Source organism: Paenisporosarcina sp. NPDC076907 (assembly GCF_050269735.1).
Classification (GTDB): domain Bacteria; phylum Bacillota; class Bacilli; order Bacillales_A; family Planococcaceae; genus Paenisporosarcina.
The window spans coordinates 403,700-461,370 of record NZ_JBNNIX010000001.1 but is presented as its reverse complement, the minus strand read 5'-3'; the positions used below and the strand labels follow the sequence as shown (position 1 = coordinate 461,370).

Genomic DNA, 57,671 nt, shown 5'->3' with positions numbered 1-57,671 from the left:
CTCGTTAAGATAAAGTAGAAAACCATCTATTTTTGAGTTGCCGTACCGAAAAACGCTTTCGGATAATGTAATTCGCCAACATTGTTTTCAAGCTCACCATCTATTAGTTCACAAACCATGAAAACGTCGTCAGGCACCTGAAATTGTGTCAATTCCAGTCCATGAGCTCTCGCTGGTTGAAAACCAAACTTCGGATAATAGTCTGGGTGTCCAATGAGAAATACCAGTCCATATCCCTCTTTTTTCGCTCTTTTCAATCCTTCTTCAATCAGCTTGCTACCAATCCCTTTTTTCTGAAACTTAGGCAATACAGCCACCGGTGCTAGAACGATTACTACTTTATCTTTACCTTCATTGGTCAGTTTCGCTTTACTCAACAGTAGATGACCAACGATATCACCTTGATCCTCTGCGACAATCGATAATTTAGGAATGAAGCCATCCGAAAAACGAATTTGCTCCACCAACTTGGCTTCATCGTCTCGATTTCCAAAAGTCGTGTAATTCAGATTGAATACATGTTTAAAATCATTTTTCGTTTCAGTTCGAATCCTCATCTTTATCACCCATTTTCTTTTAATCTTCTCTAAGTACTAACTTCTACCTTGTTGTACACAATCCCTTTTTCTAAACCATGTTGTTTCTATTACAATGTGTTTTCAATAGGCATAATTTTTGACTGACGTATACTGAAAGCATAAAGTGACACTATGCTTTTCTTAATACTAATTTTTTCAGTAGACAATTGGTTAGTTGCCTAATAGGAGTAAAAGTTACACTAAAAAGAAGGAATAGCTGAGCCAATTTAAAAAACTGATGTTTAATAGGAGGTTTCAATCGATGATCAACCAAAAATATGCTCCTTTACTAGAACCATTTGAATTTCAAAATGGCATTTCACTCAAGAACCGTGTGGTTATGGCACCAATGACGAATTACTCATCAAATGAAGACGGTACAGTATCAGACGCGGAAGTTGCCTATTATGTTCGCCGCTCCAAAGGGGTCAGCATGGTCATTACGGCTTGTACATATGTCACTCCAAATGGACAAGGTTTTCCCGGAGAATTTGCCGGTCATACTGATGAAATGATTCCAAGCCTTCGACGGTTGGCTACTGCCATTAAAAGCGAAGGTGCTAAAGCCATTTTACAAATCTTCCATGGAGGTCGCCAAGTACCTAAGGAGCTCGCTCCAAACGGAGATGTGGTCAGCGCAAGTAATGTACCTTCAGAAGGCGAAGGAAAACCAGTCCCCCGTACACTAACGGAATCGGAAGTAGAGTCAATCATTCGTGATTTCGGTGAAACAACACGAAGAGCAATCGAAGCAGGATATGATGGAGTCGAAATTCATGGAGCCAATACATATCTCATTCAACAATTCTTTTCTCCGCATTCCAATCGCGGAACGGATCGTTTTGGCGGATCGTTGGAAAAGCGCATGACATTCCCACTCGCAGTTGTTGATGAAGTACAAAGAGTGGTCAAAGAACATGCAAAAGAGCCATTTATCGTTGGCTACCGTTTCTCTCCGGAAGAACCAGAAACTCCTGGGATCACCATGGCTGACACCCTAGTCTTGATTGACAGATTGGCTAATAAGAACTTGGATTATCTGCACGTTTCACTTATGGATTTCTGGTCTACTCCAAAAAGAGGAATTGATGACAGTCGTTCACGCATCGAAATCATTCAAGAGGCTGTCGGTGATCGTGTTGCTGTTATCGGCGTAGGCTCAATTTACTCAGCCGAGGATGCACGAAAAGCACTTACTTCCGGTATTCCTTTAATTGGTCTTGGCCGAGAGCTATTGATTGACCCTGAGTGGGTGCAAAAAATCGAACAAGGTCGCGAGGATGAAATTGTGACCGCACTAGATATCAATAAACAAGAAGAATTGGAAATGCCCACACCACTTTGGCAACGTATATTAAAAAATCCAGGTTGGGTTCCAGGGGTATAATTTGTTATTAAGTAAAAAAAGATTGAAACGGACTATGGTAGCTCGTTTCAATCTTTTTTATTGATATTCTTTTGCAAACAACCGGACATCTTCCGCAGTGGATGCGTATTTGATGGTGCCTTCATCTTTCATTCCCAGTTTTTGAAGGAGGTTCCCTGACTTTTGATTATCAAGTGATGTAAATCCAACTATTCGGCGATAGCCTAAATCATCAGCACCATAAGCTAATGTAGCTTTTGCCGCTTCATAAGCGTAGCCCTCTCCCCAATATTTTGAGTGAAGTGCAAAACCAAGATCGACATCTTTCAGGAAGTCACGATGTAAGAGCCCACAAAGCCCAATCGGTTCTCCAGTTTCTTTTATTTCAATTAAGTACAAACCAATGCCGTGCTCTTTATACATAGCCATCGGTCCCTCGACGATGTATTGTTTGGCAGCTTCAACGGTTCGAATGCCTCTGTCCCCGATATATTTAATCCAATCGGGTTCATTTAAAAGTTCTAAAATAAACTCCGCATCTTCTGGAGTTAAATGCCGAAGAACAAGTCTTTCTGTTTGGATTACAATCACGATATTCACCTCTAGTTTTTCCTATGCTTTTTAAGGGCAACGATATTAAGCACTATAAACAAAATAGCAAAACCTATTAACACCAGCAAGTTCGAACTCACATCAATTAAACCGTACCCTTTGTACATTATACTTTTTAACGCGTCTGCACCATATGAAATCGGCATCAGTTTAGATAATCCTTGCAACCATTCAGGCATTCCATCAACAGGAATAATTCCCGTGAAAAACACTTGCGGAACAATCACTAATGGAATAAATTGAATCATTTGAAATTCCGACGATGCAAAGGATGACAGAAGAATCCCCAAACTTAGGGCCACTAGGGCAATTAACACATTTACTACAAGTACATGCCAAAACGAACCAACCAGGATCATGTCCAAAACGTTGACGGAATAAGTAACGACAATAATCGTTTGGATGATGGCAAATAATCCATATCCAATCAAGTAACCTAAGACTATTTCCCACCTTTGAATCGGAGTAGATAATAACCGTTCGAGTGTACCTGTCATTCTTTCCCGCAGTAGACCAATTCCTGAAATTAAAAACACGAAGAAAAACACAAAAAATCCGACTAATATAGGGCTTAACACATCAAAGAAAGTAGTTTCTCCACTTCCGTATACAAAATTTGTTTTTATTTCCGACGTGTTTTCTCCAATCAAATTACCGACCAAAGCTTGTTGAACTTTTGCCTGCAGTCCTTTAGAGCGAGAAGGATCGGTATTTTCAAGTGTCAATGTCATCGTTGGTCCTTTAACAACAAGGTACCCATCCAAGTCATGTTCTAGTATGGATTTCTTTACATCACTGTTTTTTGGAAAAGTGACAACGTCTAATCCATTACTCTTCCATTGCTCCATCATTTCATTGGATATACCTTCTACACCTAACTTTGAAGCAACTTCATTGCTAGTGAACAAAAAATGCATAAGCGTCAAAATCAGTAATGGTGCCACAAACAGAAGAGCCAATGTCCGTTTATCCCGAAAAAGCTGCAAAGCGATACGTTTAATCAGAGCTCTAATGCGCACGGTGTACCCCTCCCGCTTTTAGAAAGACTTCTTCTAAATTACTGACTTCATAGTCGACCTTTAAGGCATGTGGTGTTCCTGTTGTAATTACTTTCCCTTCTCTAATCATGGTGAGCATATCACATTTATCTGCTTCATCCATGACATGCGTAGTTACAACAATCGTCTTATGTTCTTCATTCTTCAAACGAGACAGTTCTTGCCAGATGGATTTTCTTAACTCCGGATCAATGCCGACCGTAGGTTCATCAAGTATCAAAATCTCAGGGTTTTGAATCAGTGCAATCGCCAGGGACAGTCGACGTTTCATGCCACCTGAATAAGTTGATACTTTCTTTTGGATGGCACTTTCTAATTGAACAATGCGTGTAACATATGCAATCCGGTCTTTTCGTTCGCTCTTATTCATTAAAAACATCGAGGCAAAGAATGACAAGTTTTCTAAGCCAGTTAAATCTTGATAAAGAGCATCTGATTGCGCCATATATCCAATTTGCCGGAGTATATCCAGATTCGGAACTTTTTTCGAAAGCACTTCGACCGCTCCCGTTGTTGGTACGTCCATTCCCATAATGATTTTAATTAACGTCGTTTTTCCAGAGCCTGATGGTCCAATGAGTCCGAGGATTTGACCCGAATCCGCAGTTAAATTCATGTTTGTTAAAATCTGATGCTTCCCGTAAGATTTGCTTACATTGTCAACATGTATAATCGGCATCCTTAGCTGCACCTCCTTTTATCCCGACACTTTTTCAATCAACTCAGGGGCATTGTTTTTGGGAGAGTTCACTTTTTCGGAAACTTCAAATGCTTCGAGCAAGCCGTCTTCCAAAGGGATTAAAAACGATCTCAACTCCTCCACTTTATGTACATTCGGGTTTAACCAGCTTTGTTCATCCTCTTGTTTAAGAATAACCGGCATTCGTTCATGAATGGATGACATCAATTCATTCGCCTCCGTGGTCAAAATGGTGCATGTGTAAACTAGTTTGCCGTTTTCATCTTTCCAGGATTCCCATAACCCTGCCATCGCAAAAAGCTGATCGGTTTTCATTTTGATGCGCATTGGAATTTTGCGTCCTTCTTCACGTTTCCATTCATAAAATGAGTCAGCGACAATCAAGCACCTTCTCTTCTTAAACGCTTCACGAAAACTGGGCTTTTCATGAGCCGTTTCCGCTCGTGCATTGATCATTTTAAAACCGATTTTCGGATCCTTTGCCCATGCAGGAACAAGCCCCCATTTCAAATAACCCAATCGATTTTTTGTGCCATCATTTATGACCGAAAGAATCATTTGTGAAGGGGCAATATTGTAACTTTCTTCGTACTCTTCTTCTTCAAAAGTGGCTTCACCAAAACGTTCTTCTATGATTCGAAATTCTGCGAACAAACTGTAACGTCCACACATATTTACTTCTCCTCCCTTTCTTTTAGAATCAATTCGCTATATTTAAAAGAAATCCTTTGATTCATAAAATAAAAACCGCCCATTCTCTGATGAGACGGACGGTTCAAATTTTGCTATTTATTGATTGATGTACAGCTCAAATGTATCTTTAAAGTCTTTCTTTCCGTATTTAGATCGACTTTCCTGCATCCAATCATGTGCGAAACGAGTGATTTCTTCAAACGATTGAGCAGGGGTTACTTCATTATTTCCAACGCGGCCCATCGACTGCGAAGCATAGGACAAACTGTTTTCTGCAATGGCGTACTTTTTCTCGTTTTCTTTTACTTCAATCGAAATCGCAAACAACACTTTGTACAAATCTTTGATTTCTGCCAAGAAGCGTTTGTGAATATCCACCGTTATCGGAATACTGCCGATCGTGAATTTAATTTCCACATCCAAATCAATTGTTCCAGCTGTTTCCAAGGTGACATTTGTAATTGGATGGTACGCATATTCGTAGCGTTTAAGTGTGCGTTTCTTGCTGATGGCATTAGCACCATCGACATGAATCAACGCTTTATTCGTAAAGCAATACTCGTCTGCTTTTGTTTTAATCAGGAAAAAGATTTCTTCACCGGATTCATGCATGAGAAAATCATCAGACTCCGTTTTATCAAAATCCGCTTTCGGAACGACAATTCCTATATCAGACAACCCAAGTGCATCTGCTGCTAATTTTTTAAACATCCTATTTCCTCCTTTAAGTTTATCAATCTTCTATAAGTACGAGTTAACGCTTGTGAAGTTTCAAATTATCAGAATTTGTGGATAATTATGTGGATAACTCTCTGGAACCTAAATTCATTGATTTTTCATGATCTATTAATAATAAAAAACAATGAGTACCACAAAACCGCTGAGCGCCATATACCACGGCAATACCTAAAATAAACGAACCCACTACAATCCCCGAATCAAAAAGTATTGATACCACAAAAAAGTAAAGAAAAAAACCTGCTTTAAACAGGTTTCAGACTGTAGAAAATATAAAATGAGTGAATTGTAATGTATACGATTTTTCTATTGGTTTAGCTAGAAAAATATCATTTTAATGTTCCGGCACTCAAGATTTTTGTATCAGCTTTAATTTCAAATTCGGCTTTGGCCATTAATTCTTGAGTCAATTCACTGGGCCAATCCCCTTTATAACGCATACGCATTGTCTCAAACAGTCCAACAGGTTCAATCGATAACTCCCGACATTTTTCCAACAGATTTCGAACATCATCTTCAATACTTTTACTTACCTCTTGTTCGAGTTTTTCCAGTTCTTGTTTATTTGCAAGATCTTTTCCACCTTCATACTCACTTAAAGTCCCCTCAAACTTCATCGTAATTTTAACCTTTGGTGAGTCAAAGTTATGATTGGTCTCAATTTTAGCTTTTGATGTAATGAATTCCATGGCAACTTTCTCTTTATTGTCATAATCATGATTAAGCGTGATGGCAAATACGGATAGTTTTTTTTGCCCACGCAGTATTTGGATGGTCTTCCCTTCTTGTTGAGTGAACATTGTTTTCATTTTCCCGTCACTGAAAGCAGCAATTCCTTCAATATGAATGATCCCATCATTCAACTCAACATAAGGTGCAATGGAGTCTATAAGTGGATTCGTATCGTCATAAACAAATTCATGAATCGTTGTAAATGGACTGAAGTACGTATATTGCCTCGGTTGAAATAAATTGTTGATATAGACGCTTGTGTTTTGTTTATCTGGATACTCCTTACTCAGTAATTCTTCAGCCGAATCTTTCACTATAGCCACATAAGAGTTCGATCGCACATCTGAATCTTTATATAAATACTCTACCATTTCTTTCATTTGTCCTTTTTTTGCAAATTCTTCACTGAATAAGATGACCCGAAGTTGTGTCAATGAAACGGTTTTATCTGCTTTGGATGAGATTTCAACCATTCCTTTATGGAGCATATCCGTTTCAACTGTAATGACTTGTGTATGCTTCATGGCTTCACTGGCCGGCTGGGGCATGATTACGGTCATCTTCATTTTGTCATCGTCGATATAATCGTACCCAATGACACTGATCATCCCTAATCTCTCCAAGGATGGCTGAGAACCCTGTTGTGTCGAACATCCGCTCAGCAATAAACAAAAAGAACTAACAATAACCATCAACAAGCTTTTCATTTGATCACCTCTTTACTTTCCTTCTGATCAAGTGCACCAAACATAACAGGCTTGGCCATAATATCAGCCCATAACTCACATAAAATGTGTTCTCATATATTGTTTTTCTCATCCCTTGTGAAATTGGGAGATTGATGATGATAAATGTCATAATCGCCGTGACATAAATATGATATTGACTGTTCTTATTACGGACGGAGTCGATTCCTTTCTTTGCTGTCCATAAATAAGCGCCAGCAGTCGTCAAAATCAAAAACACCCAAACGGTAATACCAAACGTATCAATTCGCTCGACAAACGATAAGTCTACGGCTTGGAATAATTTAAGTACGGGAAAGAGCAAATGCTCAAGCTGCCATTCCGTGAAGTACATAACACCAACAATGCTCACTGCTACATAAAAAAATATGGTTATCCAAATACCTAATGAAGCGTGTTTAAAGGCTTTTTCGGGCTGACGTATATAAGGAAAATAAAACATAATCAATTCATACCCAACCAATGTGTTGTATCCTATTTTCGTTGCGTCCCAAAATTCCGATGCTGTGAAATTAAAGAGAGGCAAGAGATGGCGTATCTCTCCCTCCACAAAGCCCCATCGTAAAAAATAGACCATCCACCCTGTTAAAAAGAATGTCACGATACAAAACCTGGCAAGGGATTTAATACCCCCTTTTATAATGAAAACAGTCAAGACAATGAACAAAATCAGATGGCCTGTAATTGATCGTTGCGGCAAAGCAGCGACTTGGATTAAATCCAAGTAATTTTGAATGACCGCAGCAAATAGCAAGGTGGCGTATAAAATCAGAAAACTATTTATCGTCTTACCGATAAATTTGCCTAGCAATTTTTCGTGAATATCAAACAAGTCATCATCTTTGTACTGTAAAGCTAACCAAATCATAGGAATGAGTGTGATGTTTGCAATTACGCCAAAAAGAACAGGGAGCCACCATTGACTATAGCCAACCGGACTCAATGAATTATTCATGGACAACAAACCCATGCCTACCATGATATTCTGGACCAGGAAAACCACATGGTAACCATTTAGTATTTTCTTTTTCTTTACATCCACATGCAATCACCCCTCTATTTTGTAGGCTTTTTCTCTCTCTTGGCTCTAGACAATCCCGTTCGTTTTTGAAGAAATGCCAATGGAAAACGAACGATGCTATCCCTTAGATCTGCCCAGGAACGCGGAATAACAGGTGTCATATACGGCGTACCTAATGAAGTCAAATTCAATAAATGGTTAAATAACCATGCAAGAGCCAACATTTGACCAAGCAAACCAAACAATCCTGCTGCCAAGATGAAAATATATCGAACGAAGCGACTGGCATTACTCATAAGAAAATTGGGCATCAAGAAAGACAATAAAGCAGAAATTGCTACAAGAACAATGAGTGTATTACTGATAAGACCAGCTTCAACCGCCGCTGTACCGATTACAATACCTCCTACAATACCGATTGTTTGACCAATTTTTGTAGGCATGCGTGATCCGGCTTCCCTCAAGATTTCTATAACCAACTCAATGAACAACACTTCAATTACAGGAGGAAATGGTACCCTGCTTCGAGATTCTTGAATCATGATAAGCAATTCATACGGAAGAATGCCCGGATGATAGGACAGTGCAGAAATATACATCGGAGTCAGCATGATGGTAATAAAGAAGCCCGCAAATCGTAATATTCTTAAGAGAGTAGCGGTCGTCCAACGGTTATAAAAGTCTTCCGGAGAATTGAACATTTCGATAAACGAGGAAGGGCAGACCATCACACTTTGGCTATTATCCATTGCGATGACAATACGGCCATCCAATAAAGAATTCACTGCAACATCAGGTCTTGACGTGGCACCATATTGAGGAAATGGAGAAAAGGGATTGTCTTCAACTAATTGTTTAAGAATCGTGATATCTAGAAAACCCACGTAATCCAACTTATCGATGCGGTCATTTATTCGCTGGAGATTTTCGTCATTTACGAGATGTTCAATATACAACACGGTTATTTTTGTATTCGTCTCTTGACCGATGGTATAATCCTTACTTTTCAATCCGGTCTGTTGAATTCTCTTTTTAATGAGAGATAAATTTGTTTTCAAGGATTCCGTGAATGAATCTTGTGGCCCAATGACACTTGACTCCATTTCAGAAGTGGCTATGGCCCGTTCAGGAGGACTGAATGTTTTAGCAGTTAAATACTGCTGTTTGTCATGATGAAAAATGACGGTATCGCCATTGACGATGGACATGATAATTTTCTGTTTGTTCGAACCATCTAACGGATCAAAAGACGTCAAAACCTCTCCCTGATCATTCACGAGTGGCAAAATAATGGCTTTATGTAAAATCAACGGATCGATGAGCGTGCTTAAATAAACGACTGTAACGTGCCCTTCTTTCGTTTTAAAGTCTTTGAAAACGGCATCATCAATATCAGTTAGTTCACTTTTAATCGCCTCTAATGGAATGGATTTTGGAACTGAACTCTTCTTTGTAGCAGGTGTTGTGTCAGTTATTTTTTTCTTACTATCTTCAACCACTTGTCGTGCACGTTTCCATATTTTCATCGATTCACTTCCCTTCACGTCGAAGGCTTACCTATTTGAAGAAAGTCTTACCATGTAAAAAGAATTGTATTCAAAAAACGAAAGGGTTGACTTCCGTCACGTCCTAGCTTAAAATTACTTACATAAAGTAACTTACTTAAAAATTGTAACCACAAAAGGAGAATGATTATGAATTTTCATCAACAACCAACCACCTATACTAAGCATGTTCATCTAAATGTAGTGGACTTGGCTAAATCTACTAATTTTTATAAAAACATCTTAGGTCTACAAATTTTAAATCAAACAACATCAATCATCAGGTTCACAACAAATGGACAAGATGCAATTTTAACAATTGAACAATCTTCAGAAGTAAGTCACCACAGCACAAATGCTGCAGGTCTCTACCATATGGCCTTTTTATTGCCATCCAAGAAAGAACTCGGTACCATTTTCAATCACATTCGCAGCACCGGTTATCCATTTAGCGGAGCTTCCGACCATTTGGTAAGTGAGGCACTATATTTGAATGACGTGGATGGGAACGGGATCGAATTGTATTACGACCGTAGCCCTGACATGTGGAAATGGCAAAGTGATATGGTTGAAATGACTGTGGATCCTCTTGATATTGAAAGCCTTGTGGCAAGTGCAGAAGAATCATCTACTAGCAGCATGCCTAAAGAGACAGTAATGGGGCATGTTCACCTGCGCGTTGCGAATATGGGAGAGGCAGTAAAGTTTTATGTAGAAGGATTAGGATTTGATATCGTGAGTCGGTACGGAACGCAAGCGACGTTCATTTCTTCAAATGGCTATCACCATCATATTGCGCTTAATACATGGGGGCATCCTAGCTCGATTAAACGCACGGAACAAACACTTGGACTGAAAAGTTTTTCAATCGTTTATCCGGATGATGCATCAAGACAACAGGTTGTGAAGAAATTAAATGAAATCGGTGCGTCTGTCTTCGAACAAAATGACTATATAGGGGCAATCGACCCTTCAGGAGTTGAAGTTCAGCTGTTTGTTGGAAAATAGAAGCTGGGTATTCGCGTCGATATATGGTGATTCGAATTGCCATTTTAAAAAGCCTAGCTCGTTTAAAATAAACGATGCTTGGCTTTTATTTATGTTTGAATGAGATACGGAAGATATAGAACTTATCGAAGTGACTCGGTTAATACCTCCAGGATCTTTCACTTGGACAACCCTGCGGCGAATTTTCTTCCGTCTTTTCTTGGAAATCGATGTGCCTATGCTTAATTGCTTTTGGGTAACGAAAGATTCGACACCTAGTCTCGGGAAAACAACCTGCCAAAGATGAAATTTTGGCAGGTTCCTTCTTTTTTTATCCGATTGTGCGAAGCTTCTTTCTTTTCGTGTATAGTGTGAACGGTTTTCCCGAGGCTGAGATAAGAAACCCGAGTCTTGGTTGTAAAAAATGACGTTCACGTAGGAAAAATTGGCATTGACGTAGGAATTATTTGAGTTCACGTAGGAAAAATCGATGTTCACGTTGTAAAAACATCTTTTGGCATGTGCTTCTTCGGCAAAACCACGCCTGCACCAATACCTACTAATTTCTCTGTATTACTCTCTTACCTTGAGATATGGAGCATCCCTACAACGAGTCACCGCAGTAGAATCATTTCCTATTGTGTATATCAAACAATGGATAATCGATACGCTTTCACAATGATTCCATCGCCTGCCGGTTCAAAGTCAAACTGAGGTAAGCGTTCAAACCCCATGCGCTCATACAGTCTCATGGCAGTTGTCATAAAATCGGCTGTGTGTAATCCAATGTTTTGAGAACCTTTCACTCTTGTCCGATTAATACATTCCTTTATTAAAGCTTCTGCCACGCCTCTTCCCCGTCCCTCTAAAGTGACGGCTAGCATTCTGATTTCAGGATAATCCAATATATCTACAAGGCCTTTGTAGGCATCGGATTTAGCAGGGAACAACGCGACACTTCCAATGACTGTGCCTTCCAATTCAGCAACCAAAAGTTCAACACCCTTTTGAGTATCAGCATCTGACATAATTGCTTTTCTTAATGCATTCCAATGACCATCGGGAATAACTTTCGCATGTTCTTCATATGCACTCACTCTTTGTTGTCGAATCAGTTCAAGTTCATCTTCTATAGCCTCTCGAATTTTCACCATCTAATCAACTCTTCTCTTTGTTTTTAAAACGTCTTTGCACTATTAGTATTTTATCGAGTGCTTTCGTATACATATTTCATTATTTAGATAATCCATCCGTTTGATATTTTATAGCGCGTTCTGTTTAAGTTTTTCTAATTCGATCTCGATCTGTTTGACATCAATCCGTTCGAACAATGGATTTATAACCGAAAGTTGATAACTAGCCTTTTCAATTGGCTGCCACGAATAGGGTGCCAACTCTAACATCCCTCTCACTTTTTCACTCGAAAATGGCAAAAATGGCGCTAACAGTTGGGCACTGTTTGAAATGATATGGACACATGTAAGCAACACATTTTGACAGTCTTCTCTATCTTCATGAATTGTTTTCCACGGTTGTTTGGCGTCAAAGTACTTGTTTCCGTATCGAATCGTTTCAAATATGGATTGAATCGCTTCTTTAAAATGGCCATGTTCAATGTGTCGACCGATCTCTTCGTATTTGGACGTCACCTTTTCCTTGATGGTTTTATCTATTTCCCCTGAAATATGACCTTCGAAAGACTTATCGATAAATTTCAAAGTTCGATTCACTAAATTACCATAAGCACCAAGCAGTTCGGAGTTATGGCTTAAAATGAATTCACGCCATGAAAAGTCAGCATCTCTATTTTCGGGTGCATTCTCCGTCAGAAAGTATCGGATTGAGTCGGGATCGTAGCTTTCCAGCATTGCTGGCACCCAAACTGCCCAGTTTTTGCTCGTCGACAATTTTCTCTTTTCCAATGTTAAATACTCGTTCGAAATTATGTGGGTTGGATGAACGCCTTTCTCAATCCCCGAGAGAATGGAAGGCCAAATAATCGAATGAAATGGAATATTATCTTTCCCATGTACATAATAGGAAACGGTTTCTTTCTCCCAAAATGCCGCATCACTCTGATTCGTTTCGGTTGCCCAACGTTGGCTGGCAGAATAGTAACCCGAAACCGCTTCAATCCATACATAAATTTTCTTCTGTTCATAACCTTCCACAGGTACGCTTACTCCATTTGGCAAATCTCTTGAGACAGCTCGATCGTGTAACCCTTCTTTTAAATAACGTTCAGTCAGATGAATAGCATTTTCCCGCCACTGCTTGTTTTCCTTTGCAAGCTCCACTCGATTCTCCATCTCTTTTTGAAATGAACTTAAAGAAAAATAGAAGTGTTCCGTTGTCTTGGTGGTCGGTTCATTGCCACAAATTTTGCACTTCCGCTCCAGTAAATCCAAAGGGTCAAGAATGGATGAACAATGATCACACTGATCTCCTCGCGATGGCTGTCCGCAGTTCGGACAAATCCCTTCAACATAACGATCCGGTAAAAACTGGCGGTCGAAATCACAGTAAGTTTGTTCGATCTCCCGCTTATCAATATAGCCATTTTCCAAAAGCTTCAGGAAGATTTGTTGAACGACTTCATGATGTTGCGGGTGATCCGTTCTTGAGTACGTATCATAGCTGAAGCCGAGTTTTGAAAAGCTTTCTTCAAATTCCTGATGAAAACGATTGGCTATATCCTCGATAGATACTCCTTCCTGTTTTGCCCGTATGGAAATCGGGGTACCGTTACAATCACTGCCCGATACATATAAGACTTGTTCCCCTTTTAGTCGGTAATACCTTGCCAAAATTTCTCCCGGCAATAAAGCCGCAATATGCCCTAAATGCAACGAACCGTTGGCATAAGGCCATGCTCCCCCAATAAAAATATTCATTCTGACTCCCCCTTTAAATGCACAAAAAAACCCCGCCCTTATCTTATCGATAAGGACGAGGTTCAACTCTCCCCGTGGTACCACCTTAATTTACAAACAGCTCACGCTACTTGCCTTCAAAAGTACACAGACGAAATCATGTCAGTTATACTCAGACGTTTGTAACAAGTGTCAGACCTCGTTGCAGCCTACTCATCATCAGATTTTCAGTGCAAAGCTCAGAGATCATGTTCGTCAGACTAGTTTGCTTCATTTCCACCAACAGAAGCTCTCTATATAACATCGTCTCACTACTTTTCCTCGTCATTGCCGTTTCATATATGGTTGAAATGATTATAGTGAATTTGGAAATAAAATGCAATCTTAATTTTTTATAAAAAAAGTATTTAATCGGCATGCACGATGATTTAATCAGCATGAATGCTTATTTAATCGGCATGAAACGTTATTAAATCGGTTCCACCCATTTTATTCCACCAATCATTACATTTGAAGTTTCTTTTTTATCAACTCTATTGATATACTTTCTTCATTGAATCAATTCCTATCTTTTCAATTCAGAGGAGCTATTAAAATGATAGAAAAAAGAAATTTACGCCTAGTTGTGACGGGCTTGATGTTGGCGATATTAATGGCAGCGATGGATAATACCATTGTCGCTACTGCACTTGGGTCGATTTTGGCTGATTTGGGTGGAGTGGAAAGCTACGTGTGGATTACCTCTGCTTATGCTGTTGCCGTCTTTGCTGGAATGCCGATTTTCGGGAAATTATCCGATATGTATGGACGCAAACGGTTCTTTGTTTTTGGTTTAGCGATTTTCCTGATAGGATCTGCATTATGTGGGATTGCCCAATCGGTACCTCAACTGGCTGTGTACCGAGCTATTCAAGGAATCGGTGGAGGTGCTTTGATGCCGATTGCCTTTACGATTGTCTTTGATATTTTCCCTCCCGAAAAACGAGGGAAAATGACCGGATTATTAGGTGCTGTGTTCGGTGCATCCAGTGTTCTCGGACCATTGCTTGGCGCTTTTATTACCGATACAATTAGCTGGCACTGGGTCTTTTATGTGAACGTGCCAATCGGGATTGTCTCCCTATTCTTGATTCTGAAATTCTATAATGAAACGAAGCAAAATGCGAAACTTAAAATTGACTGGCTTGGCGCAATCACGCTGATTACCGCCGTCGTCAGCCTTATGTTTGGACTGGAGCTTGCGGGAAAAGAGTTTGATTGGAATTCTTGGCAAAGTTACACCTTATTCGGGATTTTCATTGTGTTTTCCATTGTGTTTATTTGGGCAGAAACAAAAGCATCCGAACCGATTATTTCTTTTTGGATGTTCAAAAATCGCCTGTTTGCCTCATCACAAGTGCTCGCCTTTTTATATGGAGCCACATTTGTCGGATTGACGATTTTCATTCCTATTTTTGTTCAAGCTGTATATGGTGGTTCGGCAACGAATGCCGGGATTATCTTAATGCCGATGTTACTAGGATCAGTAGCAGGAAGTGCTTTTGCAGGGATTGCTCAATCCAAAATTTCTTACCAAAAAATTATGGCTATTTCCGTAGTCTTTTATGCCGTCGGAATGGCATTCATGGCAACAATTTCTCCTGATACAAGCCGTATATTACTTACTTTGTATATGGTATTGGTTGGAATGGGTGTCGGGTTCTCATTTTCATTATTGCCTTCAGCAAGTATGCACAAGATGGATTATCGCCATAGAGGTTCCGCCAACTCGACCAATTCGTTCTTCCGTTCACTTGGCTTAGCGCTTGGTATTACCATATTTGGATCATTGCAGACAAAATTGCTGACGAGTGAAATACAAGAAAAACTTGGCGGTTCAGGGCAGGATGCATCACAAACAATCGACAATTTACAGACCGTATTCCAACCTGAACAACGACAGACGATTCCTTCAAATATCTTGGAAGTCATTGTCAATGCGATGTCTAATTCCATCTCGGCTACTTTCCTATGGTCCCTCATCCCGATTGCCATCGCAGTCGTTGCTGTTTATTTCATGGGAAATGAGAAGCTGGAAGTTTCGAAAGAAGAGTAAGAATTCGTACAATATTTAAAGGGCTTTTCCCGTTGTCATTCGTGATGACGATGAGAAAAGCCCTTTTTGTGTATTATGTCTCTAAGTTTACAAATAGACTGACAAGATATCCAGCACAAAATATTGCCAGTAATAAAGACGGGACTGCCAGTATGATTTTCAACCACGTGGGAGTGTCTTTGAACCTTTTAAACAGCAGTGAAGCAAACCACAAATGCATCCAACTAATCATGGTACGAATGATGGCGCTTGCCATCCTCGAGTAATCTAAATGAACATACCGCTGAAGATTATCCATATCTGCAATAAGGATACCCATAAAAGCGAGTGCCGTTATGAAAAAGAAGTAAATGAAAAATCTAAAATGATCTGGAGTCCTCGTTCTCATTGATTAATGACATGAAGAAACGCCTCTCCATATTTCTCTAACTTGTTGGCACCTACGCCACTGACTTCAAGAAACTCTTCCTCGTTTTTCGGACGTTTGGCACACATGTCTTTCAATGTTTTATCTGAGAAGATAACAAATGGCGGAACATTTGATTCATCAGCCAATCTTTTTCTCACGACTCGTAGTTCTTCAAATAATGGATCATTGTCAGCCACTTGTTGGGTAACAATCGCCCCTTTGCGGAGAACTTTTTGATTTCCTTTCAGCACTTCTTTACTTTTCTCCGTAACATAGATGGTTGGGAACGACCCATGTTCGACTGCAAGTAAGTCCTGTGAAATCATGAATTCCATCAAGTTTGCAACATCTTTCGCACTGTAATGCTTTAAAATGCCGTAAGTTGTTAGTCTATCAAATCCAAATTCGATAACTTTTTTGTTTCTTGAGCCGGTCAATACTTGAGCAGTCAGCATTTTCCCGAATTTCTGTCCCATTCGGATGACACACGAAAGCACCATTTGTACATCCTGTGTTACGTCCTGGCTTTCCCGTTGATCCGTACAATTGCTGCATTGGCCACAAACATCGGCATCCAAATCCCCAAAATAATGAATAATGAATTGCTGCAAACAATTTTCTGTATGACAGTAGTCCACCATTCCCTGCAACTTGATGAGTTCACCTGGAATACGACTTGGATCTTGTGCCTGATCAATCAGGAATCGCTGGGTCTGGACATCCTGTGAGGCATACAGAACAACACACGCACTCGGCAATCCATCCCGGCCCGCGCGTCCAGCCTCCTGGTAATAACTCTCCATGTTTTTAGGAAGTTGATAATGGATTACATAGCGAATATTTGATTTGTCGATACCCATTCCAAAGGCATTGGTCGCCACCATCACTTGGACTTCATCTTTGAGGAAACGTTCTTGCTCATATGTGCGATCCTCATCAAACATGCCACCGTGATATTTTGCGACACTGATTCCACGTTTTTGCAGCATATCATATATATGATTGACCGTTTTTCGAGTAGCGGCATAAATAATGCCAGATTCGTTTTCATTTTTCATTACGTAATCTTTAACGAATTTTTCACGGTCTTGTCCACGTATAACAGAGAATGTTAAATTCGATCGTTCGAAACCAGTCATTACGGTATTGTTTTCAGTAATATTCAAAATGCGGCAAATGTCTTCGCGTACTTGTGGTGTGGCAGTTGCCGTTAACGCGAGGACAGTTGGCTTATTCGGAAAAAGTTCGGTCATCCGGCTAATTAAACGATAGCTCGGTCGGAAATCATGACCCCACTGGGAAATACAATGTGCTTCGTCCACCGCAATCAAAGGTACTGGAATTTCCCGAAGTTCATTCAAAAAGGACTGGGAATCCAATCGTTCAGGGGCAATATATAAAAGTTTAACTGCACCGCGCTGCACATCATATAAGACTTCCCGTACTTCTTCATGACTTAATGAACTATTAATATATGCCGCATGAATCCCCGCTTCGAGCAAGGTATCCACTTGGTCTTTCATGAGTGAAATTAAAGGAGAAACAACAATCGTCGTCCCTTCCAAAACTAATGCAGGTATTTGATAGCAGATGGATTTCCCCCCACCAGTCGGCATTACGCAGATTGAATTGTCACCATTCAGTACTTGTGTGATCACTTGCTCTTGTCCAGTTCGGAATGACTCATATCCAAAAAAGGTTTGTAAATATTTTGTAGCTTGTTCTAACACATGTGTCACTCCTTCTTTTTTGCAGATTGAAAACGTCAGGCACTTTCATTATTTTTCTTTTTTAGATTTCGGGTTGTCCTCGGTTTGATGTGATTCCTCTTTTAATTCGTCGATTAACAGCTCAGCCGCTTTACGGTACGAATTACTGATGTTGACCAGAGAGGAAATCAGTAGGATCTTCTCCAGTTTTTCGGCTTCGCGATCATCCATTTTAGCCACTTCTTTGTGGACATCTAATGTTCGCTTTTCAAATTCCAACTCAAAATCAGATGCATTTCCTTGCTGAATAGCAAGATAACTAGTATAGAATTTCTCCAGCTCAAAGTCTTCATTTGTCAGTTTGGAATTAAGCCCGTCGAGGGTCGACTTGATATCATTAATCGATAAAGCGCCTTTTAGTTGATAGATTAAACTGATCAAGATAAGATGCTTCTTCGAATATTTTTTGTTTTTTATAGGGATGAACAGCTTCGCTTTGGCATAGTTGTTAATCATGGTTTTGGTCAAAACTTTTTCTTCATCATTGCGTTTCGTACTTTTAAACGTGTGATCAAATAATTGAATCACTTGATCCATATACAAATCGATATCCGGCATTTCCTGAAGTGAAATATTTTTATCTAAAGAAAGTTTTCGTAACAATTCTTGTGATTTCTCCATCTTTTACCCCTCGAAATTCATTGGTATTAAGTAGTTTAAGTGTAACGTAAAATTGATAGGTCGTAAATGTTGACTAGATGTCAAAATGGTAATATGATTACACATAGTATCAATAACTACTTAATGGAGTGGAGGTATTTGTTTTGAGAACTTATATTCGAGAACCCTTTAACAGTTTGTCACATTTAGCTGGTGCGGTATTATCTGTCTTTGCGTTAATTGCCATGCTTTTAAAAGCTTCTTCAAGTGATGCACCTGCATTACATATCGTTGCTGTCATCTTTTTTGGGATCAGCATGTTTTTATTGTATACAGCTTCCGCCACTTATCACATGGTTCTTGCGAAAGACCATATCATTGCTTATTTAAGAAGGCTTGACCATTCCATGATTTTTTTATTGATTGCTGGATCGTATGCACCTTTTTGTTTGATTGCACTTAACGGCACGACTGGATTTGTGTTATTCTCCGTCGTTACAGGCTTAGCTATTACAGGAATTTTGTTCAAAATGGTTTGGTTCGACTGTCCAAGATGGTTATCTACCGCTCTTTATATTGGGATGGGTTGGATTATCGTTTTTCTGGCGTCACCACTAGCTGCCACTTTAAACGCTGAGGGGCTTTCGCTGCTCGTTGCAGGCGGAATCATGTACACAATCGGAGGCATCATCTACGGGGCAAAGCCCAAATTCATGCAATCCAAATACCTCGGCTTTCATGAAATTTTTCACATCTTCATTTTACTTGGAACCTTTTGTCACTTTTTAAGTGTATATATGTATGTTTTATAAAAAATAACATAGTGCCAGGCAGCGGTTAAACATAACCTTTGCCTGGCATTTTTGAGTTGTTAGCTTAGGCAGTGCACGGGGGAACCCAAACGCTTCTTCAATAACCCCATATACTACCTTGAATACAGTTTAAAGGAGGTACCCATTTTTGGTTAATCAATTTTTCCCATTTCTACCCGGTGATGACTCACAGAACTTCCCTGGACGTGGACCTGGATTCCCTCCTGGTTTCCCTGGGCAAGGTCCCGGATTTCCTGGTCAAGGATTCCCAGGACAAGGTGGTTTCCCTGGGCAAGGTCCTGGATTCCCTGGTCAAGGAGGAGGCCAACCATCTTCAGGCGGCCCGCCGTCTAGTCCACCACCAACTTTCGTTCCTCAGCAATCTGCCCAATCTCGAGGCGGCGCAGGCGTCTTTGCAGTAGATCCCGGTGCGATTCGAGGCTGTTTATTCCGGTTTACGTATGTATGGCTACGAAATGGTCGTTCATTCTGGTACTATCCAACCTTTGTCGGAAGACAATCTATTGCTGGTTGGCGTTGGAATGGTCGCAGATGGACTTATTACGGAACAGATTTAGACAGAATCTCATCTTTCCAATGTTTCTAAAATGAAAAGGACGCGCAAAAGTCACTAACATGACTTTTACGCGTCCTCTTTTAATATATTTTACTGTTTAATCTCTTTTATAAAATCTTCTTCATTGTCCACTCCAAAATATGAGTAGGCTGATTCTCCTGTAGAATCTTCAAGTTCCGGATTAGCACCGTACTCATAAAGCATGTATGCAAGTTCATAATTTTCGTTGTATAAAGCCTCTAGCAAAGCAGTCGAATAATCACTTTGAGCATTCGGGTCTGCCCCTGCATCCAAGAGGACTTCTGCGACATCGTTATTCTGTAAGAATCCCGCATATCCTAGAGCTGTATATCCTTCAGCATCTTTTTCTTCCAAATCGGCACCTTGTTCAATTAATGCATTTACTTCTTCAATATCCCCATCGTAAGCTGCAGTCATTAGCGGAGTTTCTCCTTCGGAAGGATAATATTCATCCTCCGACAAATCGAATGTGTCTTCAGAAAGAAGTGATGGTATAAAACTTGCATATACCATTCCACCTGCAGAGAATAAGAAGACAGTCAACAAATACACACCCAACATTCCACCGAATAATAAAGATGCACCCAATACGATTTTCCCGTGTTTCGGTTCATATGAAGGTGTTCCTTCTACACGCATAAACTGACCGACAGACTGAATGCGTTTCGGTAAACGTGGGTGGCTGGATAATACTTCACTGAACCATACGACAACATTGGACTCGCTCTTAATTTGTTCTAAATAAGCAGATTCGTTTACTTCATGATATAAAACCTTACCTGCTCCTAAAATGGTCAAACCACGCTTCGCAACTGTTCCATTTTGCGTGTAAAAAGCAGCTTCACGGTCACACGTATATTCGCATGATCGACTGTAAGCTTGCGACAGGAACGGTATGAACGTTGCTGGGACCAGTAAAATATTTTTCCATACATGACGTCGTTTAATATGTGCAAGCTCATGGGCAATGATGAAATCTAGTTCAGCTGCTCCACCTTGTCTAGCAAGTTCGAAAACTTCCGAATAAATGACGACCATATCACGTCCTAAAAAGCGTGTTGCAAAAGCGTTTAATGCACCTTCTGACTGTACAATAAATACATCAGGTATGCGTTTCAGCCCCATTTCCCCTGAAAGGGATACAACTCGCTCATAGACATCTGGGAATTGATTTTCACGAATACGAATTCCATTCCCCCGGATTGATCCGAGCATAATCATATTTGCATATAGCACTAAGGCTAACAGGCCAATTGCAATACCGATTCCGATAATCGAAATGGCCGCAATGATATAAATAAAGATACTAAAGATGAGGCTCAATACGAAATAAATCGTTTCTCTCTCTGATGTTACATTGGTTGTTCTCACTCGTGTAGTCCCCTCTTGTATAAATTTTACATACAATACTGAATTTAACGGATAATACTAAAGAGGTCAATACAATAATTCTGGTAAATAAAAACAAAAAACGCAAAAGACCAAACTTATGGTCAATTGCGTTTTGTACTTACGATTTTAAGAAATCCTGAATTTCCGATATTAATAAATCTGGTTTTTCCATCATACTCATGTGTCCGGCTCCTTTGATTAAAGCCTGAGAAATAGTTTCTTTATGGACAGAGAAAGTTTTTTCTGGAGGAATGACCTGATCCTTTTCGCCAGCAATTAATAGTGCAGGCAACTTGCTGTTTTTGATGACGTGATTGCGGTCTGGTCGGTTTTTCATGGCCTTCAGCATACCGATTGCGCCTTCTTCAGTTGTTGCCTTCCCAATTTCTTTAGCTTTCTTCACATCTTCTGCATGTGACTCCAAGTTTTCAGGAGCAAATAATTTTGGTATTAAGCCCTCTATCAAAGCTGGTATTCCTTCCGATTTCACTTTGTCGATGGATGCGTCACGGCCTTCTTTCGCTTCTTCAGAATCCGGATGGGCAGTTGAATGAATCAGTGAAAAACCATTTAAGCGCTCTTCATATTTTTCTGCAAATGCCAATGTTATGTAACCACCTAGAGAATGACCGAATAAAGTTACTTTCTCCAACTCCAATTTGTCCAGTAATTCTACCAACGTATCTGCCATGTATTCCATTTCATAATTCCCTTTAGGGAAAGTGGAATCTCCATGCCCAGGTAAATCCGGTACAATAACGCGATTATTCTCAGACAAAGCCGGAATCAGTTTATCCCAGTATTCATGACTTCCACAAAAACCATGCAGCAAGACGATTGCTTCACCTTGTCCACTGTCTTGATATGCCAATGTAAGATTCGATAATTCAATTTGATGTTGCCCCATTATAACAACTCCCGTTTATATGTTTGTCATACTCTTATACCCAATTTTTAAACATGTAAGCAAAGGAAAGGGCTCTAATGAAAAAATGAGACTAAAGATGCGCAGGCAAATAAAAAAAGCATGTGCTCGGAGGCACATGCTTTTCATTCATTTATTGAAAAAACTTAATTAATTGATTGCTTGATGGCTCTTGTAAGGGGTACGTCTCATCACTGTCAGTCTGGCAGACCACGTGCAATGTCGGTGTTTCCTTTACAATAAATTTCCAATGAGACGTTTTAGAAGTACTCGTTGCTTTCAGTTCTTCACGCATCATTTTCTTTCTGAAATTGGCAAGCTTTGCAATTAAAAAACGTTCTTTATAACGAATTAATAAGTACCCATTATGGGCTACTCGGTTATACTTGTTTAAACTAACTTCTCTTAAATCAAATCCATTAGACTTATTTTGAACAGACGGTGACAATACAAAAAAGTCCCGTTTCTTAAAAATGGTCGTATTTAAATGTTGAATTAACCCTAATTCGTTTGTCAAAAAGTCCTTATTAACTGCACTTGGGATCTGATTATTATCCATTCTTCACCTCTTCTAAAAGTTCTCTTAGTGTAAGTATACACCATTTTTGATTAAATTTCACCTTTACTCAGCGACATATCAACCGACAATGCAAGTCACGACAACATTTCATCCACACTAAACGTTGCTGTTCATGGTGTTACAACTTAAAAGGGATCCCTAATAATAATTTCACTTTACCGGTTTGTGCGCGAGAAAATCAGGATTACCGATTTTCTACTGTTTAGTTTGGTTCATTTAGCTCATACTATTCCGGTTAACTTTCAGCATTTTAAGCAAAAATAAACGCTGTATAATGCATGTCGGCATGAACTTTTAGATCGACGCAGAATCGGTGTCTTACTTCAAAGGAATTATGTCCACCTTAAAGCGAATGGACAAATTGGATAGATGAGCGGACAAACAGCCAAACTCCAAATAACGAATAGCTAAAAAAAAGAAGCAACCTTGAAATCTTCAAGGCTGCTTGTTCATTACTTTTTATTTAATTTCCATAAATACGAGTTAAGGCTTCCTTGAATTGAGGTTTTACATCCACTTCGGGACGAATCATTTTCACTTTTGCTTCCGCTTCTTCAATTGAATCAGCTAATCGCAGTTCCATTAATGTAGCAACTGCCATTGTCCCTGCTCTGCCACGACCTGTATTGCAATGGAAGAAAATTTTCTTGCCGTCCTGGTAATCCTGAACAATTTGTTTGACGCCTGTACGAATGGATTCATCCTGGAATTCTCCATCGTCAACGATCGGTTGATGCTTGCTTATTTCACTTGATGCAGCCCCAACTTCTGCACGTAAATCGTACACAACATCGATTTTTTCATTATCAATTGCTGAAGGTACATCGTTAACTCCGCCAATAAAAATACGATTGTCGATTAAGGCTTGATAATTTTTTTCATTCATTGTGTCGTCCTCCTAGTTAAAATCCAGTTTTAATTGACCATTGATTAATGTCAATTTTGCATTAAAGCTTTTTCCTGCTTTTGAGACAAATCCTTTAATGACATCCGTTCTGCCTTTCGTGCATAAATCTTCGATATGTTTGGCAGACAAACGTTTCTTCAAAAGAGTGGCCGGAAACGTTTGTTTACAACCTTCTTTATACCCGGAGCAACCATAAAAATTCTTCCTTGAAATAATGGTTCCTTTTTTACAGGTCGGGCAAGTTGCGACTTCTTTTCTGCTTACAAAAGTTTCGGTCGTCATATGAAAAGTTTTATCGTTCAGTTGATTCGGGACATCTTGAATCAATTGATTTAAGTATTTAGCGATGCTGCCTAAAAACAATTCAGATGAACCATTACCCGTTCCGATTTTCTTTAAATACGCTTCCCACTTCGCAGTCATGGAAGGGCTGGCAAGTAAATTACCTTCAATCGCTTCACAAAGTACACGACCTTTTTCAGTTATGGACACAATATTTCTCTTCACTTCAATATAGCCATGTCGTTTAATCGTTTCAATAATTCCGCTTCGGGTCGCTTCCGTTCCGAGACCTTCCACTTCTTTAAGGATTTCCGTATCCACCGAATCTTCCACAAACTTGCCACACGTTTTCATCATGGCGATAAGTTGCCCTTCCGTATATGGCTTAGGTGGAGTGGTTTGGCCTTCTTTAATTTCCACTTTACTTTTCACTTGCTCGTGAAGCGAAAGCCTCGGTAAAGTTGGTTCTTTCACGGAAGAGGATTCTTTTTCATTCGAAAATAATGCTTTCCATCCTTTATCAGTTTCGGTTTTACCGCTGGAGAAAAAGGCGAGCCCATTGACATCTGTCGTCACCGTTGTTTCTTTATATAAATAATCAGAGTGGAACATTGCGAGTGTCGTTCTTAACACTTCCTCGTACAGATTTCGTTCCTCACGTGACAACCCAGCCAGTACTTTTTCGCTTGGAATTTTTTTCGTCGGAATGATGGCATAATGCTCCTGCACTTTGGAACTGTCGACATAGCGTTTACTCGGATTTCTTGAAGCTACTGGGAAAGGCTGTTGGATCAACTGTTGATAAGCTTCCACTTGATTGACGAGATATGAAAATTCATTCGGCGTAATGAATTGAGTGTCTGTTCTTGGATAGCTGACCAGTTTCTTTTCATATAAACTTTGCATCGTTGACAGAACTTTCGCAGGACTGTATTTCCACTTACGATTGGCTGTTGCCTGAATAGTGGATAATGCATGAAGCTTTGGCGGAAGAATTTTCTTGTCTTCCGTCTTCAGTTGTTTTACTGTTCCTGGAAGAGAGCCGTCAATTTGATGTTTGTTCAAGATCTCTTGCGCCTCTTCAACGAGCTTCAATTTCCCTTTCGCTTTTCCTTTATACGAGCCATGTTCAGCTTTGAACGTTCCTTCCAGTTCAAAAAAGATTTCGGGAACAAAGCGTTCGATTTCAAGTGCACGTTGGTAAATTAAATAAACAGTGGGAGATTGGACCCGCCCGATGGAAAATACTTCACGAATTCCTTTTTGCTGAATGAGGAGGGTGTAAAGACGGGAGCCATTCATCCCAACAAGCCAATCACTCATTTGTCGCGCTTTCGCTTCTTCATACATCAATAAATCCTTGCGATTGTCTTGCAACTGCATAAACCCTTTGCGCACTTCATCCACTTCCAGTGAATTGATCCACAAACGTTTAATTGTCTTGTTGCGAGCACGCGTGTAATCAAAGATGCTATAAAAAATATTGGACCCTTCACGGTCAACGTCACACGCATTGATAACCGTATCTGCCTCAAAGATCAACTTCTTAATAATCCCAAACTGTTTTGCCTTGCCTTTAGCAATTTGAAATTGAAATTCATCAGGCAGGATCGGCAATGTCTGAAGAGACCATTTCGTCCATTTTGGGTTGTGGGACTTTGGATCACGCAGCTCTACCAAATGCCCGATTCCCCAAGTAATATAGGCTCCTTGAGGGAAAGCCTCACATGGCTGGACATCAAAAAAGCCTTCCTGCTTCTTCACTTTGAAAGCATCTGCATATGCCTTCGCCTGACTTGGCTTTTCAGCAACGATCACTGGTTTCACAAATCCCCCACCTTTCTATCTTTCAATATGTACGAAAATTATATCATTTAGCGAACGCACATTCTACTTTTCAGAGATAGTATCATTGACCGCCTTGTCTAAACCGACTCAATAAACAAGTTAACTCGCTACTGAGATGGTAGTTGCATAGTTAAATAGATTTATCGCTCAAACACGTCTCACGCACTAGTTAATTTGCAGAAACAAAGTAGTACCCGTCACTCACAGAAAAGGGCCTGGAGCGAATTAGCGAAATGGCTCCCATTTAGGTTTAAAGACTTAATGGCTCTATTTTCGCTACGCTCCTAGTTCAAAGAAATAACATCCTCTCATAACAAATAGACTTGGTGAGACAGAGTTTTGCTATCTTTTAAGTTTGTGAAAAATTTATCGCTCATACTTGAGGGTTTATCGCTCATTCCAGAGATTTATCGCTCATATATAGAATTTATCGCTCATATAAGCACATTTATCGCTAAAACACGTCTCATATGCAAGTCAACTTAGTGAAACATTCATTAGCCAACTGATCTTATCAAGGGATGTAAATAACAGAAGAGGATTAGTTCAGGAAGGCCGCTCTACCCTAGCCATTCCAAACCAAATCCTCCCCTCTGAAACAAAGACTTAAATTAAATATTGATGAATTTGCGACAAGTATTCTTGTCCAGTCAACTCGGTCGAGCCGCCACCTTGGGCGAAACTTTCAGAGCCACCACCCTTACCGTTGATGATCGGCAATATTTGTGCTGACAATTGTTTCATATTTGTATGATTTTCTACTCCACGTGCTAAAACCACTTGAAGCAGACCTTCATTTTCTGCAATGAAAATCACGCGGATGCTTGGTGCATCAGCCACTAGAAGTCGGGCAAGTTTTTGCAATTCTTGAATCGGGCGCTGTTGAAAAATACATTCGATGGAATCATTGCTAACCTTATTGGCAAGCAATTCTTTCGCTTCATAATGGAGTAATTGCTCACGCGACTCATCTAGCTGTTTTTCTAGTTTCTTGGCATTCTCAAGCAACACTGTTACCGCCTTTGGTAGCCCTTCATCAGATGCACTTATCAAGCGAGACATTTCCTGCAAAGTCTTTTGTTTACGGTGAAGTTGTGACAAGACCCTACCACCACATACAAAATGTACTCTCACTTTTCCTCTTTGCATTTCCGTATCGAGAATCTTTAATGATCCGATCTGAGTTGTCGATGAGGGATGTGTCCCTCCGCAACCGTTATAATCGAAATCCTCAATAATCACCAACCGAATATCTTCTTCGACTGTTACTTGCTTTCGAAGGGGATAATTCGATAACTCATCTTTTGTCACCCACTTCGTTTCAATCGCACGGTTTTCTAGAATGATTTGATTTGCGCGTTTCTCTACCTCTAGCAATTGTTCGTCCGTTACATTCTTCACATCCAAATCAATTGTGACCAATTCTTTTCCTAAATGAAAACTCGTTGTTTGAATACCAAGCAGTTCAACAAATGCCGCGGTTAAAATATGTTGGCCTGTATGCTGTTGCATGAAGTCAAAACGACGGGTCCAATCAATTTGAAAATCTACCTTTTCCCCCATTTCAAGTGTCGGTTCTGATATGTAATGGCGGATTTCACCATCCACTTCCTCCACATCCTGTACTTCAACTTGATTAATGGTGCCGGTATCGTGGGGTTGCCCTCCACCTGTTGGATAAAAGAGTGTTTCTTCCAGTGTGACATACCATCTATCTGATTCGTCCTTCATCTGACTCACTACAATTGATTTTCCTTTTTGGCAGTAGGCATCTTGGTAATATAATTTATGTTTCAATTTAGTTAATCTCCTTCTGTGGCGCAGATTTTGAACCGCATGTGACTTAACACGCTGAAAAGTGGGTATATAAAATAATGTAACATCTATTAGCAGGAGGAGCCACGAAATGAAAACAGACTTATATCGAGCACGTTATGGACATACACCTGCTTTTCCACTTGCAACAACTCACGCGAAAACATCTTGTAAGTTTCGTGGAGTAATTCCAACCAGTTTTTATGATTCTACATTGCTGACGCAGAAAAAAGCAAAACGAACTGCAATTGAAGAAACGGACATTCTTCATGCAATTAATCGTAATACTGGACAAAAATTTAAATCGATAACTGAAATCAATACCCACGTGGAAATGTTGATGCAAAAAAAGCTTATGACTGATTAAAGTCATAAGCTTTTCTTGTTTGGTTGGAGATTACAATAAATAAAAACCAATCCCCATAATAAGATAGGCGGCAAGTAATGTAAGTCCTTCAAACCAATTGGATTCCCCGTCATTGGAAACGCTGATTGTCAATAGTACAGCAGTAGCCATCGCAACGAGCTCAGGCATTGTAAAAACTAACGGCATTGCTTTCGGCATAAATAAAGAAATAAGAACCAGCACAGGTGCTACGAACATGGCAATTTGCAAAGTAGAACCGATGGCAATCTCCACCGCAACGTCCATTTTGTTTTTCATAGCCATGATAATAGCTGATGAGTGCTCAGCTGCATTCCCAACAATGGCAACGATAATGACCCCGATAAATAGTTCGGACCAGCCAAATTGCTCACCCACCGCTTCAAACGTATGGACCAGACTTTCCGAAACATAAGCAACAGCCAGTGTAGAAAGTAATAAGATGGTTAAGGCTTTTTTCTTCGTCCACTCAGGTTCTTCATGTTCTTCTGTTGTTCCATTGTCCTCACTGTGTGCATACACACCACGATGAGTAACCAATTTAAATACAAGTCCCGCTAGATATAGAACAATCATGATGATTGAAATTCCTACGCTTAATTGTAGCGTTTTGGCTTCATTCATTGACATGGCAAAAATCTCTGGAATGACAAAAGCCACAATTACCGCGAAAACTAGCAAGCCGGAATTATGACGCGCATCATGAATGCTAAATTTTTGGCGCTTAAATTTCAGTCCCCCAAGGAAGAATGATAGTCCTCCCACTAGTAATAAGTTCCCCAGTACCGAACCAGTCAACGAAGCCAAAACGACACCAATCAAACCGGCTTGTAGGGCAAAAATCGAAATAATCAGCTCGACGGCGTTTCCGAATGTGGCATTCAGCAACCCGCCAATTCTAGGGCCACTGACAATCGCCAAACTTTCTGTTGCACGTCCCATAAAGCTGGAGATCGCAATAACCGTTACGGAACAAATAATAAACATAACAATACTGGACCAGTGCATCATCGATCCCACAAATGTTAGTGGCACACCTGCCAGTACGAGAATAGTAAAAATCCGATTCATACGTTCACGCTCCAATTAAATAAATGATATTCTCTTATCCATACCCATTCGACAGGAGATTCTACACGTTTTTGAAAAATTTAATGAACGGGTCAATTTGATATAATTAATTCTTTTTCGAGGAACATTCCAAATCACTAGATAAAGTCATACCAACATGTCAATTAAGGCTTTTCACAATAAAAAATGCCAGGTGGATGGCAATATTCGGCCATCCCCTGACATCTATTGAAGATTCTATGGATTAGTTGACCATAGTCCCGCTTCTTTTATAAAAATGCGTTTGTTCAATTTCAATTGAGCAACGATAAATTCTGCAATATCTTCTGGTTGCATCACTTTGTCTGGATTGCCATCCGTCAAATCATTGTCGATCGCCAAATCCGTAGCCACTGTACTTGGTGTTAGTGCTGTAACACGGATGTTATGCTTACGTACTTCCATTGCAAGTGATTCAGTAATCCCAAGGACCCCGAATTTCGAAGCGCTGTATGCACTTGTAATTGGTGCACCTTTTTGTCCTGCAGAAGAAGAAATGTTGATAATGTCTCCAGCTTGTTGTTCAATCATTCCTGGCAACACAGCGCGTGTCACATAATAAACACCCATCAAATTCACTTGAATGATTTTTTCCCATTCGGCAATTTCAAGATCCATAAATTTACCGAATTTCGCAATCCCTGCATTATTAATCAAAATATCGACTGTGCCAAGTTGATTTGTCAAAGACTCAATTGCACGTGTCACTTCCTCATTTGAAGAAACGTCAGCAGTTGCAAAAACCGCCTTTACACCTTGACCTTCCACTTCGTTCACGACTTGTTGCAAATGCTCTTCAGATCGAGCAAGGAGCCCAACATTTACTCCTTCTTTCGCTAAAGCAATGGCAATCGCAAGGCCAATGCCGCGGCCTGCACCTGTAATAATGGCGTTCTTGCCTTGTAGAGATGTAGCCAATATGGTTTCCTCCTATTCATGATGTGTATATAGTTCCTTGGGAAAAGTATCGTACGTGTCATAAAGTTTTGTCCATTCGCATGGTTCTCCACTCGTGATGCTTTATGTCCGTTCGACTCTAAATGTACAACGTTATTTTAACCAATAGAATGATGAGATAAAAGAAAACTGCCTCGGAAATTCCAACTCACCAATCTGCATAAACATTCAAAAACAAAGTTTATTATGCACGAAAATGAAAATTTGCTACAATTATTAACAATTGGCAATACCTTATAAGGAGGAAGAAAAATGGAAAAATTGATACAACAAAAATTGGAACAGCTCTTTGATGAAATGGTCGCTGTTCGCCGACATTTACATATGTATCCCGAACTGTCACAACAAGAAGTTGAGACTCCTGCATACATTGCCACCAAATTAGAAGCTTTAGGTATGGAAGTGAAACGCGGAGTTGGCGGACGTGGTGTTGTCGGAACAATTAGAGGTGGCAAGCCTGGAAAGACCATTGCTTTCCGTGCAGATTTCGATGCGTTGCCCATTCAGGACGTAAAAGATGTCTCATACAAATCCACAGTTCCTGGTGTGATGCACGCATGTGGTCACGATGGTCACACTTCGGCATTGCTCGCATTTGCTAAAGCGATGATGGAAGTGAAAGAAGAATTGCCAGGCAACATCGTACTGATTCACCAATTTGGGGAAGAACTCTCGCCTGGTGGTGCACGCGCCATGATTGAAGACGGTTGTCTAGAAGGCGTCGACCTCGTTTATGGTGCCCATCTGCAAAGCAAAATGGAGAGTGGAAAAATTTATGTACGAGATGGTTTTCTCCAAGCTTCTGAAGATACCGTTAAAATCGTGGTCCGCGGATCTGGTACACATGGAGCTGAACCACATAATGGTGTCGACCCCATATTGGCTGCAAGTTATATCATGGTGGCACTTCAGACAATTGTCAGCCGCAATGCAGACCCGTTAAAGGAACTGGTCGTATCGATTGGGAAGTTTCATGCCGGAGATGCTGACAATGTCATTCCAAGTGAAGCGGTGCTTGAAGGCACCATTCGTGTGTTCGATCCAGAACTACGTAAATTAGCCAGCAAACGCATTCGTGAAATTGCGGAAAACGTCGCTATAGGTCTTGGCGCAAAAGCAATTGTCACCATTGACAATGGTTATGACGCACTTTGGAACCACCAAGAAGCAATGGAGACTGTTCGACAGGCAGGTTATAAGCTTTACGGAATGGATGCAGTCGTGGAAACACCACCCGTCATGCCTGTAGAAGATTTCAGTTACTACACACAAGTTGTGCCCGGAGCCTATTTCTTTGTCGGTGCAAAATTACAAGACGAATCACTTGTATTTCCCCACCACCATGAACAATTTGATTTCGATGAAACAGCCATGTTGGTGACCGCCAAGCTATTTGCGGCCATTTTTTTTAAAGCACAACAATAAAAGAGCAAAACATTGTCTTTCTCCAGAAAAATCGTGTCCTCCTCCAAGCGAATGGACAAAAACGTCAGGTGAATGGACATAAACTGAAGTTATTTGAATGAAAAACCACTTTGAGTGGACAGAAACCCATGTTGAATGGACGAAAACTCACATTGACTGGACGAAAAAACAATCTCCAAATCAAATGTGTAACCTTATACTTCTTAATCTCTTCATAATTGCGAGCGGGACCAGCAGCCAACTTCTTGGCCAGTCCACGCTCGTTTTTTCTTTATTAACACCACTCCTCTTTTCAAATTTTCACGTCCCAAACCCGTCTTAACTTTCATTTTCATTACCTAATGTTAGAAAACCTAACATATGATATTAGGAATTCGAAAGGAGAAGGAAAATGAAAAAAATTGAAGCGATTATTCGACCAGATGTATTTTCTGATGTTCGAAAAGCATTGGTGCGAGAAGGAATTGATGGTTTAACGGTAACTGAAATAGCGGGATGCGGCAGACAAGAAGGTCGTACGGGGTTATTTCGCGGCAATGCGTATGAAATGGAATTTTCAGCGAAGCTAAAATTGGAGATGGTCATTGAGGATTTTAAGGTTGAACCCATAATTGAAGCAATCTTAAATCACGCAGTTACAGGCGAAGTTGGAGACGGCAAGATCTTCATTCTTCCTGTGGATGAAGCAATTCGAATTCGAACAAGAGAACGCGGCGCAGTCGCTGTATTTTAAGGGGGAGTAAAAATGGAAGCAGTACAAAGCTCCCTCAGTCGATATGATGTGGATGATGATTGGTGCAATTTTGGTATTTTTTATGCACGCGGGGTTTGCAATGGTCGAGACAGGATTTACTCGTTCTAAAAATACAGTGAATATCTTGATGAAAAATTTATTAACGTTATCCATTGGCGCTATTCTTTATTTTATCGTGGGATTTGCCCTCATGTTTGGCACTTCCGCTTTCGGACTTATTGGTACAGAAGGGTTTGCCCTACTTGGTCGTGAAGATATTGGATTCTTTGTTTTCCAGGCTGTTTTTGCCGCAACATGCGCAACCATCATCTCTGGAGCCGTTGCTGAACGGATGAAATTATCTTCTTACCTACTATTGGTCGTTGCCATGACGGGTGTTATCTATCCGATTGTCGGCCACTGGGTATGGGGTGGCGGTTGGTTGTCCCAACTCGGTTTTATTGACTTTGCCGGATCGTCAGTTGTTCACTTAACCGGGGCTGTCGGGGCATTAATTGCCGCATGGCTGATTGGTCCACGCATCGGAAAATACAGTGACCATTCCGTCAATGTCATTCCTGGGCACAGCATACCTCTTGGGGCGCTCGGTGTCTTTATTTTATGGCTTGGTTGGTTTGGCTTTAATGGTGCAAGCACTTTGGCAGCTGACACAACATTAGTGCCGATTGTCATTGCCAATACTTTACTTGCTGCATCGGCCGCAGTTTTGTCCACTGCTTTACACACCAAACTTCGCTACAAACAGATGGATGCTTCTCTTACACTGAACGGGGCTTTAAGTGGCCTTGTCGGGATTACCGCAGGCTGCGCGAACGTTTCATTAATCGGCTCAATTATCATCGGACTGATCGCTGGAGTCATTATGACAGAAAGCATTCGTTTCTTTGATGTAAAAGCTAAAATTGATGACCCCGTCGGCGCGATTTCGGTACATGGGATCGGAGGCATTTGGGGAACGCTTGCAGTAGGTTTATTTGATACGACAAATGGCTTATTTTATGGAGGTGGCGTAGGTATTCTTGCCATTCAAATCGTCGGGATTGTCGCAATTATTACTTGGACTTCCATCACTGTTGGCGGGAGTTTGATGGCAATTCGATTGTTCTTCATATTACGGGTGTCAAAAGAAGAAGAGAAAATCGGTCTCGACTTTGCCGAACACGGAACACAAGCTTATGAATTGAACGACGTTTTCAAAGGGACAACGCCACGCTCTGAAGAGTTTGCCCAACGTCTGACTAAACTCGGTAAATCACCACAAGCAGGTTAAATGAACAAAGTGCCGGAACCCAAAGGTCTGAGATACTCACCTTGGTTTCCGGCACTTTTTACTTGAATAAATTAATATTGATTTTCCAGTTCCGCAACAATCGATTCGACTTCTTTACGGGAGATTTTTTCACGACCTATTTTCATCGCTTTTAACGTACTGTTTGCCAAAGCAAGCGGCACTTTACAAAACATCGTGATTCCACGATTGTTAATATCTTTAACATAATCGCTTCCCATCGCCAAGTTCTGCTTCGCATATAGAAATAAATCTTCCCGTTCCCAGCCGTCAGGCAAGAAACGTACGCCACGTTCCCAATCTTCGTCTTGGTTACGCAGAATGTTTACAGCTTGTAACCCTCGTCCAAAAGCAATCGCTTTTTCACGATCAGTTTCTGTATTATCATGCCATTTCCATAAATCGGACAGCATACATCCTACGAGACCCGCTACATAATAGGTGTAATCATCCAGATCTTCTTTGGTCTTGATACGCCAGTCCTTGTCCACCCATTTTGCCATACCTTCCGCCATAACAGCAGTTGACTCTTTTACTTTTTCAACGACATCCGGTGGACACAATAAAATCCAATCACCGAGACGTTGTGTCACAGTGGGAAGCAAGTTTTGATAAGGCTGAATTAGAGCACGGTATTTTTCAGGATCAAAAGTTGTCTTCATACTTTCGCTAATTGACGTTAGTAATTGACGCTTCGTTTCCGCCTTCATATCTGGGTGATCTTCGATTTCATCAATCGCTCGCATGCACAAATACGCAGACGCTACCGTTTTTCTCAATGTAGGTTCCAAAAAATTAATGGGAATGAAAAATGTACGACTCGTTTGTTTTAACACATCCATGGCTTCACGTTGCAATAAGACAGCCTCACTCATCCTCGATTCCTCCCGTTCCAATCCATATGTATTCCTATGATATGACCATTTCAAAAGGTTTTAATCCTCTTATCATACAATAAAAATTCTGTTTCGTACGAAACAAAAATAGAAAATTCAAGAAACTAGTGAAAAAGAACGACTCTATAACAAAAAGCGCCAAGAATCTGCAGGATATGCAAGACAACCTTCATCTCTGCACTTCCTTTATATACCTGACACTTTCATGAGTACACTATTCTTTTAATTTTCGATTCATGGCTGTGGCAGCCGAGTGCGCACGATGATCCGCTGCAATATCACCAGGTCGACTCGCTTTTCCGAGTACATACCCTTCAAAAGAAATGCTCATAAATTGAAAAATGTAGTTGAATTGTTGAATAAGAGGCAAGCCTTTTACATGCGGATTATCGCCACCCACCGCAATAACATAAGCCTTTTTCGTACCAAGCTGATCTTTAAAACCAGGGAATTTTTCATCCCGCATCGTGTGAGACCATCGATCAATAAAGTTTTTCATGGTCCCGGTCATACTGTACCAATAAATTGGTGTCGCAAATATGATGGTCTCATGTTTCATCATCCGCTCGACTAACCCGCTGTAATCATCATTCACATCCGAGAAGCCACCTTCAGTATGGCGGCGGTCGTCAATTGGTTCAATTTTATAATCACGTAAATAAATTTGTTCAACTTCGAGTCCTTCAATTGCATATTTAGTTAATTGCTCGGTATTTCCATTCGGCCGGGTACTCCCGTATATTACAACAATACTCATATTGGATCAGTCTCCTTTACGTTGTTAAATTAAGTCGGCAATTAATAGTGTATGCCACAACCCATTTAAAATTAACGAAAACCACTTAAATAAATCCGCTGATTTTTTCGATTATTATCCACATGTGGATAACCGTCCACATGGCCGACCTATGCACATTTTGTGGACAGTTTACCTTTTATCCGTGCATAACTTTTTTCTTACTCCCCTTTTCTACGTCTTTCATAAGAAACTGCATACGCATCTTTACGAAATGGCAGAATTTCATCGTCCGAACATACAATTCCTGTGGGTAAAACGGTGGGATCAAAGATAAACGTATCGTCTCCGACCATTTCTTTTGAATGAATGCTTAATACCCCGGCATCAATTCGAGTCCGCTCTTTTGGCCATTCTTTCGTCGGATCGTCCGTTGGGTCATGTTCTTCCCCAATTACGATATGTAGACGGAAGCGCACTTCTTCTGTTTTTAAACGTTGTGCCAGTTCTGCTTCCAGGTAATCAGGAGGCAATGTCGCCAATTCTTTCACTGTGAAAGTTTCGACTCCCAATTCCGGTTCCCATTCAAACTTCACAGGTGTCCGCTCGCCTTCATCATTAATCAAGTAAAAAGCATGCACCGCGTAATATCGACCCGTTGCATAACTCTTTGTATGTTTGAGTTTACGTATCATCTGAAAAGCAGCCCGGCTTTCAGGATAAGTCGCAAATAGTTTAACCATCTCTTTAAAATCCGGTTTGCCTTCTTTGAATGACGTAATCGTCTTTAACATATCAAAAAAAGTCTGAGGTGACTTCGTGACGAAAATCGGCAACGTGATTCCCACTAAGCTATGGATGTCCCCTTCTGGCAATTGAAATTGTACGGACATTCCTTTTACAGCAGCAAGGGCATCTGCCGTCTCAGGGTTAGGTGAACTGTTTGAAAAGCGAACAATCGCTGAAACTTCACTTCCGGTTAAATGAGCGGCCTTTGTATATTGGGATGCTTTTCCCGTCGGAGTAAAAGTCGCTTGATACAATACACCTTTGGCATGTGCCCGACGATAACCTGGGTGTTTACCAGCCAATTTTTCTATGTAATTCACCGTTCTCGTTGCCAATACTTTTTCATTTGTATTTTCCACCATATTGAGACCTCCTTAATTACTGCAACTCATAGTCCAAACTCTTTTTAAGGTGTACACTTAGAAAAGGTATACTTCATTCTCAAGATACCCATTAAAGAAATTAAACTAACTTATAGAAGAAGGCGGAATTTACGTGACCCATTCAGAACAAACTAACTTACCACCAAAGACGTGTTCAATCGAACGCTTAATTACAATGGAATCAGATATTGAAAAAGTGCTAAATGGTCAAAAGACAGCAACACGTCGAAACGGACGTTATGCTGATATCGGAGAAATCATGGAGTTAAAAGGACAGTCGTTCATCATCAACAATGTATACATTCAGACATTGGGTGAATTAACTGATGAACATGCTCGTCATGAAGGATTTCAAACTGTAGAAGAATATAAACAATCCATTTTGTCGTATCATCCTAGAATGCCTTGGTTACCGACAATGACCGTCTGGGTTCATGAATTTGCACCGGTAAACGCATAAGCCATGAATGGTTATTACATTTACATCGTCTTCACCCATGTTTTAAGTGCCGTCTTGTCAGTCGGTCCCTTGTTTGTATTATTCGCTGTTCTAAGAAAAATGCAAGAGAGTGACCGCCTGCTTGATCAGACGCATATTTCTATTTTTCGTTCTGTCGTTCGCCTTATAAAACATGCTGGGCATGTCCTCGTCGGTTCCGGAGTTTTACTCGTAATTTTCGGACCATGGCCATGGCATACTCCATGGATTGTGATGACGATTGCACTGATGGTAGTCTCCATTTTCTTTCTTGCCCGTGCATTTTCAAGTACACTCAAGAAATTTGATGATCTTGAAGCTGACCGCGTTTTTTTAATTAAGAAGCTTCGCAAAGCTACGTGGATTTATATTATTTTATTAGTGCTTATGCTCGCTTTAATGGTGATAAAGCCAACTATGTGGTAGATCAAGTCGACGCTGGATGAACATTCATCCTGCGTCGTTTTTTTATACTTTATCCTTTAATGAATAATCTGAGCAAATATTGCCATAGTAAGATGGATTAATTTATTAGTTGAATTTAAGGAGGATATTCAATGGAAGATCATACTCAAATGAGTTGGAAAGAAGATACAATCATTGGTCAATTGACTAATTCTATCGATAACGCCAGCATGGCGGTAGGACAAGCTTTAACGAACCCATCTGAGCAATTTATCCACCAAGCTCACGAAATGCTTGAGCGTGCGGATCGAGCGGTTGAAAATGCGTTGAAAAATCAAGGGCAATCAGACCCGATTAGTTCCCTTCAGGATCAATTAAACCAACAAAAGGAAAAACTGAACCGTCTTCACTAATGGATTGAAAGTACAAAGACGTTATTTTATTAACAGCATTCCCATAAAGTGGCCGGACATTCTTTCAGCCACTTATCCGATAAATTCACACTTCTTCGGGGAAGCCCATCAGTCATGCTGATGGGTTTTATCCGTTTTATATACAATCGCTCAGGGTATTAATAAAACTAGACGAAATATATACGGAGGTGCTTCACAAATGGAAGAACAAACAAGAATGATTGTTCAACAATCCTTGAATGCATTATTGGAAAACGAGACGTTTCTGTCTGAATTAAAAGGGGACTTGCGAAAAACCGCTTTCACTTCACTTAGCGCAATCCTATCAACACCGAATCAAATACATAAATCATTTTTGCGTATCCCGCTGGAAGCAGGCGAAGTTATACGCATTCCTTCCTATCGCGTCCATCATAATGATGCACTGGGTCCATACAAGGGCGGAATTCGTTTTCACGAGTCCGTAAACGAAGAGGAAGTCGTTAACTTAGCCTTTTTGATGACGTTAAAAAATGCTTTGCACAACGTACCTTTTGGAGGAGGTAAAGGCGGAATTATCATTGACCCCAAAGCCTTTACCGAACGGGAGCTGCAACGTATTTGCATTAAATACGTCCGCTATTTCAACAATGTCCTAGGTCCGGACAAAGACATTCCCGCACCGGATGTCGGCTCAGGAGAGCGTGAAATGGACTGGATGATGGCTGAATACAAGAAAATAAATCATGGTCAACCATACCTTGGCAGTTTTACAGGAAAAAGCGTTATCAACGGCGGATCTTTAGGGAGACGTGAAGCGACCGGTAAAGGTGTCTACTTCACTTTCCGTTATTTATTGAACGACTATGTAAAATCAAACGAAGAAACACTTGCTGCATCTTCCAATCCTTTTGCCAAGACTGCGGTAGAGTACGTTGACCGTCCATTAAATGTCGCTGTACAAGGATTCGGAAATGTAGGTTCAGTGACTGCTCTAGAAGCATTCCGTTGCCAGCATATTCAAAACAAAGTCGTAGCGGTAAGCGACCGCAACGTCACGTTATTCAATGCAGACGGACTGGATATACCTGCACTCGTGAACTATACAGCCACCAATCGCGGGGATTTACCTACCACCCCTGAACAATTGAATGAAATAAATGTGAATGCTGAAATTCGTTCTCGGGAAGAAATTTTAACAATGAACGTGGATGTATTATTCCTGGCAGCGCTTGAAAATCAGCTGACAGATCAAAATAAGGAACAAATTAAAGCTCGCATCATCGTTGAAGGCGCAAATGCACCAACCACTAAAGAAGCTGATGATTATTTAAGCGAAAAAGGTGTCGTCATCATTCCTGACATTTTAGCGAATGCAGGAGGAGTAATTGTTTCTTACCTGGAATGGTTGCAGGGACGCGAAACGCAGTTCTATACAGAAGAACAAGTTCACACCCAACTGCTTGAAAAAATGAAGAACACCATGGATATCATCCTTCCACAATATTTTGGCGACCCTTTCCCACTTCGTCAAAACTGTTACATTCACTCAGTAACGCGTTTATCAACTGTTTTATACAAACAAGGCAAGCTTTATTAAACAATAAAAAGCCGCAAGCTGATTCTTTTCAGCTTGCGACTTTTTTGTGATTAAACGTGTATTTTTTCTGTTTGGAGCTCAATCAAAACAGGATCTGCCGTTCTCTTGAAATCTAAGGTCATCTTCTCTAATTCAATTCGCATTTTCTCTGTCTCTGCGATAAAGTTTTGACCTCTCAATTTTTCAAGTTCCAATTCATCTTTCAGCATTTTCGCTCTCAACTTTTGATTACCTCGAAGATGCCCCAAAATTATGGCTGTAAGTGGAATTGAAAATACCATAACTACGGCGATTAACCCTATTAAATTATCCATACTTTCACCTCTATTTCATTAGTTGCGTTTATCTGACATTCTCATTAACCGTATAACTTCTGTATACGGTCAAAAGGTAAGCTTGGTTTCATTTGGAATTGAAATGCCACTTGCCGCTTCAGCTTCTTCTGAATCATTAAAACTCTGGATATAAGCAACTTTGCCGTTATTCATCTTGATATATGAATAAACAAGTGCTTCTTTTTTATTCTCCCCATCTTCACTCTTCCAAATTCTTCGATGTTTTAAAATCAATTTTTCCTCATTTACATAACTTTTCAATGTCAATAAAGTAAGACCCGACCTATTAATGCAATTCATTAAAGCGTTATGGCCGAAATTTGATCCTTTATCATCAACTACCTCAACGTTTGCTTCCGTTAGCTTAAGCAATTCCTCATACTTCCGTTCGTTCAAATATTGCTGCCACTTCGCGGCAACGATAAGGGTGAGCTGATTTTTCATAAAGATAAATCTCCCATCTGTATGATTTGCCACATTAAAGGTCTCTTTCATTAAATATCTGTATCTTTAGTTTTATATAGGATATAGAATTCGACAATCCTTTTAGAAAACCTCCTTCAAATGTCGCATAATAATTACAGTCTTACATATTATTTTCCATCCGTTTACCTTTTAGACCATGATTATTTGACACTCACAAAAAATTGGCAGGAACCGCCCCTTCGCTTTCCGTAGGCTTGGCTTCAGCCACCTAAAGGAGGGGCAGCTCAAGCTATTCCCACAGGAGTCATCGTGGCATTTACGAGTATGAAGCTAGATGCACCAACAATGATGTTCTTCTACAACTAGAGCGAGTTATCAAAACTTAGTTGCAACCTAAAGTCAAAGTTTATAATGGTCCTAAAAACAACATCAACACTGGGTTTATGGCACGTCAAAATTGTGTATTTATCTCACAAAAAAACGCCAGTCCCTTAGAGGTCCGAGTAGCTCTCTAAGGGTCTGACGCTTTTTGAATTTAGTTAATAATGCCTCGTTCGATGGCCTGAGCAGTCAGTTCATCTCTGAATTTCGGATGCGCAATACTGATTAGTTGTTTCGCACGGTCACTGATTGAACGTCCATGTAATCGTGCGATTCCGTATTCCGTGACCACATTGTCGACATCATTTTTTCCAGTTGTGACAACCGAGCCTGGGGTTAAATCCAACTTAATCCTCGAAATGGTGTCGTTCTTAGCGGTGGAATGCATACAAATGAAACCTTTGCCGTTATTCGCAAAACGAACTCCTCTTGCAAAATCAATTTGACCTCCACTTGAAGAATAGTATTTTCCACCAACCGTTTCTGAAGCACATTGCCCATATAAATCAACTTCAGTAGTAGCATTAATGGATACGATATTTTCTTCTTTGGCGATTTCACGGGGATCATTCACCACACTTACAGGTAAAAACTCTACAGATGGATTGTTGTGGATAAAATCGTATAGACGTTGCGTTCCATATGCAAATGTCGCGACAATCTTTCCTTTGTTCGTGAACTTTTTCGTGCCATCAACCGCACCTGATTCGACCAAATCCACAATCCCATCGGGTAGCATTTCCGTATGGATGCCTAGGTTGCGGTGATTTTTCAATAAGCTCATAACCGCATTCGGAACTGACCCTATCCCAATTTGAAGGGTATCTCCATCCTGAATATCCGCAGCTACTTTTTCAGCGATGCGCATATCTTTTTCCCCGATTTCCGGAACCACTTCTTCTGCCAATGCCGTATCGTGTTCAACATATCCGGCAATCTGACTTACATGAATTTGATTGAGTCCAAATGTACGCGGCATATTTCGGTTTACTTCCAAGATGAATGGTACTTCCCCAATAAACTCCGCTACATAATCAGCTTGAGTCCCAAGCGAAAAATAACCATGCTCGTCCATAGGAGAAGCTACCGAAAAAATCATCGACATCTTCGTTACTTTCGAAAGCATTCTCGGCACCTCATGAAAATTGTTTGGCACCAATTCCATTTGGGCTTGCTGATACGTTTTGCGAGTAGCACCACTTAAAAAGTACGATACATGCGAAAGCTGATCAGGCATTTCCCCTAGAATATACTTCCGCGGATGCAAAGCCAACATTTGATGAATCTTCACACCACTTAGTTCATTTGCATGTTCTTCCAATATATCGAGCAACCGAATCGGCTCACCATTCGCAATCGGTATAATAATGTCTGCTTCCTTATCTATTAAGTTAATTACACTTTTTTCGTCCAGTAATTTAGTCAAAATCAAACACTCCTGTCAAAACTTCTTCGTCTTACTTTAGCATAAAAATGTTCTTTTCTTATTCAAGTGCATGCCAGGTAGACAGAATGAACTTCCAGGTAGACAGATTAATCCACCAGGTAGACAGAACCGAACTCCAGGTTGCACAAAATGCTTTCGGCTTTTATGAAAGGTGCTTAGTCGAGAGAAATTGATGCATTTAACAGGTAATTTTACATAGAAAATTCGTTAACTTATGCATTTTTACACATGTCCGCAGAAAATATGGATGCATCACTATTACTCTAATCATCACGACCTATATGATATTTGTCATACCACTCACTTGACGTTTATGACTTTTATTATCTGCTCCTAATCCCTATTCTTAAGGTAACAAGTTTTTTAGAGAAAAATTAAAATACATTTTTTCCAGGAGGACGCTATGAGTAAAGAAAAAACAATGCAGTTACGCAAGCAAGTGGCGCCGTTTGAGAAGTCTGATATGTCAGCAAGTATCAAGCAAATTGTGAATACGATTCCCCCATTTTTCATTTTATGGTACTTAGCATATTTGAGTTTAGACGTTTCGATTTTCTTAACAATCGCTCTAGCAGTGATTGCTTCAGGATTCATCGTTCGAATCTTTATCATTTTTCATGACTGTACACACGGTTCTTTCTTCAAAAGCAAGAAGGCCAATGCTATCTTGGGAACCATTACAGGCATTTTGACTTTGTTCGCTTATGAAAAATGGAAACGTGATCATTCGATTCACCATGCAACTAGCAGTAACTTAGACAAACGCGGAACAGGCGATGTCTGGGTTATGACGGTTAATGAATATCTTGAAGCATCACCAGGTCGTCGTTTTGCATACCGTCTATACCGCAATCCATTAGTGATGTTCGGTTTAGGACCATTGTTCTTGTACTTGGTATCAAACCGTTTTAACCGTAAAGACGCTCGCAAAAAAGAACGTAACAACACTTACTTTATTAATGTGGCAATCGTTGCATTATATGCATTTATGATTTGGTTAGTGGGTATCCAGGCGTTTGCGATCATTCAAGGTACAATCTTGATTGTTGCTGGATCTTTTGGGATCTGGTTGTTCTATGTACAACATCAATTTGAAGATTCTTATTTTGAAGATGAAGACCAATGGGATTATGTTAAAGCAGCAGTGGATGGCAGTTCGTTCTACAAATTGCCTAAAGTTCTACAATGGTTAACTGGTAACATCGGTTATCACCATGTGCATCATTTAAGCCCACGAGTACCTAACTACTTGTTGGAACAAGCTCATGAATCAACACCACCACTTCACCAGGCAACGACGATTACGTTAAAAACAAGTTTACAATCGATCCGCTTCCGTCTATATGACGAAACGAAAAAAACGTTTGTAGGTTTTAATGAAATCAAACATTTATTGAATGATACGAAGAATTCTACAATGCAACAAATACAAACAAAACGTTCAAGCATTCAAGAAAAATAAATAGTATAGATGAAAAACCATTCCGCATATGGAATGGTTTTTCTGTCTGTTATACTTAACTCAAAACAAAAACACCTAATTTATGGAGGGTTTTATGCAAAGCTGGTATCAAATTTTCCCTAAAAACCCATACGTCAGTATTTACATATGGATTATTTTTTGTATTTTGCCGTTATTTTATATATTTAAATCATACTCCCCATCGGAAAGCTTCCTTGGACTATTATTAGTTTTAGCTTTCTTTTTAACGTACCGCCAATCGTTCATTTCAAAAGGATGGCGGATGTATGTGTGGATTGCCTTTCAAATTGCCATCAGTATTACGTTAATTATTTTGTTTGGCTATCTTTATTTTTCGTTGTTCCTGGCATTTTTTATCGGCAACATCCGCAACAAAACTGGTTTCATCACGATGTATGTGGTCCATCTCGTTACGACCATGGCGTCTGTCAGTATTGGGTTCTTCACTCAATATGACTTACTCGCCTCCCAATTCCCATTCATACTAATTGGCGTCATCGGTGTGATTTTATTGCCTTTCAATTCGTATAACCGCAATAAACAGGAAAAACTCGAAGGTCAGCTGGAAAATGCAAATAAACGCATTTCGCAATTGCTTGTTATGCAGGAACGCCAACGGATTGCACGGGATTTACACGATACATTGGGCCAAAAGCTTTCTTTAATCGGATTAAAAAGCGACTTAGCTAGCAAAGTGATCGATAAAGACCCGCAACGTGCTAAAAATGAACTTTTTGATATAAATCACACGGCTCGTATTGCGTTAAAAGAAGTTCGTGAACTTGTTTCAAATATGCGTTCAGGTAAGCTCGTGGATGAACTTATACGTGTCCAACAGATCTTGAAGGCAGCAGAAATCGACTTCCGAGTAAAAGGGAATTCAGTCCTGAAAGATACGCCTTTACTCGTTGAAAATGTCCTAGGTATGTGTTTGAAAGAAGCGATTACCAATGTCGTTAAACACAGTCAAGCCTCGTTTTGTCACGTTTTAATTAAACAATCGCAAACAGAATTGTTTCTTCAAGTGCAAGATAATGGTATTGGATTTGAAGGAGATTCACATTTCGCAGATGGCAATGGCTTACGTGGCATGAAAGAACGCTTGGAATTCGTCAACGGAAGCATTGAGATCTCGGGTAATGATGGTACGACCCTTAATATCCGGATTCCACACGTCATCTTACAATCGGTTGAGGAGGAAAATTCATGATTCGTATTGTCATTGCTGAAGATCAACGCATGTTACTGGGAGCTCTTGGTTCGTTACTCGATTTGGAGGATGACATGGAGGTTGTCGGGAAAGCACATAATGGAGAAGAAGTTATATCTTTGGTCCACCAATTAAATCCCGATGTGGTCATTATGGATATTGAAATGCCCTCTAAAACGGGTTTGGACGCTGCGGAGGAACTGAAGGAACATGACTGCAAAGTAATCATTCTTACTACCTTTGCCCGTGCAGGTTACTTTGAACGCGCGCGAAAAGCCAATGTTATGGGCTATCTCCTGAAAGATAGCCCAAGCGAAGATCTGGCCAATTCCATACGCAGCATCATGGAAGGACGTCGTGTATATGCACCGGAACTGATCGATCTTGCCTATAGTGGAGACGAAAATCCTTTAACGGAACGAGAGCATCAAGTACTTGAATTAATCGCAGACGGTAAGAACACAAAAGAGATTGCGAGTCAGCTATACATTACAACCGGGACGGTCAGAAACTACATTTCCGTCATCTTAGACAAGCTGGACGTAACCAATCGAATAGAAGCCATATCTAGGTTCAAAGAAAAAGGCTGGTTTAAGTAAGCACTTAAGCACTTCCTTCCGGGAGTGCTTTTCTCTACTCTATTGGATTAGAATTCTCGCTGGTACTGCACGTGCCATTCTTCATTCAACGAACTCATGCCGACACCTACATATGCTTCGTTCAACAGTTTTTGCTGCATCAGTGTGTCGGTCATTGGAATCAACTTTTCATCTTGTGAGCGGCTATATTCCACCTTCTCATCCTTGAGATTTTTCAAAAAAACATAGCGAAGCTTGCCACCATATTTGTGTTTCAAGGCAACAATGTGGAGACCTAAGGCGAATTTATCCTTCAGACTTGGGATATTAAACGGGGCGACCGTTGCGCATACATAATCAAATCGAGAACGATCGATATTGTCCATTAGAATCTCCCCCATTTGAAGTTGAAGACCTTTTCCACGGTAGGCTGGGTGAACAATTGATAGTTCCTGATAGACGACACGACTTAATGCCTCTAATGAAAGCCCCGCATCCATCCCTAAGTGTTCACCATCAATGAACGGCACCAGTAACGCACGGAATGCGACCAGTTGTTGCCCGTCAAACAAGCCAATTAGAAGCCCATTCCCGCTGAAGATATATTGAAATTCATCTCTCGATAATGGTTGCAGCGTATCAGTAGAATCCATTTGTTTTTTCGCAAGTTGTTGAAGCTCCATCATGTCTTGCAAGTGCTGGTGATTCAAGATTTTTGGGACAAGTACAAGTGAATCTACTAATATTTGTTGTTCCATCCGTTTCTCCCCGCTTCCATTTAAACTAGCGTTTAATTAAATTGTAATGCAGATATTGGTCAGATTGTCTGTTTAAGTGTTTGTCACATTACGACGTGGTAAGATGTAGTCACAGATTAATAGAGTACTAAAAGGAGATTTGAAATAATGGATCAAAAAACCATGACTGAATTTATCATCCAAAAATATCAAGAAGACGAGCAAGTCATGATTCAATTATTTGTACAATGGTGTCAAAACCATGATATTGACCCATTATCTTTATATCAAAAAGCATACCCTTCTCAAGGTGCCAATGAAACGTTGAAATCAACCATTGAGAACAATGAACCCATGGATTTGGACATTGATTCCGGTACACTCATTGAGATTCTACAAATGTTCGGAAACGATGATCTTGCCTTCGTGGTTTCAGAGGAAGCTAATAGGCTCTCAAAGTAATGTCAGAAACTTGTTGACTGAGAGACGACATCTTATAATTTCCTATTTTTAACTATTACAACTTAAAGCTTCATTTTTTCACCTAAGATGCGGATTTTTCCACCTAAACACCCTTTTTTTCCAACTAAGAGTTCATTTTTTACAACTGAGCCATCGCTCAGCCTCATTTCAAAAAAGACTGAACCCCTAGGGGCTCAGTCTTTTCTCATTTTATCTTATTGATTAAATGTTTCTGTCATTGAAGCAAATCCAAGACCAAGATCTAATCCTAATTCGCTTGAATTGTTGTCATCTTCATGTGTTGATTGTACCCAAAGGCCTGCAGTTGCATCTAACATTGAAGAGAAAGAGTTTTCATCTTCTGAATCCAAACCTACCATAGATGCTACATCTACTTCAGTTCCTAAACGAGAAGAGTCTTCTGTGCTTTGCGCTTCAATTAATGCAGACACAGCGGCCATAACTTTTGCAGATTCTTCGTTATCAGTGTCTTCAGAACCTAAACCTAAGTTTGTTACAGACTCAGTTCCAAGTGCAAAAGATGATGAATCATTTTCCTCGTTTGTTTCAATAACGTTTACGAATGAAGTATTGTTATCAGCATTTAAGAAAGAAGAATTCTCTTCATTTTCAAACACTGAGTTTAAACCAGCTCCGATGTTCCCTTCAGTTGTCGAAGTTGTTGTATCATTTTCTTCATCAACGATTGTTTCATTCATCACACCAACATTTCCATCAGCGTTTACTGCTGCAGACTCATCTTCGCCTTTAACTTCAGCTCCGATTGCCCCTTCAGTTGCCGCTTCTGTTGTCGATGTTACTGAATCATTTTCTTCATCAACGATTGTTTCATTCATCACACCAGCATTCCCATCAGCGTTTACCGCTGCAGATTCATCTTCACCTTCAACTTCAGCTCCGATTGCCCCTTCAGTTGCCGCTTCTGTTGTCGATGTTACTGTATCATTTTCTTCATCAACGACTGTTTCATTCATCACACCAGCGTTACCTTCAGCGTTTACCGCTGCAGATTCATCTTCGCCTTCAACTTCAGCTCCGATTGCCCCTTCAGTTGCCGCTTCTGTTGTCGATGTTACTGAATCATTTTCTTCATCAACGATTGTTTCATTCATCACACCAGCATTTCCATCAGCGTTTACTGCTGCGGATTCATCTTCGCCTTCAATAACCGTATCGATAGAACCTTCTGTGTTAGCATCTGCGTTTGAAGTAACCGATTCCTCTGTTGATTCCACGTTTACATCTGAAGATGCATCATTCTGAGTGTTAAAGTCTACGTTATTGTCTTCATTCGATTCGAGAATGTTCAAGTTCTCAACTAAACCATCATTCAGGTTCAATAAAGAATCATTTTCTGCTGCAGATGTAGCACCTGCCCCGATTAATAGACTTGCTGCTAATCCACCTGTAATTGTTAAAGTTCTTAGTACGTTTTTCATGTGAAATTCTCTCCTTTTAGTATAAGTTTTTTATATTCTACTTATCTTAAAAAGAGAGTGTTGAGGTGGTTGTGACGGTGGTGCATTTAACCACTGATCAAAGAAGAGTCTAGTCTTTCCAAAGTAAGCTAATGGCTCATTTTGATTTGATACATCATATCCATCCAACAAAGCAAACGTCATACTACCCGACGAGAGACTCGAATTCGATAGAGTAGAAGGACCCGACTGGAAGGTTGGTGTCGCTTGCACTTGCTCGTAATTGGTCGGCATTTTCATTGGTATAGATAGAGCATTTTTGGGTTTATCAATCTCGACGTTTAATAAGCGTTCATTTCGTGACGTTTCATTTAACGCATCATTTTGCTCTTCGTCTATAATTCGCTGTTTTGAAATATCCGGTTTAACAATTTCATTCGTCATAACCGGAGGTACCTCTTGTTTCAATTTTTCAACTGGTAGTTCAGTAACTTCAGTTTCTGGAACTGGGTTTACAAGAATTTCTTTATCAGTTGTCGATTGAGTAGGTACCGAACTGTCAACATCTACTACAGGGGTTTGTACAGAAATTTGCTGGTCACGTTTCACTTCAGCTTGTACCACTTCAGTGTCAACTGCCACAGTATCTGCCACTTCCACCTTTGCAATGCTCGTATCAACCTTCACTTTAGGTGTTTTTGAAACTTCTGCCTCAACCACACCCGTATTAACTTTAACTGAAGGAGATGTGGAGACTTTCACTTCCACGATAGGCTTCTCACTTTCCACAGCTTTCGTTACTTTTTGTGTTGTTTCGGTAACGGTTTTTACAATCGCTGTTACTGGTTGAAGTGATTCTCCTTGTTCTGCCTTAATTGGCAGTGCTTCTTCGGCTTGGGAAGTCGTATTGGCAACCTCTTCAGTCACAGTATTTACAATTTCTGTCGGTTGACTCAAAGTTGATCCAAGCAGTCCACCATCTGCGGAAGCAAACGATGGAATACTTAACACACCGAAGAGTAGGGCAATTTGCATCATTCGTTTTTGCACGTCGTCATTCACCTCCCTTCATTCATTTACAAGAGCTAACGTCAAAAGTTCAGTTTTGGATCACCTTATTAATTAAAATATAACTTTTGGCCCATAAAAAAGATAAAATCCCGTTCATCCTGAGATGTTGGGGATTCCATTTTTATTTATCGAATCATTTTCGAAGGGTCGACAATCCGATCAAACTCTTCTTCTGTCAGTAGTCCACTCTTTAGCGCTGCCTCTTTCAACGTACTGCCAGATTCATGTGCCTGCTTGGCGATTTTCGCTGCATTTTCATAACCAATATGCGGATTAAGAGCCGTTACCAGCATCAAAGAATTGCTTACGTGGTGTGACAATTGCTCCACATTCGGTTGTATTCCTACGACACAGTGGTCATGGAAACTACGCACACTGTCACTCAACAATCTCACGGATTGCATAAAATTATAGAAAATGACGGGTTTAAACACATTCAATTCAAAGTTCCCTTGGCTTGCCGCGAAACCAATGGTCGAATCATTGCCCATGATTTGGGTTGCAACCATCGTCAACGCTTCACTTTGTGTAGGATTTACTTTCCCAGGCATAATTGAACTTCCTGGTTCATTCGCTGGAATCGTTATTTCACCTATTCCGCTTCGTGGTCCACTAGCCAGCCACCGAACGTCATTGGCAATCTTCATTAAATCTGCAGCCAATGCTTTTAATGCTCCATGCGAATAGACAAGCTGATCATGACTGGTCAAAGCGTGAAATTTATTCGCCGATGAAACGAACGGCAACCCAGTCTCAGCGGTCACTTCTTTCGCCACACGTTCCCCGAATTCAGCATGTGCGTTAATACCAGTTCCGACTGCCGTCCCTCCGATGGCAAGTTCTCCAACATGAACAAGACTTTCACGGATCATTTCTTCGCTCTTTACCACCATGTGTTTCCACCCACTGATTTCCTGACCTAACGTCAATGGCGTGGCATCCTGCAAGTGTGTTCTGCCGATTTTGATGATATCTTTAAATTCATTTTCTTGTTTTTCAAAGGTTTGTTTTAAACGAGCAAGCTCAGGTAATAACATTATCTGCACGACTTCCACTGCCGCAATATGCATAGCCGTAGGGAACGTGTCATTAGAACTTTGCGATTTGTTCACATCATCATTCGGATGAAGTATTTCTTCACTCCCAGATTCCTTCAGTAACTGATTCCCCCGATGCGCTATTACTTCATTCACGTTCATATTGGATTGTGTACCGCTCCCGGTCTGCCAAACGACTAAAGGAAAATGTTCATCCCATTTGCCTTCCCGAATTTCTGAAGCAGTTTGAGAAATCGCCTGCATCTTCCCTTCACTCAACGTACCTAAATCAAAATTCACTTTTGCCGCTGCTTTTTTTAGAACGGCAAATGCATGTATCAATTCAGTAGGCATCAGCTCGGTGCCAATCGCAAAATTCTCTTTACTACGTTGAGTCTGTGCACCCCACATTTTATCGACGGGTACTTGAATTTCCCCAATGGAATCTCGTTCTATTCGGAATTTGGTCATGTTAGATACTCCTCCTTTGAGCAAGTTTAATTCTAAACTTGAAAAAAATTCAAATAATTCAACTTATAGCATATCCTTCTTAACAGCTTTTGATTTAATACATAATTCAATAATAAGTTTTAGGATGACATATCCTGTTATATGTGGTGATCGGAACTGTTAAGTTAACTACATTGAAAAAGCAGTTTTCTCCACAAGTGAAGAAAGCTGCTTTTTAGTATAATTAGTCCTAAGAGGTAATAGAATTCTTATTTACATAACTGCACTCATTAAAATGAAGGTGTCTTAATTAGATATCCACTTTTATAGTTTTCGCTTTTTCAACACTTTCGTCCACGTTATTAAGAACATCACTTGTTAGAAATTCAATTGATTTAATGTCACTTGTGTTTTCCAAAATGAAACCCATATTACCTTTCTTATCACTATTGCTTTGTAATTCTCCATTCAATTCTTCGAGAAAAATATCATCTTCCCAAGTTTTCAGTTCACCATTACTCGTCTTAACAAAAGCAACTGGTGTGAATTTCATGTCTTCATCAGATGTATTTTTAACTTCAATACCTACTTTTAAAAAATCAAACTCTTCTTCATGAGTGTAGGAGTGAAAAAAGTCAATCATGCTGTAATCCGGAACAAAATGCATCAACTTGACTTCTTTTAAAACCATTTCAACGCCGCCTATATTAACTGTTTTATTTATACGTTTATAGGATTTTAGTGTAAGTTCTCCTTTGTCATCGGTAACGGTTTCTCCAACTGTCTCAAGATTAATGTCATCCGTTATTTGCGGATTCGGCACATATACGTCTTTTTTCACATTTTGGTTTTTTTCCGTTTGGTCGATTGTTTTGACTTGATCTCCAGTAGTTTTATTCTCGGTGTTATTTACTGATGAACAGCCAGTAAGAACTAATAGAAGAATCAAGAAAAATGATATTTTTTTCATAGGAATCCCCCTCAAAATTCTTCATAATAAAAACCCGCCGCCTTAGCAACGGGCTTTTTAGTAATATCTGTTATTTATTTTTTTCTAACAATTCGAAGATAATTTTAGCATTGTCTGTATTATCAATTTGGCCTGCCAAACGTTCTTTGTAAGGTCCGTAGGCATATACGGGTACGTCTTCACCTGTGTGACCACCAGTTGTCCAACCTGTATGAGAACGCTCATTAAAGATTGCTTCGATTGCATTGTCAATATCAGTGACTTTTTTAGTCGTTGCAGCATCTTTAACAGATTGGATTTCTTGGGTTGTTAATGCTAATAGTTTTTGATCAATATACGTTTTTAATGTTTTTTCAACATCTGCACCTTTAGCAATTTCAGCTGCCATAAAATCAGGTGTTCGCTTAGCCGCTTTTAATGGTTGACCGAACCAGTTATAATTTCCATCTGCACCAATTGAGTATCCGCCAGTTGAATGGTCAGCTGTAATAACAACTAGTGTATGCTTGTCCTTTTTAGCATACTCAATTGCAGCATTAGCAGCTTTTTCAAAGTCCTCCATTTCACTCATTGCACCAACAATATCATTATCATGTCCAGCCCAGTCTACCTGGCTTCCTTCGACCATTAAGAAAAAGCCGTCTTTATCCTTGCTTAATCGTTGGATTGCTGATGTTGTCATATCTTGAAGAGAGGGTACTTCTTCTGTACGATCAATCATTTTAGGAAGACCACCAGATGCAAACAATCCAAGAACCTGTCCATTTTTATCCTTTGAAAGCTGCTCTTTGTTAGTTACATAACTAAATCCGGATTTTTGGAATTCTTCCGTAAGATTTCGATCAGGGCGAACAAAATTTGAGGAACCCCCACCAAGAAGGACATCAATTTTATGTTTGCCATTTATTAATTCATCATAGTAGTCATCAGCAATAGCATTCATATTTTTACGGTTTTCATCGTGAGCACCAAATGAAGCTGGTGTTGCATGGGTAATTTCGGATGTAGCAACAAGGCCTGTTGCTTTACCATTTTCTTTTGCAGCCTCTAATACGGTTTTAACTTTTGATTTATCGTTATCTACCCCAATTGCAGCGTTATATGTTTTTACACCAGCTGACATAGCTGTTGCCGCGGAAGCAGAATCTGTAACGTTTTGTGTTGGATCTTCCGGATAAGTCATCTGTTGTCCAACGAGGTACTTATCAAATACTGTTCTTTCAACAGCAGCCGTTGAAGGATCATCCTTAAAATAACGATAACCGGAAGTATAGGTTGAACCCATCCCATCCCCGATCAAGAAAATAACATTTTTAATTTCCCTGTTATCATTGTTTCTTTCATTTTCTGCAGCTTGTACGTTAGTATTAGTAATTGTTGCAGTTAAACCACCTAATGCAAGAGTTGATACAACACAGATAGGAATTAGCTTTTTTGTTATTTTATTTTTAAGCATCCGAATAACCTCCACCATTCATTTTATTATGTTGATAAGGTTTACTATAAAGGAAGATTGTTAATCTCCTATTAAACCAAAGTAAAAGTAAATTAAAACGGTGTAAATCTACACTAGTCATTTCGTAACATTTGAAACATAGAAAACAAAAACTTTTAAACAGTTTGTAAACATTGATTAGTAAAATCAAATGATTTCTTTGTATTAAAAACAATTCAAACGAACGCTTGTTCCTTTTTGTGACATAAAAAAGCGTGTGTTGAAAATCTACACACGCTCTACTTCTGATAAATTGAATAACTCTCTTGTTCTGTTATTAATTTTCTGTTTCCTCTTCGGCATAAAGGTTAGGTTCTCCAACGTCTCCTATATAAATGGGTCCGTTTGCATGATCGATTCTGATAGCCCATTCGTACGGTACGGCTAAACGGCTACATACGCCTCTCCAAAACTTACTCGACTCAGTTTCAAATTCTAAAAAATCTTTTAATAGATCTTTATATGACGTTCCATCAAATTGTATATTCATATCCTGTAGCCTCATGAAAGCCATATGTCTGACTTCAAGCTGTGCTGCCATTTCCATTTCTTCTTCGGTTGCATCTCCAATAATTGTTCCTGGAGGTGGCAATATAGCATAGATGTTTTCCTCTTCTTCTACCGTATCTTGTACTGGAATAGATTTAATTGAATTCCTTTTGAACATAGAATCAGCTCCTAAAAGTTTTGTTTCTATTATATAGACGTATAAAGTATAGTGTAAACCAAGTTCTTAATGTTACTTAAGATATAACAATTATTCTTTATTTTTTGTCATTCGATGTAAGTATAAATAATTTCTTGGAGCTATCTATGGTAGACAAAAAGACATACTTGATTTCATTAATATTTTGCATGGCCTCAAAAAAATACTGATGGGAATATTTTATGTTTATTAATATTATTGTTAATGCGAAAAACTAGTAGTGGAGTGACACTAATTTCTAATTAACATGTAGTGAAATTTTTCTTCTAGGTCTAAAAATTCATGTGAACTTATTATTGTCCAATTAAAAGTATTGTCAAAAAAATACAAATCTTGGGGATTCCTATCGTTAATTTCTAAGATTTTCGCAATAGAATTAGAGCATCGGATTCTATTATGGTCTTGAAAATTCGGATAATCCTTTAGAAAATGTGTAAAAACATAGGATTTCTTTATACCTTCTGCAAATTTCATTAATTCAACATAGGAGATTTTAAACTGTTCAACCCTAGAAATCCCAACCCCTTCCCAAATGTAATTATATTTAGTTCGATCAATAAATTTTTTTTTGTACTTGTCAATTAATATTTCACTCTCTTGAATTGTTAATATTCCTTCACAACAATCAAACATTTACATCAGTCTCCTTAAATATTTCATCTAAACCAATGGGGAGAATCTACACGTTTCCATTGGGGTATAGAGAATGCCAATTAGGCACAAATTGTTTGGCATTGCACCACTTTTAGTATGAGCTGGTTCTCTAACAGCTCTCCTGTAGGGAGACCCTGCAACCGTAGAAGCTATTTATTCTGTGACACTAAAAGTTTCTTTATGCCATGACGCATATCAAAATGCCGTCTATTGGGAAATCGGCTTGATAATGGTTATACCTCCACTATCGTTCCATTGTCACTCTTCTGCATGCGCTTGTCATCCTCATTAACTGATACGTGGCGAGTTAAAAAGTAGTTTCACCTGATTTTCAAATTAAAATTAATCGATTTGTCATGTTCTACTATATCGATAGGAAGAATATCAAAGCTATGAATTTATCTTTTGCACATGAAAGTATTAGTAAAAGAGAACTCAATAATGTTTTTTTACAAAGAAAAAAGACATCCAATTATTAGTTTAATTGGATGCCTTTTTTATTCGTATCTTTTTTATTGAAGCAAGTTCAAGAATTGCTTTGTTCGTTCTTCTTTTGGATTGGTAAACATATCGATCGGTTTGCTGCGTTCGATAATTTTACCTTGATCCATAAAGATAACTTCGTCAGCCACGTCGTTGGCGAATCGCATTTCATGTGTCACGACGACCATTGTAATGCCTTCACCTGCTAAATCTTTCATCACTTGCAACACTTCCCCGACTAATTCGGGATCCAGTGCTGAAGTTGGTTCATCAAACAGCATCACTTTCGGTTCCAGTGCTAACGCTCGAGCGATTCCTACACGTTGCTGTTGACCACCTGAAAGTTGGTGAGGATAGAAATCCAGCTTATCTCCTAGACCCACTTTAATTAATAGCTGTTCAGCTTTTTTACGAGCTTCCGCTTTTGAAAGTTTCTTCACAGTAACAGGACCTTCCATGACATTTTGAATGGCAGTCATATGTGGAAACAAGTTATAGTGCTGAAAAACCATCGCTGATTTTTTTCTAAATAAATCAATCGTTCTTTTTGGAAGAGATTTAGAAAAGTCCGCTGTCTGATCATCGATTGTGATACTCCCCGAACTAGGGACTTCTAATATATTTAAGCATCGTAGTAATGTCGTCTTGCCTGATCCTGAAGGTCCGATAACCACGATTACTTCGCCTTTATTGACTTGAAGGTCGATTCCTTTTAACACTTCAAGGTCGCCAAATTGTTTGTGTAAACCATTTATTGAAATCATCTCTTACTCCTTTCTTTATCCTTAAGTTATCTCGATACATAGCGATCGAAGCGATGTTCCAATCGACCTTGGATAAGCGAAAGGAAGAAACAAATAATCCAATAAATAATCGCTACTTCTGTATATAACAACAATACCTCATAATTGGTCGCCGCAATTTCCTGCGCTCTTCTAAACATTTCTGTTACGAGAATCAGAGATGCTAAAGACGTATCTTTCACCAAACTGATGAACGTATTCGATAGTGGTGGAATGGACACACGAGTTGCTTGTGGCAAAATTACGCGCTTCAGCGTTTGAGAATAGGACATCCCAATCATATGAGCAGCTTCCCATTGACCCTTAGGTATGGACAGAATGGCCGCACGAATCACTTCTGAAGCATAGGCTCCAACATTCAAAGAAAATCCGATCACCGCTGCAGGAAATGGATCAATGACAATTCCAACAGAACCTAATCCATAAAATAAGATGAACAACTGTACCAATAATGGCGTACCGCGAATGGCAGAAACGTAGAAACGGGCAATCCATTGAAACGGCTTAACGGTCGAGATTCTTGCCAAAGCCGTCAATACAGCTAACGCTAGCCCTAATATAAAGGAAATTAGAGTTAATGGAAGTGTATATACAACAGCACCCTCCAGCAAAGGCTGGAGGGAAGATTGCGCGATATCTAGGTAGCGCTCCATTTTTTCAGGGTCGACGGAAAAACTATTCCAAAACATTTTCGCCGAACCATTTTTCTGAGATTTCGTCGTACGTGCCGTCTTCAATCATTTCGTTCAATGCTTTGTTTACAGCTTCAACTAATGTTTCATTACCTTTACGGAACATCATTCCACTTTGAGCCACATCGTCTGCTTCGGCTACAATTTGAATTTTTGCATCCGGTTTTTGTTTTTGGAAATCTAAAACGGATAATTTATCGTTGATTGTTGCATCCACACGTTGAGAGTTCAATAATTCGATTGCTTGATTAAAGCCATCGACGCCTACTAATTCAGCACCGTAAGATTTAGCGATTTCAGCATAGTTACTTGTTAATGATTGTCCCGATTTCAATCCTTTAAGATCTTCAAAGCTCTTCACTTGTTTGTTATCTGCATGTGTTACCAGTACAGCTGCAGAAGAAATGTATGGTTCTGAGAAATCATATTTCTCAAGTCGTTCTTCTTTGATTCCCACTTGGTTTGCAATCATGTCAAAACGTTTTGAATCAAGACCAGCGAACATTGCATCCCATTGCGTTTCCATAAATTTCGCTTTCACACCTAAACGTGAAGCAATTTCTTCCGCAATTTCAACATCAAATCCAGTTAGCTTACCACTTTCATCATGGTACGTGAATGGAGGGTAAGTACCTTCTGTACCGACTAATAGTTCCCCATCTTCTTGCACTTTTGCTAATAAATCACTTTCAGTTGATCCTGTGTTCTTTTCATCTTTAGATGCGTTATCGTCCTTTGAAGTACCACAAGCCGATAACATGAAAACTGCTGTAAGAAGCAGTACAAATAATGCAGTTAATTTCTTCATATCTTTATTCCTCCTAATTCTTATAGACTTACTTGGTATTAATAATCTTATATCATGGGGTTAATTGCGTCAAAACAAAAATCTCAGTGTATCAAAACGCGAATAATTAAGAATTATCTTATTAATTCTGTCACTTACTATGATGATGGAAATGAACCTTTCCTATTCGGATTTTTTGTAATTTTTTTGATTACATACAATTGTTATCCCCGCTTATATATTGATGAAACTTAATTTTATAAAGACATACGGCGAGCAGAATAAAACTTTATAAAAAGAGTGAATTTTTCAATAAATAAAGATATAATAGATTTTAGTTCGACATCCGTAATAAAAGGGAGAGATGAAAATGGTTCAAAGTTTGCCTGCACGTTCAGATGTCAAAATAGACGAAACGTGGAATTTACAAGATCTGTTCACATCAGAAGAAGCTTACCAAGATGCACTTACAGCTCTTGAAAAAGAAGTGGCCGCGTTCCAACAACAATTTAAAGGCCAGATTAAAGATGCACAATCTGCTGAAGAAGTTTTAAAAGGATATGCGAGCATTTATGAAATGTTTGTTCCGCTTGGCACCTATGCAAGTCTTGCGTACAGCACGGATCAGACGGACAGCGATGCTCAAATGCGATCTGCCAAATTCGGTTCAGTTTCTGCAAATTTAAGCAGCAAATTATCGTTTGTGGATAGTGAATTACTGGAGTTACCGGTGGAAGTGTTGGAAGA

General features: G+C 39.7%; 57 protein-coding genes and 1 other annotated feature (2 of these 58 running past the window's edge). Of the genes, 19 read left to right on the top strand and 38 right to left on the bottom strand.

Annotated features, from left to right (window positions below):
- Positions 1–18 carry the 3' portion of a phosphatase PAP2 family protein gene (locus ACQKEV_RS02295; RefSeq protein WP_427442967.1) on the top strand. 555 nt of this gene lie to the left of the window's left edge, so 18 of the gene's 573 nt are visible here — the last part of the coding sequence; its start codon lies beyond the left edge, outside the window; the stop codon is at positions 16–18.
- A gap of 8 nt (positions 19–26) precedes the next feature.
- Here ACQKEV_RS02295 and ACQKEV_RS02290 read toward each other — a convergent pair whose 3' ends face one another.
- A complete protein-coding gene (locus ACQKEV_RS02290) occupies positions 27–557 on the bottom strand; it encodes a GNAT family N-acetyltransferase (protein ID WP_427442965.1) in 531 nt (176 codons plus the stop codon).
- A gap of 283 nt (positions 558–840) precedes the next feature.
- On the opposite strand from ACQKEV_RS02290, the gene ACQKEV_RS02285 reads away from it, so the two are divergent.
- Positions 841–1,965, top strand: coding sequence for an NADH-dependent flavin oxidoreductase (locus tag ACQKEV_RS02285; protein ID WP_427442963.1), 1,125 nt, complete (start codon positions 841–843; stop codon positions 1,963–1,965).
- A 57-nt stretch (positions 1,966–2,022) separates the two neighbouring features.
- Here the strand turns inward: ACQKEV_RS02285 and ACQKEV_RS02280 are convergent, their stop codons facing one another.
- The 8 genes from ACQKEV_RS02280 to ACQKEV_RS02245 form a co-directional block, all read right to left on the bottom strand.
- On the bottom strand, positions 2,023–2,532 hold the full coding sequence (locus ACQKEV_RS02280) for a GNAT family N-acetyltransferase (RefSeq protein ID WP_427444799.1): 510 nt from the start codon (positions 2,530–2,532) through the stop codon (positions 2,023–2,025).
- 14 nt (positions 2,533–2,546) lie between these two features.
- Positions 2,547–3,575 carry an ABC transporter permease gene (locus tag ACQKEV_RS02275; RefSeq protein ID WP_427442961.1) on the bottom strand — a complete coding sequence of 343 codons (1,029 nt, stop codon included), beginning with the start codon at positions 3,573–3,575 and terminating at the stop codon, positions 2,547–2,549.
- Entirely contained in the window at positions 3,565–4,293 is a 729-nt protein-coding gene (locus ACQKEV_RS02270) for an ABC transporter ATP-binding protein (protein WP_427442960.1), read from the bottom strand. The genes ACQKEV_RS02275 and ACQKEV_RS02270 overlap by 11 nt, the downstream gene beginning before the upstream one ends.
- Positions 4,294–4,311: 18 nt before the next feature.
- Positions 4,312–4,986: an SOS response-associated peptidase gene (locus tag ACQKEV_RS02265; protein WP_427442958.1), complete on the bottom strand. Its 675-nt coding sequence runs from the start codon at positions 4,984–4,986 to the stop codon at positions 4,312–4,314.
- A gap of 117 nt (positions 4,987–5,103) precedes the next feature.
- Positions 5,104–5,718, bottom strand: a complete 615-nt coding sequence (locus tag ACQKEV_RS02260) for a PH domain-containing protein (protein ID WP_427442956.1) — start codon at positions 5,716–5,718, stop codon at positions 5,104–5,106.
- A gap of 356 nt (positions 5,719–6,074) precedes the next feature.
- Positions 6,075–7,184, bottom strand: a complete 1,110-nt coding sequence (locus ACQKEV_RS02255) for a Ger(x)C family spore germination protein (RefSeq protein WP_427442954.1) — start codon at positions 7,182–7,184, stop codon at positions 6,075–6,077.
- A gap of 4 nt (positions 7,185–7,188) precedes the next feature.
- Positions 7,189–8,265 (bottom strand): GerAB/ArcD/ProY family transporter, encoded by a 1,077-nt coding sequence (locus ACQKEV_RS02250; protein WP_427442952.1) that lies wholly within the window; start codon positions 8,263–8,265, stop codon positions 7,189–7,191.
- Between the two features lie 14 nt (positions 8,266–8,279).
- Positions 8,280–9,770 carry a spore germination protein gene (locus ACQKEV_RS02245; protein WP_427442950.1) on the bottom strand — a complete coding sequence of 497 codons (1,491 nt, stop codon included), beginning with the start codon at positions 9,768–9,770 and terminating at the stop codon, positions 8,280–8,282.
- Positions 9,771–9,938: 168 nt separating this feature from the next.
- Between ACQKEV_RS02245 and ACQKEV_RS02240 the strand changes: the two genes are divergently transcribed.
- A complete protein-coding gene (locus ACQKEV_RS02240; protein WP_427442948.1) occupies positions 9,939–10,796 on the top strand; it encodes a VOC family protein in 858 nt (285 codons plus the stop codon).
- 626 nt (positions 10,797–11,422) lie between these two features.
- Here the strand turns inward: ACQKEV_RS02240 and ACQKEV_RS02235 are convergent.
- Entirely contained in the window at positions 11,423–11,929 is a 507-nt protein-coding gene (locus ACQKEV_RS02235; RefSeq protein WP_427442946.1) for a GNAT family N-acetyltransferase, read from the bottom strand.
- 108 nt (positions 11,930–12,037) lie between these two features.
- Positions 12,038–13,669, bottom strand: a complete 1,632-nt coding sequence (metG, locus tag ACQKEV_RS02230) for a methionine--tRNA ligase (protein WP_427442944.1) — start codon at positions 13,667–13,669, stop codon at positions 12,038–12,040.
- A gap of 48 nt (positions 13,670–13,717) precedes the next feature.
- Positions 13,718–13,985, bottom strand: a binding site (T-box leader).
- 258 nt (positions 13,986–14,243) lie between these two features.
- On the opposite strand from metG, the gene ACQKEV_RS02225 reads away from it, so the two are divergent.
- Complete coding sequence (locus tag ACQKEV_RS02225) at positions 14,244–15,743, top strand: MDR family MFS transporter (RefSeq protein WP_427442942.1); 1,500 nt, start codon at positions 14,244–14,246, stop codon at positions 15,741–15,743.
- Between the two features lie 384 nt (positions 15,744–16,127).
- Here ACQKEV_RS02225 and recQ read toward each other — a convergent pair whose 3' ends face one another.
- Positions 16,128–17,882, bottom strand: a complete 1,755-nt coding sequence (gene recQ / locus ACQKEV_RS02220) for a DNA helicase RecQ (protein ID WP_427442940.1) — start codon at positions 17,880–17,882, stop codon at positions 16,128–16,130.
- 48 nt (positions 17,883–17,930) lie between these two features.
- Positions 17,931–18,542 carry a DUF1836 domain-containing protein gene (locus tag ACQKEV_RS02215; RefSeq protein WP_427442939.1) on the bottom strand — a complete coding sequence of 204 codons (612 nt, stop codon included), beginning with the start codon at positions 18,540–18,542 and terminating at the stop codon, positions 17,931–17,933.
- A 143-nt stretch (positions 18,543–18,685) separates the two neighbouring features.
- Between ACQKEV_RS02215 and trhA the strand changes: the two genes are divergently transcribed.
- Both trhA and ACQKEV_RS02205 read left to right on the top strand, forming a co-directional pair.
- Entirely contained in the window at positions 18,686–19,333 is a 648-nt protein-coding gene (trhA, locus tag ACQKEV_RS02210) for a PAQR family membrane homeostasis protein TrhA (protein ID WP_427442937.1), read from the top strand.
- A 148-nt stretch (positions 19,334–19,481) separates the two neighbouring features.
- Entirely contained in the window at positions 19,482–19,940 is a 459-nt protein-coding gene (locus tag ACQKEV_RS02205; RefSeq protein ID WP_427442935.1) for a transporter, read from the top strand.
- Positions 19,941–20,000: 60 nt separating this feature from the next.
- Here ACQKEV_RS02205 and ACQKEV_RS02200 read toward each other — a convergent pair whose 3' ends face one another.
- From ACQKEV_RS02200 to ACQKEV_RS02175, 6 genes are all read right to left on the bottom strand, one after another.
- Positions 20,001–21,302: a M48 family metallopeptidase gene (locus ACQKEV_RS02200; protein WP_427442934.1), complete on the bottom strand. Its 1,302-nt coding sequence runs from the start codon at positions 21,300–21,302 to the stop codon at positions 20,001–20,003.
- A gap of 139 nt (positions 21,303–21,441) precedes the next feature.
- Positions 21,442–22,230: an alpha/beta fold hydrolase gene (locus tag ACQKEV_RS02195; RefSeq protein ID WP_427442932.1), complete on the bottom strand. Its 789-nt coding sequence runs from the start codon at positions 22,228–22,230 to the stop codon at positions 21,442–21,444.
- 151 nt (positions 22,231–22,381) lie between these two features.
- Positions 22,382–22,807 carry a hypothetical protein gene (locus ACQKEV_RS02190; protein ID WP_427442930.1) on the bottom strand — a complete coding sequence of 142 codons (426 nt, stop codon included), beginning with the start codon at positions 22,805–22,807 and terminating at the stop codon, positions 22,382–22,384.
- Between the two features lie 484 nt (positions 22,808–23,291).
- Positions 23,292–23,714: a protein-tyrosine phosphatase family protein gene (locus ACQKEV_RS02185; protein ID WP_427442928.1), complete on the bottom strand. Its 423-nt coding sequence runs from the start codon at positions 23,712–23,714 to the stop codon at positions 23,292–23,294.
- A gap of 12 nt (positions 23,715–23,726) precedes the next feature.
- Complete coding sequence (locus ACQKEV_RS02180; RefSeq protein WP_427442926.1) at positions 23,727–25,844, bottom strand: DNA topoisomerase 3; 2,118 nt, start codon at positions 25,842–25,844, stop codon at positions 23,727–23,729.
- Positions 25,845–26,471: 627 nt separating this feature from the next.
- On the bottom strand, positions 26,472–27,689 hold the full coding sequence (locus tag ACQKEV_RS02175; RefSeq protein ID WP_427444797.1) for an alanyl-tRNA editing protein: 1,218 nt from the start codon (positions 27,687–27,689) through the stop codon (positions 26,472–26,474).
- An 82-nt stretch (positions 27,690–27,771) separates the two neighbouring features.
- Between ACQKEV_RS02175 and ACQKEV_RS02170 the strand changes: the two genes are divergently transcribed.
- On the top strand, positions 27,772–28,047 hold the full coding sequence (locus ACQKEV_RS02170; protein WP_427442924.1) for a hypothetical protein: 276 nt from the start codon (positions 27,772–27,774) through the stop codon (positions 28,045–28,047).
- Positions 28,048–28,077: 30 nt separating this feature from the next.
- On the opposite strand, the gene cax is transcribed toward ACQKEV_RS02170, so the two are convergent.
- Both cax and ACQKEV_RS02160 read right to left on the bottom strand, forming a co-directional pair.
- Entirely contained in the window at positions 28,078–29,136 is a 1,059-nt protein-coding gene (gene cax / locus ACQKEV_RS02165) for a calcium/proton exchanger (RefSeq protein WP_427442922.1), read from the bottom strand.
- 237 nt (positions 29,137–29,373) lie between these two features.
- Positions 29,374–30,093, bottom strand: coding sequence for a 3-ketoacyl-ACP reductase (locus tag ACQKEV_RS02160; protein ID WP_427442920.1), 720 nt, complete (start codon positions 30,091–30,093; stop codon positions 29,374–29,376).
- A 291-nt stretch (positions 30,094–30,384) separates the two neighbouring features.
- On the opposite strand from ACQKEV_RS02160, the gene ACQKEV_RS02155 reads away from it, so the two are divergent.
- From ACQKEV_RS02155 to ACQKEV_RS02145, 3 genes are all read left to right on the top strand, one after another.
- Positions 30,385–31,557 carry a M20 metallopeptidase family protein gene (locus tag ACQKEV_RS02155; RefSeq protein ID WP_427442918.1) on the top strand — a complete coding sequence of 391 codons (1,173 nt, stop codon included), beginning with the start codon at positions 30,385–30,387 and terminating at the stop codon, positions 31,555–31,557.
- A 391-nt stretch (positions 31,558–31,948) separates the two neighbouring features.
- Positions 31,949–32,290, top strand: coding sequence for a P-II family nitrogen regulator (locus ACQKEV_RS02150; protein ID WP_424472109.1), 342 nt, complete (start codon positions 31,949–31,951; stop codon positions 32,288–32,290).
- 43 nt (positions 32,291–32,333) lie between these two features.
- Positions 32,334–33,581 carry an ammonium transporter gene (locus ACQKEV_RS02145; RefSeq protein WP_427442916.1) on the top strand — a complete coding sequence of 416 codons (1,248 nt, stop codon included), beginning with the start codon at positions 32,334–32,336 and terminating at the stop codon, positions 33,579–33,581.
- A 71-nt stretch (positions 33,582–33,652) separates the two neighbouring features.
- Here ACQKEV_RS02145 and ACQKEV_RS02140 read toward each other — a convergent pair whose 3' ends face one another.
- The 3 genes from ACQKEV_RS02140 to ACQKEV_RS02130 all read right to left on the bottom strand — a co-directional run bounded on the left by ACQKEV_RS02140 (position 33,653) and on the right by ACQKEV_RS02130 (position 36,382).
- Positions 33,653–34,474 carry a squalene/phytoene synthase family protein gene (locus tag ACQKEV_RS02140; RefSeq protein WP_427442915.1) on the bottom strand — a complete coding sequence of 274 codons (822 nt, stop codon included), beginning with the start codon at positions 34,472–34,474 and terminating at the stop codon, positions 33,653–33,655.
- Positions 34,475–34,709: 235 nt separating this feature from the next.
- Complete coding sequence (locus ACQKEV_RS02135; RefSeq protein WP_427442913.1) at positions 34,710–35,252, bottom strand: flavodoxin family protein; 543 nt, start codon at positions 35,250–35,252, stop codon at positions 34,710–34,712.
- Positions 35,253–35,452: 200 nt separating this feature from the next.
- Positions 35,453–36,382: a catalase family peroxidase gene (locus ACQKEV_RS02130; protein WP_427442911.1), complete on the bottom strand. Its 930-nt coding sequence runs from the start codon at positions 36,380–36,382 to the stop codon at positions 35,453–35,455.
- 133 nt (positions 36,383–36,515) lie between these two features.
- On the opposite strand from ACQKEV_RS02130, the gene ACQKEV_RS02125 reads away from it, so the two are divergent.
- From ACQKEV_RS02125 to ACQKEV_RS02110, 4 genes are all read left to right on the top strand, one after another.
- Positions 36,516–36,863 (top strand): ASCH domain-containing protein, encoded by a 348-nt coding sequence (locus ACQKEV_RS02125; protein WP_427442909.1) that lies wholly within the window; start codon positions 36,516–36,518, stop codon positions 36,861–36,863.
- 3 nt (positions 36,864–36,866) lie between these two features.
- Positions 36,867–37,307 carry a DUF2269 family protein gene (locus ACQKEV_RS02120; RefSeq protein ID WP_427442907.1) on the top strand — a complete coding sequence of 147 codons (441 nt, stop codon included), beginning with the start codon at positions 36,867–36,869 and terminating at the stop codon, positions 37,305–37,307.
- Between the two features lie 131 nt (positions 37,308–37,438).
- Positions 37,439–37,699 (top strand): hypothetical protein, encoded by a 261-nt coding sequence (locus ACQKEV_RS02115; protein WP_427442905.1) that lies wholly within the window; start codon positions 37,439–37,441, stop codon positions 37,697–37,699.
- Between the two features lie 199 nt (positions 37,700–37,898).
- A complete protein-coding gene (locus tag ACQKEV_RS02110; protein WP_427442903.1) occupies positions 37,899–39,278 on the top strand; it encodes a Glu/Leu/Phe/Val family dehydrogenase in 1,380 nt (459 codons plus the stop codon).
- Positions 39,279–39,328: 50 nt separating this feature from the next.
- On the opposite strand, the gene ACQKEV_RS02105 is transcribed toward ACQKEV_RS02110, so the two are convergent.
- The 3 genes from ACQKEV_RS02105 to ACQKEV_RS02095 form a co-directional block, all read right to left on the bottom strand.
- The gene (locus ACQKEV_RS02105) at positions 39,329–39,592 is read right to left on the bottom strand and encodes a hypothetical protein (RefSeq protein WP_427442901.1); all 264 of its coding nucleotides are present in this window, start codon (positions 39,590–39,592) and stop codon (positions 39,329–39,331) included.
- Positions 39,593–39,661: 69 nt separating this feature from the next.
- On the bottom strand, positions 39,662–40,057 hold the full coding sequence (locus ACQKEV_RS02100) for a hypothetical protein (protein ID WP_427442899.1): 396 nt from the start codon (positions 40,055–40,057) through the stop codon (positions 39,662–39,664).
- 517 nt (positions 40,058–40,574) lie between these two features.
- Entirely contained in the window at positions 40,575–41,846 is a 1,272-nt protein-coding gene (locus tag ACQKEV_RS02095) for an acetyl-CoA hydrolase/transferase family protein (RefSeq protein ID WP_427442897.1), read from the bottom strand.
- Positions 41,847–42,270: 424 nt separating this feature from the next.
- On the opposite strand from ACQKEV_RS02095, the gene ACQKEV_RS02090 reads away from it, so the two are divergent.
- From ACQKEV_RS02090 to ACQKEV_RS02080, 3 genes are all read left to right on the top strand, one after another.
- Complete coding sequence (locus tag ACQKEV_RS02090; RefSeq protein ID WP_427442895.1) at positions 42,271–43,329, top strand: fatty acid desaturase; 1,059 nt, start codon at positions 42,271–42,273, stop codon at positions 43,327–43,329.
- A 94-nt stretch (positions 43,330–43,423) separates the two neighbouring features.
- Positions 43,424–44,560, top strand: coding sequence for a histidine kinase (locus tag ACQKEV_RS02085; protein WP_427442893.1), 1,137 nt, complete (start codon positions 43,424–43,426; stop codon positions 44,558–44,560).
- Complete coding sequence (locus tag ACQKEV_RS02080) at positions 44,557–45,159, top strand: response regulator (RefSeq protein ID WP_427442890.1); 603 nt, start codon at positions 44,557–44,559, stop codon at positions 45,157–45,159. Before ACQKEV_RS02085 ends, ACQKEV_RS02080 begins: the two co-directional genes overlap by 4 nt.
- Before the next feature lie 47 nt (positions 45,160–45,206).
- Here ACQKEV_RS02080 and ACQKEV_RS02075 read toward each other — a convergent pair whose 3' ends face one another.
- Positions 45,207–45,896, bottom strand: a complete 690-nt coding sequence (locus ACQKEV_RS02075) for a GNAT family N-acetyltransferase (RefSeq protein WP_427442889.1) — start codon at positions 45,894–45,896, stop codon at positions 45,207–45,209.
- Between the two features lie 147 nt (positions 45,897–46,043).
- Here ACQKEV_RS02075 and ACQKEV_RS02070 point away from each other — a divergent pair, with 147 nt between their 5' ends.
- The gene (locus ACQKEV_RS02070; protein WP_427442887.1) at positions 46,044–46,337 is read left to right on the top strand and encodes a hypothetical protein; all 294 of its coding nucleotides are present in this window, start codon (positions 46,044–46,046) and stop codon (positions 46,335–46,337) included.
- A gap of 215 nt (positions 46,338–46,552) precedes the next feature.
- Here the strand turns inward: ACQKEV_RS02070 and ACQKEV_RS02065 are convergent, their stop codons facing one another.
- The 10 genes from ACQKEV_RS02065 to ACQKEV_RS02020 form a co-directional block, all read right to left on the bottom strand.
- Positions 46,553–47,797 (bottom strand): hypothetical protein, encoded by a 1,245-nt coding sequence (locus ACQKEV_RS02065; protein WP_427442885.1) that lies wholly within the window; start codon positions 47,795–47,797, stop codon positions 46,553–46,555.
- Between the two features lie 30 nt (positions 47,798–47,827).
- The gene (locus tag ACQKEV_RS02060; protein WP_427442883.1) at positions 47,828–48,826 is read right to left on the bottom strand and encodes a hypothetical protein; all 999 of its coding nucleotides are present in this window, start codon (positions 48,824–48,826) and stop codon (positions 47,828–47,830) included.
- Positions 48,827–48,972: 146 nt separating this feature from the next.
- A complete protein-coding gene (fumC, locus tag ACQKEV_RS02055) occupies positions 48,973–50,355 on the bottom strand; it encodes a class II fumarate hydratase (RefSeq protein WP_427442882.1) in 1,383 nt (460 codons plus the stop codon).
- Between the two features lie 289 nt (positions 50,356–50,644).
- Positions 50,645–51,304 carry a DUF4352 domain-containing protein gene (locus tag ACQKEV_RS02050; protein WP_427442880.1) on the bottom strand — a complete coding sequence of 220 codons (660 nt, stop codon included), beginning with the start codon at positions 51,302–51,304 and terminating at the stop codon, positions 50,645–50,647.
- 70 nt (positions 51,305–51,374) lie between these two features.
- Positions 51,375–52,760 carry an alkaline phosphatase gene (locus ACQKEV_RS02045; protein WP_427442878.1) on the bottom strand — a complete coding sequence of 462 codons (1,386 nt, stop codon included), beginning with the start codon at positions 52,758–52,760 and terminating at the stop codon, positions 51,375–51,377.
- A gap of 316 nt (positions 52,761–53,076) precedes the next feature.
- Positions 53,077–53,466 carry a hypothetical protein gene (locus ACQKEV_RS02040; protein ID WP_427442876.1) on the bottom strand — a complete coding sequence of 130 codons (390 nt, stop codon included), beginning with the start codon at positions 53,464–53,466 and terminating at the stop codon, positions 53,077–53,079.
- Between the two features lie 270 nt (positions 53,467–53,736).
- Positions 53,737–54,138, bottom strand: a complete 402-nt coding sequence (locus tag ACQKEV_RS02035) for a hypothetical protein (RefSeq protein ID WP_427442875.1) — start codon at positions 54,136–54,138, stop codon at positions 53,737–53,739.
- A 533-nt stretch (positions 54,139–54,671) separates the two neighbouring features.
- On the bottom strand, positions 54,672–55,406 hold the full coding sequence (locus ACQKEV_RS02030) for an amino acid ABC transporter ATP-binding protein (protein ID WP_427442873.1): 735 nt from the start codon (positions 55,404–55,406) through the stop codon (positions 54,672–54,674).
- A 26-nt stretch (positions 55,407–55,432) separates the two neighbouring features.
- Positions 55,433–56,134: an amino acid ABC transporter permease gene (locus ACQKEV_RS02025; protein ID WP_427442871.1), complete on the bottom strand. Its 702-nt coding sequence runs from the start codon at positions 56,132–56,134 to the stop codon at positions 55,433–55,435.
- Entirely contained in the window at positions 56,121–56,945 is an 825-nt protein-coding gene (locus ACQKEV_RS02020; RefSeq protein WP_427442869.1) for an amino acid ABC transporter substrate-binding protein, read from the bottom strand. Before ACQKEV_RS02020 ends, ACQKEV_RS02025 begins: the two co-directional genes overlap by 14 nt.
- A 349-nt stretch (positions 56,946–57,294) precedes the next feature.
- On the opposite strand from ACQKEV_RS02020, the gene pepF reads away from it, so the two are divergent.
- Positions 57,295–57,671, top strand: partial view of an oligoendopeptidase F gene (gene pepF, locus ACQKEV_RS02015; protein WP_427442867.1) — the 5' portion only. It continues 1,444 nt past the right edge of the window; 377 of the gene's 1,821 nt are visible here — the first part of the coding sequence; it begins with the start codon at positions 57,295–57,297; the stop codon falls past the right edge of the window.

Excerpts from the sequence above, each read along its gene's own strand:
- ACQKEV_RS02290 (WP_427442965.1), bottom strand. The coding sequence starts at position 557 with ATGAGGATTCGAACTGAAACGAAAAATGATTTTAAACATGTATTCAAT.
- ACQKEV_RS02285 (WP_427442963.1), top strand. The coding sequence starts at position 841 with ATGATCAACCAAAAATATGCTCCTTTACTAGAACCATTTGAATTTCAA.
- ACQKEV_RS02270 (WP_427442960.1), bottom strand. The coding sequence starts at position 4,293 with ATGCCGATTATACATGTTGACAATGTAAGCAAATCTTACGGGAAGCAT.
- ACQKEV_RS02265 (WP_427442958.1), bottom strand. The coding sequence starts at position 4,986 with ATGTGTGGACGTTACAGTTTGTTCGCAGAATTTCGAATCATAGAAGAA.
- ACQKEV_RS02260 (WP_427442956.1), bottom strand. The coding sequence starts at position 5,718 with ATGTTTAAAAAATTAGCAGCAGATGCACTTGGGTTGTCTGATATAGGA.
- ACQKEV_RS02255 (WP_427442954.1), bottom strand. The coding sequence starts at position 7,184 with ATGAAAAGCTTGTTGATGGTTATTGTTAGTTCTTTTTGTTTATTGCTG.
- ACQKEV_RS02245 (WP_427442950.1), bottom strand. The coding sequence starts at position 9,770 with ATGAAAATATGGAAACGTGCACGACAAGTGGTTGAAGATAGTAAGAAA.
- ACQKEV_RS02240 (WP_427442948.1), top strand. The coding sequence starts at position 9,939 with ATGAATTTTCATCAACAACCAACCACCTATACTAAGCATGTTCATCTA.
- ACQKEV_RS02235 (WP_427442946.1), bottom strand. The coding sequence starts at position 11,929 with ATGGTGAAAATTCGAGAGGCTATAGAAGATGAACTTGAACTGATTCGA.
- metG (WP_427442944.1), bottom strand. The coding sequence starts at position 13,669 with ATGAATATTTTTATTGGGGGAGCATGGCCTTATGCCAACGGTTCGTTG.
- ACQKEV_RS02225 (WP_427442942.1), top strand. The coding sequence starts at position 14,244 with ATGATAGAAAAAAGAAATTTACGCCTAGTTGTGACGGGCTTGATGTTG.
- ACQKEV_RS02215 (WP_427442939.1), bottom strand. The coding sequence starts at position 18,542 with ATGGAGAAATCACAAGAATTGTTACGAAAACTTTCTTTAGATAAAAAT.
- ACQKEV_RS02195 (WP_427442932.1), bottom strand. The coding sequence starts at position 22,230 with ATGGGGCAACATCAAATTGAATTATCGAATCTTACATTGGCATATCAA.
- ACQKEV_RS02190 (WP_427442930.1), bottom strand. The coding sequence starts at position 22,807 with ATGGATAATAATCAGATCCCAAGTGCAGTTAATAAGGACTTTTTGACA.
- ACQKEV_RS02185 (WP_427442928.1), bottom strand. The coding sequence starts at position 23,714 with ATGAATGAAAAAAATTATCAAGCCTTAATCGACAATCGTATTTTTATT.
- ACQKEV_RS02170 (WP_427442924.1), top strand. The coding sequence starts at position 27,772 with ATGAAAACAGACTTATATCGAGCACGTTATGGACATACACCTGCTTTT.
- cax (WP_427442922.1), bottom strand. The coding sequence starts at position 29,136 with ATGAATCGGATTTTTACTATTCTCGTACTGGCAGGTGTGCCACTAACA.
- ACQKEV_RS02155 (WP_427442918.1), top strand. The coding sequence starts at position 30,385 with ATGGAAAAATTGATACAACAAAAATTGGAACAGCTCTTTGATGAAATG.
- ACQKEV_RS02150 (WP_424472109.1), top strand. The coding sequence starts at position 31,949 with ATGAAAAAAATTGAAGCGATTATTCGACCAGATGTATTTTCTGATGTT.
- ACQKEV_RS02145 (WP_427442916.1), top strand. The coding sequence starts at position 32,334 with ATGATGTGGATGATGATTGGTGCAATTTTGGTATTTTTTATGCACGCG.
- ACQKEV_RS02140 (WP_427442915.1), bottom strand. The coding sequence starts at position 34,474 with ATGAGTGAGGCTGTCTTATTGCAACGTGAAGCCATGGATGTGTTAAAA.
- ACQKEV_RS02135 (WP_427442913.1), bottom strand. The coding sequence starts at position 35,252 with ATGAGTATTGTTGTAATATACGGGAGTACCCGGCCGAATGGAAATACC.
- ACQKEV_RS02130 (WP_427442911.1), bottom strand. The coding sequence starts at position 36,382 with ATGGTGGAAAATACAAATGAAAAAGTATTGGCAACGAGAACGGTGAAT.
- ACQKEV_RS02120 (WP_427442907.1), top strand. The coding sequence starts at position 36,867 with ATGAATGGTTATTACATTTACATCGTCTTCACCCATGTTTTAAGTGCC.
- ACQKEV_RS02115 (WP_427442905.1), top strand. The coding sequence starts at position 37,439 with ATGGAAGATCATACTCAAATGAGTTGGAAAGAAGATACAATCATTGGT.
- ACQKEV_RS02110 (WP_427442903.1), top strand. The coding sequence starts at position 37,899 with ATGGAAGAACAAACAAGAATGATTGTTCAACAATCCTTGAATGCATTA.
- ACQKEV_RS02105 (WP_427442901.1), bottom strand. The coding sequence starts at position 39,592 with ATGGATAATTTAATAGGGTTAATCGCCGTAGTTATGGTATTTTCAATT.
- ACQKEV_RS02100 (WP_427442899.1), bottom strand. The coding sequence starts at position 40,057 with ATGAAAAATCAGCTCACCCTTATCGTTGCCGCGAAGTGGCAGCAATAT.
- ACQKEV_RS02090 (WP_427442895.1), top strand. The coding sequence starts at position 42,271 with ATGAGTAAAGAAAAAACAATGCAGTTACGCAAGCAAGTGGCGCCGTTT.
- ACQKEV_RS02085 (WP_427442893.1), top strand. The coding sequence starts at position 43,424 with ATGCAAAGCTGGTATCAAATTTTCCCTAAAAACCCATACGTCAGTATT.
- ACQKEV_RS02080 (WP_427442890.1), top strand. The coding sequence starts at position 44,557 with ATGATTCGTATTGTCATTGCTGAAGATCAACGCATGTTACTGGGAGCT.
- ACQKEV_RS02075 (WP_427442889.1), bottom strand. The coding sequence starts at position 45,896 with ATGGAACAACAAATATTAGTAGATTCACTTGTACTTGTCCCAAAAATC.
- ACQKEV_RS02070 (WP_427442887.1), top strand. The coding sequence starts at position 46,044 with ATGGATCAAAAAACCATGACTGAATTTATCATCCAAAAATATCAAGAA.
- ACQKEV_RS02065 (WP_427442885.1), bottom strand. The coding sequence starts at position 47,797 with ATGAAAAACGTACTAAGAACTTTAACAATTACAGGTGGATTAGCAGCA.
- fumC (WP_427442882.1), bottom strand. The coding sequence starts at position 50,355 with ATGACCAAATTCCGAATAGAACGAGATTCCATTGGGGAAATTCAAGTA.
- ACQKEV_RS02050 (WP_427442880.1), bottom strand. The coding sequence starts at position 51,304 with ATGAAAAAAATATCATTTTTCTTGATTCTTCTATTAGTTCTTACTGGC.
- ACQKEV_RS02045 (WP_427442878.1), bottom strand. The coding sequence starts at position 52,760 with ATGCTTAAAAATAAAATAACAAAAAAGCTAATTCCTATCTGTGTTGTA.
- ACQKEV_RS02040 (WP_427442876.1), bottom strand. The coding sequence starts at position 53,466 with ATGTTCAAAAGGAATTCAATTAAATCTATTCCAGTACAAGATACGGTA.
- ACQKEV_RS02035 (WP_427442875.1), bottom strand. The coding sequence starts at position 54,138 with ATGTTTGATTGTTGTGAAGGAATATTAACAATTCAAGAGAGTGAAATA.
- ACQKEV_RS02030 (WP_427442873.1), bottom strand. The coding sequence starts at position 55,406 with ATGATTTCAATAAATGGTTTACACAAACAATTTGGCGACCTTGAAGTG.
- ACQKEV_RS02025 (WP_427442871.1), bottom strand. The coding sequence starts at position 56,134 with ATGTTTTGGAATAGTTTTTCCGTCGACCCTGAAAAAATGGAGCGCTAC.
- ACQKEV_RS02020 (WP_427442869.1), bottom strand. The coding sequence starts at position 56,945 with ATGAAGAAATTAACTGCATTATTTGTACTGCTTCTTACAGCAGTTTTC.